This window comes from Suttonella sp. R2A3, assembly GCF_021513215.1.
Taxonomy (GTDB): domain Bacteria; phylum Pseudomonadota; class Gammaproteobacteria; order Cardiobacteriales; family Cardiobacteriaceae; genus JAHUUI01.
The window spans coordinates 232,138-289,808 of sequence record NZ_CP090975.1 but is presented as its reverse complement, the minus strand read 5'-3'; the positions used below and the strand labels follow the sequence as shown (position 1 = coordinate 289,808).

Here is a 57,671-nt window from a genome sequence, read left to right as displayed (position 1 = left end):
GTTCAATATCATGATCTGGGCAATGCGGGGTTCCGACGCGGGCAAAGAGCAAGCGTAGATAGTCATGGATTTCGGTAATTGTGCCGACAGTCGAACGCGGGTTATGGCTGGTCGATTTTTGTTCGATCGAAATCGCCGGTGATAGGCCTTCGATATGATCAACATCCGGCTTATCCATCATCGACAAGAACTGCCGTGCATACGCCGACAACGACTCAACATAGCGACGCTGACCTTCAGCATAAATCGTATCAAAGGCTAATGAGGATTTACCTGAACCCGATAGGCCGGTCACTACAATGAGCTTATCGCGTGGCAAATCTAAATCGATATTTTTTAAATTGTGCGTACGTGCACCGCGAATGGCGATTGTATCCATAACACCCTAAAGAAGAAGAGAAACACGCTATTTTAACGCATCACAGTTATTAATGTGTGACACATCACAGATTGGCGTCGTTAAGACAGTTTTATGCATGAATAAGGTCTATATCAAAGCTGATCATTTCGCCCATTTTTTCATTTTGTAGTCAAACGGAACAAAACGAATGAATGAATTTTCACCTGATGTAAAATCAATATTAATACAAATAACAACTGGCGTTTTATATTAAATTAACTTTTTAAATCAGTAGCTTAATATTTGATATCCAGTGCAGATTCACCAAACCAACTGTTGAGTTGGCGGAGATCATTAGTCGATAAATGATAAGTCCCAGGAATACGGATAATCCCAGAAGCTTTAGCATCTTCAGCGCTAAAAAAGAGGCTGATTCCGGGGCCGTTCGATGCTTCTTGATTACGCCGCTCTAAGAGAAACTGGGTAAAAGCCCCCACGCGCCAAACTCTTCATCGCAATCAATACGAATATGACGGATCAGCGCAATTTTAGCGTCTTCTATACGCCAGATTTTTTGTGCAGCAATTCGCCATTCATCACGATAAGAGACAAATTCTGCCTTAGCGTCGATAATCAAAATTTCATCGTCACTTAACTGATCTTTATGCTGGCTAAGAACATCGCCAAACACACCCACTTCACGGCGACCAGAGCGGTCATCTAGAGTGATAAAGGCCATCGGATGCCCTTTCTTGCTCACGAGATGGCGTGCTTCACAAACCAACCCGCCAATACGAATTGGAATGCCTTCATCACGACGTGTTGGTTTAATCCAATTTTCCATCGCTTCATCAAGCTCGGCGAGGTTATGACTGCATAGCTTTTGTAAGGTATCACGTTCGCTATTGACCGGATGATCGCTGAGAAACAAGCCGAGGGTCTGTTTTTCATATTCAAGTTGCTCGCGTGGTTCCCAGGCATCCTCAATTCGAATCGATAAGGTATCCTGAGAATTTGTAGCACCCGGAGCAGCGAATAATCCAAACATATCATTTTGCTGGTGTTTTTGATCGCGATGGTGTTGTTCGGCGAGTCGTATAGCCTGTGGCAAAGCGGCTAATAACCCCCCTCGATTAGGCTCAATAAAGTCAAACGCACCCGCACAAATCAGCGTTTCCAGCGTACGTTTATTGAGTTTCTTTAAATCGAGCCGGCGACATAAATCCAGTAAAGAGCTAAATGGGCCATTTTTTTGACGCTCATTAATGAGTAAATTGATCGCCCCTTCACCAACGCCTTTAACCGCGCCCAAACCATAGATCACCGCATCGTCTTCGCTAACGGTAAACGCGTAGCTAGAGCGGTTAATACACGGTGGTAAAACTCGCAAGCCCATCGCCTGACACTCATCGATCATCTGCACGATTTTATCGGTGTGATCAATATCAGAGGTCAGCACGGCGGCCATGAATTGTGCAGGGTAATGTGCTTTCAGCCAGCCAGTATGGTACGACAATAAGGCATAAGCAGCCGAATGCGACTTGTTAAAGCCATATTCAGCAAATTTGGCCATCATGTCAAAGATGTTGGTCGCGGTGAGCTCTTCAACGCCGCTTTCAACCGCGCGGGAAACGAAAATCTCCCGCTGCTCGGCCATAACCTCAGCTTTCTTTTTACCCATCGCGCGGCGCAGAATATCGGCTTCACCTAAACTATAGTTCGCGAGCGTTTGCGCCACCTGCATGACTTGTTCTTGATAGACCATTACTCCATAGGTCGTATCCAAAATAGGCTCGAGTGCAGGATGCGGATAATCCACTTCAGCCAGCCCGTGCTTACGGTTAACAAAATCATCGACCATGCCGGATTTCAAAGGTCCTGGTCGATAGAGCGCCACCAGAGCGATAATTTCTTCAAAATTATCAGGTCTAAGCTTGCCAATCAGATCTTTCATCCCGCGCGATTCGAGCTGGAAAACAGCTGTCGTGCGACAGGTATTGAGTAAACGATAAGTCTCTGGGTCATCAAGCGGCAGGTTATTCATCACTAACGGCTGTTCACCAAGCTGCTCGCGCTTCTTATTAACAAACGCCACCGCCCAATCGATAACCGTGAGTGTGCGTAGGCCTAAAAAGTCAAACTTCACCAACCCAGCGGCTTCAATATCGTCTTTATCGAATTGTGAGGAAATATTACCGCCAGCTTGTTCAGCGTACAGCGCGGAAAAATCGGTAATTTTGGTTGGTGCAATAACCACTCCACCGGCATGCTTACCGACATTTCGCGCAATCCCTTCGAGCTGCAACGCCATCGTGAGTAAGGTATCGGTATCTTCGTTTTGCGCGCGCTGCTCAATAAGATCAGGAGAAAGCATTTTCAACCGTTTTTCTTTACTTTCTGCATCTTCGTTGGGATTGATCGGTTTCAAACCCAACACATCGGGTAAGGTAATCCCTAACACATTAGGAATGAGCTTAGAGATATTATCAACAAAAGGATACGGCAGACCCAGCACGCGCCCAACATCACGTACCACAGCTTTAGCCGCCATTGTCCCGTGAGTCGCGATTTGGGAGACTTTTTCACGCCCGTATTTCTCAGCCACATAGTCAATCACCGCATCGCGCTTGTCCATGCAAAAATCGACGTCAAAATCGGGCATCGATACCCGTTCTGGATTTAAAAATCGCTCAAACAGTAAATCATAAGCCAGCGGATCAAGATCGGTAATACTTAAAGCATAAGCCACTAACGAACCGGCACCAGAACCTCGTCCTGGGCCCACCGGAATATCATGGTCTTTTGCCCATTGGATAAAATCAGCAACGATTAGAAAGTAGCCAGGAAAGCCCATCGAGCACACGACATCAAGCTCAGTATCAAGTCGTGCTTTATATTGCGCTGTAGCGGCTTGTCGCTCACTCTCTTCAGGAAACAGCTGGACCAAGCGATTATCCAAACCAAGATGTGATTGTTCGCGTAAATACGTGTCGATTTCCTGCCCATCGGGGAGTGGAAAATCGGGTAACACATTTTTACCGAGATCCAATTCTAAGTTACAACGCTGAGCAACACTATTTGCGTTTGTCAGCAACTCAGGCGCATCAGCGAATGCTCCGTGCATCGTCTGGGTACTTTTGAAATAATGTTGGTCGGTAAAGAAGCGCTCACGACGCGGATCATCCATTAACCGACCCGTACTGATACACACCCGAGCCTCGTGGACTTCATATTCTTCTGGTTTGCTGAAGCACGCTAAGTTACTCGCTACAGCAGCAACACCTAACTCAGTACCCAGAGCACGACAAGCCTGCTCATAACGCGCTTCACTGTCTTTACCATGACGGGCAATTTGTAAATAAAAGCGATCAGCAAAAATGCGTTGCCAATGGACACAACGCGCTCTAGCAGCCGGCAAATCACCGCGTTCAATCGCTGCGGCAATATCACCTTGCACACCGCCACTTAAGGCGATTAGATCACTGCATTGGGCGAGTGTTAGACGCGCTTCATCCACCGCGACAATACCTTGTGCTTGGTCATGCTGGTAAGCGAAGCTGATTAACTCACACAGTTGCACAAAGCCTTGGCGATTTTGTGCAAGCAACACCAGTTGATGAACCGCACCACTGTCATCACGCACCGATAAATCGCAACCAATAATCGGTTTAATCCCAGCCGCTCGTGCTTTGGTATAAAACTTGATCGCCGCATAAAGGTTGTTACGATCGGTAAGCGCGACAGAGTTCATCCCTTGTTTGCTGGCTAAAGAGACAATCTGCCCGATACGTAACATACTGTCGTTTAAGGAATATTCGCTATGAACGTGCAGATGAGAAAAATCAGGCATAATTATTGAGGCTGCGTTGAACGGGCCCATAGCTTAACCGATGCAGCGCGCAAATACCATGTTCGCACAAGGCGGTGATATGGGTTTTTGTCGGGTAGGCTTTATGGCCAGCAAAGCCGTATTGTGGATAGAGCGAATCGAGCAAAATCAGCTGCCGATCACGAATGACTTTGGCGATAATCGATGCTGCAGCGATTGCTGGTTCGCTGGCATCGCCGCCAACGATTGCTCGCGTTGGATAAGCGCATTGCGGGGCAAATTTACCATCGATGCGTACTTCATCCACCGCTGGTAATCCACCAATCGCGCGTTGCATCGCTAATAAACTCGCATGATGGATATTGAGCCGATCGATTTCGACCGGAGAGGCTTGCGCCCAACGCACGCTGACTGCTTGTGCAATAATCGCGTCAAACAATCGTGCGCGTTGCTTAGCGCTTAATTTTTTGCTGTCGGTTAATTGGGGTAAATCATAAGTATTTGGCAAAATAACAGCCGCAGCCACCACATTGCCAGCCAGCGCCCCACGTCCAGCTTCGTCAACTCCGGCTATCATTGCGGCCATAAATGGGTTGCAATCGCTTGTGCCGCATGTTGCGACACATTGCGTGGTAAAGCTTCGCTAATAGCCTTAAAGCCTGAAAGTTGCGCATCGCGTGCCGCATCATCGGTCAACAAAGGCGATAAGGCTTGTGCGAGCATTGGTGCACGACAGTCATGCTGAATACATTCGGGCACTAAATCGTGCTGACTAAGCAGATTAGGTAGTGAAAAACGCTCAATCTTGAGCAAGCGTTTCGCGATCATCGCGGTTAGCGCATTAACCCGATAAGCCACTACCATTGGTCGTGCCAGTAATGCCGCTTCAAGGGTAATCGTGCCGCTAGTCAACAACAAAACATCACACGCCGACATCAGATCATCACTAGCTGCTTCAGAAATACTGATGCGTGGATACTCGGCAATGATTGCTTCGATCATTCCTCGATGTTGCGCGTTGTGACACGATACCACCGCCTGCCAGTCGGGATATTGCGTGGCTAACAATCCCCAAGTACGCGCATAAATCGGCATTAATCGCTCAATCTCGCCCTGTCTTGAGCCGGGAAAAATGCCTAGTCTAGTTGCCTCGGAAAGCCCTAAGCGTTGTTCTACATCAGCTTTATCTTTCGGTTGCAAGCGATCACGCAGCGGATGACCAACACAAGCTGCTTGCACCCCGTGCTCTTCATAAATAGCGGTTTCAAAAGGAAAGAGACACAGCATCAAGTCGATTGTTCCTTTAATCTTCTCGATTCGTTTCGCTTTCCACGCCCACAGCGATGGACTAACGTAATGTACGGTTTTTACCCCTTGTTGATGAAGTTCTCTAGCAATACGCAAATTAAAATCCGGCGCATCGACGCCAATAAAAATATCCGGTGGATCCGCGCGCCAATGCGACAATAAATCGCGTTTTAAGCGCATAAGATCAGGTAAATGGCGCAATACTTCAAAAAGTCCCATCACTGATAGGCGCGACATATCGGCTAGCGAAGTAAATCCTTCACGCTGCATCGCAGCGCCTCCAATCCCACTAAAACGCGCATTAGGAAAACGCCGACGTAGTGCAGAAATGAGCGGAGCAGCAAGCAAATCGCCGGAGGCTTCCCCGGCGATAATGGCGATATGTGGCGCGTTATCCATTAGCGAATTAGGCCACGTTTACCCGTCTCGGCTAAAAACGCAGCGATGGGTTGAACCACCGCTTCTTCTTCAGCCAGCGCTTGAATGCGCGTACGCGCTTCGCTGAGCAATAATCCTTCACGGTATAAAAGCTTATGCGCCTGTTTGATCGCTGACACTTCGTGAGCGCTAAAGCCATGGCGTCGCAGTCCTTCAAGATTGAGTCCAGCGGCTTTAGCCGGCATACCAGCAACCATCGCATACGGTGGCACATTTTGCTTCACACCAGCAGAAAATGCACAAATCGCGTGTCGGCCAATATGGGTAAATTGGTACACCAAGGCGAATCCGCCAAGCATCACGTAGTCATCGATATGCACATGACCGGCAAGTGAGGCATTGTTAGCAAAAATGGTATGGTTTCCGATCACACAATCATGGGCGATATGCACATACGCCATAATCCAATTGTGCGAACCCAACACCGTTTGCCCATTGTCTTGGACTGTACCGCGGTTAAAGGTACAAAATTCACGAATCGTATTGTGATCGCCGATAATCAGCTCAGTTGGTTCGCCACCATATTTTTTATCCTGTGGCGCCGCACCCAATGAAGCATATTGGTAAATAGTGTTGTGTTTGCCAATCCGTGTTGGCCCTTCGATCACCACATGCGGCCCAACGCTAGTTCCCTCATCGATACTGACATCAGCACCGATGACGCTATAAGCACCGATAGAAACAGAGTCTGCGATCTCGGCTTTAGGATCGATAATCGCCGTGGGATGAATCATTACGCATCCCCTTTACCAGCGGACGTACACATGATTTCTGCATTACACACCACTTTATCGTCAACTGAGGCAGTAGCAGAAAACGTCCAAATCCCACGACGTGATTTAATTAGCGACACATCGAAAATTAATTGATCACCTGGGCAGACGGTTTTACGAAAGCGCGCTTTATCAATCCCGACAAAAAAGTAAATACCATCGGCTTCTGGTTCATCCGGTAAGCCCATTTCTTTTTTGGCTGATTTTACGCCCAAGATCCCAGCAGCCTGTGCCATTGCTTCAATGACTAAAACGCCTGGCATGACTGGTTTGCGAGGAAAATGTCCTTGGAAAAAAGGTTCGTTCATTGTGACATTTTTCAGCGCTTTAATGTGGCTGCCCGCTTCTGCCTCCAGCACACGATCGATTAATAAAAATGGATAACGATGCGGCAAATAGCGCATGATATCTTCTATATCCATAGTGGTTATTGTGTTATCAGTCATTTTTCTTTTCCAAAAATTTTTAATTTTGCGACAAAACGTTTCCATTGGCGAATTGGCATTACCGTCAGCGCTGAGCAATAAACCCCAGACTTGGTGATCGATTTGCTTACCGATGAATGACCGGTAAACTGGCAACCATCAGCAATTTGGATATGGCCAGCAAACACACTTGCGCCACCGACCACACAATGCGTACCAAACCGTACCGAACCGGCAATCACACACGCACCAGCAATAATGGTATGCGCGCCAATATGCACATTATGACCAATTTGAATCAGGTTATCGAGTTTGACGCCATCCTCAAGCACCGTATCTTCAATCGCCCCACGGTCGATCGTGGTATTCGCGCCAATATCAACATCATCGCCAATACGCACCCCTCCGAGTTGGGCAATAGCGTGCCAATGGCCGTTTTCTAGCGCATAGCCAAAGCCGCGTGAACCAATCACTGCGCCGCTATCGATAAAAACACGGGCGCCAATCTGTGTGCCAGCTAAAATGCGTGCTCCGGCTATAATCGTTCCATCTCGGCCAATGCTTACCCCAGGTTCGATCACTACACCAGAGCCAATCACACAACTTGCGCCTATTTTTGCTCCTGAACCGATGACCGCACCAGCAGCAATACTCACGTTTTCAGCAACCTCAGCGTCCTCAGCAATCACCGCTCTCGCATCGATGCCGCTAGCTACAGGAGCTGTACTAAATAAATCAGCAACCGTCCGCCAAGCCGCTTTGACATCGTCAACCACGATCTGTGCGGGTACGATATCATCAAAAGGCGCTTGTACTAACACAGCGCCAAGCTGGCAGTCGTCAATATAGCGCTGGTATTGTCTTTCGGCCAAAAAGCCAACCTGTTGTTGCTGGCCATGTTCTAACGTACCGGCACCAGTAATTTGGCGTTTTTCGTCGCCTATAACGTGTGCGCCAAGGGCCTGTGCAATGTCATGCACAGATAATAATTTTTTTTGACTCATTGTGTATCGGCTATTTTTTGTAAACGACTAATCACTTTATCTGTTAAATCAACCTCATTACTGGCAAATATCACACTATTCTCATTGAGAATAAATTGATAAGAGTCATCTTTGGCGAGTTCCACGATTTGATCAACGACAAGTTGTTGTAATTTCGCTAATTCTTCATTGCGTCGCACGCTGTAGGCATCGCGAAATGACGCTTCAGCACGAGAAAAATCACGTCGCAGGGCAATAATTTGCTCTTCCAGGGCAGAGTATTCCTCACCCCGTGGCAGACCGGAAAGCCGTTTTTCCATCTCTGCCAAATCATTACTTTGGGTTTGTAATGCTTCTTGCTGAGCAGCAAATTCACCATCTAGGCGTGAACGGATACTCATCAGCTGAGGGGCAGAACCCATAACGCGGCGCAGATTAACAAACCCTAAATGCTGAGAATCAGGTAATGGACCATTACTTGGCACGCTTAGGACTTCTGGTGATGATGTGGGCTTTGGACTGACAACGGACTCTGCAACCGGATTATTCTCAGCTTGCACCAATTCACGCCCATCTTCTGCCCACAAAGCACCATCATCGAGCATCGCAGATTCCTCAACTGCGCCACTTTGTGCAAAGCTAAGCTGTGATGCTAATACCAAACCGATTATCGCAACATTGAATACTCTCATTCATTAGAACCCTCTACCAAGCGTGAACTGGAAGGATTCAGTTTTATCACCATCCTTCTTATTAAGCGGTCTTGCCCAGCTTAAATTCAGCGGACCAACCGGTGACATCCATTGTAGGAATACCCCAGCTGAGTAGCGTAGGTCATCAGCATCAAAATCACTGACGCTAGAATACGCGCTACCGGCATCAACGAACAGGCCCATACGATAGGCACTATTAGGATCACCGAATCCACGCGGGAAGATCAAATCAGCACCGCCATTGATCCGGAAGTCGCCACCAGCATTATCGCCATTGCTATAACGTGGACCAATAGTGCCATATTTATAACCTCGAACGGTCGATATCCCACCGGCGTAGTAATGGCGGAAAAATGGCAGGTCGCTGCTATCGCCATAACCGTCACCATAGGCTACGTTGCCACGTAAGCCGAGTACCATCGAATCTTCACCAAAACTAAAGTAAGAATTGTTGCGGTAGTTCAAACGATAATAGGTTTCTGAGCTGCCAGGAATGGTTACTTCACCCCCTAAGCTGTTATAGGTTCCTTTTGTAGGCATAAATGGATCATCCAAGGTATCACGCGTCCAAGAAAGCGTCGCCACCCCTTCGTGGAAGCTATCACCGCGATCATCGATAAAGCGCTTAATCTCTGGCGCGACGTTATAGCCCAAATTAATATCCAAACCGCGATAGCCACCACCAAAATATACGGTTTGGTATTCGCTTAATGGGTAACCAAAAGTCACCAATGCCTGGCGCTCATCTGCAGCCCAGTTGGATAGATCTTCTTCCTCAAAATCATATTTAGCGTACAGTAGGCTATAGTTGGCTGAAATACCATCTGCTGTGAAATACGGATCGGTAAAGTCAAAGGTGTATTTTTCGGTTGATTTACTCTTACCAAAGCCAATGTTTAAGCGGTTGCCTGTGCCGAAAAAGTTGTTATCCCCATACTCAACATTAAACAGCGCACCACTGCCTTCACCATAGCCAACACCCCCTGGATGTAGCTGGTGCTTTGTTCGGTTAATTCGTATTCAATATCAACCAAATCGGTTTGTCCCGGGACAGGCACGATATTTTGTTTAATCGTTGCCACCTGTGGCAGACGACGTAAGCGCTCTTGCGAACGGTCTAAATCTGATTGCGAATACACAGCCGCTTCTTGTTGGCGTAATTCACGACGAAGAACGCGATCGTAGGTTTTATCGTTACCGGTAAAACCAATTTCACGAATATAGGTCACAGGACCGGGTACAACCATAAAATTCAAGCTGACTTCTTGAGTTAGGGGGTCAACATCTCTCACCGGTTCAATTTGTACCTGGGCATGACCCTCATCAGCGATGCGTTTACGCAATTCGTCTAACGTTTTTTGCACCTTACTATGGTCGTACACCGATGGCACTTCAAAGGCAACCAATTGATCAAGTTCTTCTGGCGAGAGCACTGTATCGCCAGTGATTTGGTAATCGGTGATGGTATAAGACTGACCTTCATCGATATTGATCGTCCAGTACAGCGTCTTACGGTCTGGTGATAGCGCAATATCTGAGCTGTTAATACGGAAGTTCAAAAAGCCCCGATTGAGGTAGAAATCTTCTAACGCCCTTAAATCTTTTTGAATTTTTTCTTCATTATATTGGTCCGAAGCGGTGATGAAAGAGTTCCACTTACCCGTATTGGTGTTGAACAAATCCACCAATAAATCATCATCATAAACCTTATTGCCGACGATTTCGATGTCGCGAATTCGCGCTGAGCGCCCTTCAGAAATAGCCAAATCAATCGCCACACGGTTACGTGGTAACTGACGCACATTGGGCGTGATATCCACGGAATATTTACTGCGCTGTTGATATTGATTGGCCAACTCGTTAACCAATTGATTGATTACTGCCGGATTAAAACTCTGCCCCTCGCTAAAGCCAATTTCTGCAAACGCACTGCGCACATCAGTAGTTTTAATCGCTTTATTGCCTTCAATATTAATCTGCGCAATGGTTGGAAACTCTTCTACCTGAACCACTAAAGTCTGTCCGTCACGCGCTAAGCGAACATCGGAAAAGAGATTAGACGCATAAAGTGCACGAATCGCATCATCGCTATTATTAACGTCAAAGCTGTCACCGCTTTGCACCGGCAAATAAGAAAAAACGGTGCCCGCAGAAATACGCTGCAAGCCTTCAACGCGAATGTCATCAACGCGAAAAGCCTCCGCAAAAGCGGATGTACTCACCGCGAGACTGATTGCGCTAACCAACGCGGTTTTTCGAAGCGAAGTAAACATAGTTTTTTCCGGCAAAAATAAAGTTCGATATTAGCAAAAAAACGGCATTTCGCCAATGGCGACTAACACTTTCTTAGTTTTATTTGCAGGCAACTATCGAGTACCATAACGCGATATTTTTAGCCATTTACTACATGAAATATCTCTGGTTCATTGCGGGTGTGATCGCGTTTATCCTTGGGCTTGTCGGGGTATTTTTACCCGTTTTCCCGACCGTTCCGTTTATTATTGCTGCGGCATTTTGTTTTGCCCGCAGCTCGCCGCGATTCCATCAGTATTTACTCACCCACCCAGTTTTTGGTCCATCTATCGTTGCCTGGGAAGAACGCCGCGCCATCCCACGTACCGGAAAATGGGCGGCAACAATCATGTTAAGTATTTCATTGCCGATTTCTTCTTGGCTGCTCGGTGCACAGCTCTGGTGGGCTAGCGCCTTGGTCATTGTGGTCTGCATCTTAGTCATGTGGTGGATTTGGCTGCGACCCGATTCTTGAGCCCTGACTTATTCCTGCAACATTCCCTCCATACACTCAAAACCCAACCTGATTAAGGAGTGTATGCGATGCGAATTAGTTTCTACGGCTGTGGTTATGTTGGCTTGGTCAGCGCCGCTTTGCTCGCTGATAGTGGCAATAATGTCTTGGCGATGGATATTGATGCGAACCGCGTCGCACAGCTGAGTAATGGCCAAATCCCAATTTATGAGCCAGGACTTGAAGCGATTGTGCAGCGCAATATCGAGCAAGGTCGGCTATGGTTCACCACTGACGTACAAGAGACCGTTCGTTTTGGCGAAATTCAGTTTATTGCCGTTGGCACGCCGAATGATGCCGATGGCAATACAGATTTAAGCGCCTTACTTTCTGTCGCGGAATCGATTGGTCGCTTTTTAGAACATGAGGCAATCATCGTCAATAAATCCACCGCACCCATTGGTACAGCGCATCGTGTTAAAGCACTGATCAGCGAAGCGATTACTAAGCGCAACAGTAAGATAGAATTTGATATGGTTGTTAATCCGGAATTTCTGAAAGAAGGTGCTGCGGTTGCTGATTTTATGCGCCCTGATCGCATTATTATTGGTGCTGATAATGACAGACCACTGGCAAAAATGCGAGCGCTCTACAGCCCATTTAACCGCAATCATAATCGAATTATGACGATGGATATTCATTCAGCAGAGCTGACTAAGTATGCTGCTAACGCCATGCTTGCCACACGCATCAGCTTTATCAATGAAATGGCGGCGATTGCTGAACAAACCGGTGCTGATATCGACCAAGTACGCTTGGGTATTGGTGCTGACCCTCGAATTGGTTACGATTTTCTCTACGCCGGCTGTGGTTTTGGTGGTTCGTGTTTTCCTAAAGACTTACGGGCGCTCAATGCTACGGCACGTGCGCAAGCGATTGACGCGCCGATGCTTGAGGCAACCATGCGCATCAATGAGCAGCAAAAATTGCGCCTGTTTAGAATGGTTGAGCATTGCTATCCTGAACTAGGAGATAAGCAAACGTTTGCCATTTGGGGCGGTGCATTTAAGGCCAATACCGACGACATTCGTGAAACCCCTGCCATTCCCCTAATCAAAAGTTTATTGGCTAAAGGCTGTCACATCCGCTTACACGACCCGCAAGCGATGAAGGCTTTAGCAGCGGTATTTACGAGTGCTGAGAACCTGACATTTCACGACACCCCGATGCAGGCCATCAGCGACGCTGATGCGCTAATTATCGTCACCGATTGGCGCGCTTTCCAAAGCCCAGACTTTATAGCGTTAAAAGAAACGTTGAGAGACCGGTTGATCATTGATGGTCGGAATTTATACGATCCAGCCTTGGTCGCAAGTTATGGACTGCGTTATTATGGCATCGGTCGAGGTTTACCTACGCTCAATCATGCCACCAAAGCCAAGCCATCTTTATGAGTTTCCTGATCCACGCGCCGCGAATGAAGATGGATTACTCGCCATCGGTGGCGATTTAGAACCCGCACGTGTGTTTAGCGCGCATTGTCAGGGGATTTTTCCTTGGTTTAGTGATGCACAACCCATTTTATGGTGGTCGCCACCGGTGCGTGCGGTGATTCCTTGTCACAACGTTCACATCAGTCGCAGTTTAAAGCGTTTTGTGCGCCAGAATGATGTTCGCCTCAGCTTTGATCAAGCATTTGCCCGTGTGATGGGTTACTGCCGCGAGGTGCATGGCGAAAGCTGGATTGATGAGAAGATGGTCTTTAGCTATAGCGAGTTACATCGACAAGGTCGCGCGCACAGTATTGAAGTTTGGCAAGATGACACCCTGATTGGTGGGCTTTATGGCGTAGCGCTCAATCGCATTTTTTGCGGCGAATCGATGTTTAGTTTGCATCAAAATGCGTCAAAAATCGCTTTGGTTTCCCTATGTTTGACCCTAAGTCAAAACCATATTGACTATCTTGACTGTCAATTTCTTACCGAACACTTAGCGAGCATGGGGGCGATCAATATTTCTCGCGAAGATTACCTTTCTTTACTCACTGGCGACCCGGATCGTTTGCGCGGTTCTTGGCAGGATAAAACCATCATACCAATCTAGTGTCAATCGTTACGCTTAGCCTGCGCGTCTAGTTGACGTAATTGTGCCAACTTATCGGCGAGTTTAATTTCAAAGCCACGACGATTCGGTTCATAAAACGTCATTTCTGCCAATTCAGGCGGTAAGTACACTTGCCCAGCCGCATAAGCCTGCGGTTCATCATGCGCGTAACGATAATGTTTACCGTAGCCTTCGCTTTTGTGTAACTTGGTGGGCGCATTACGTAGATGATTGGGCACATCGTAGGCCGGATGGTCTTTGACAATCGCAAAGGCGCGGTTCATCGCCGCGTAACTGGCGTTACTTTTTGGCGCCATCGCTAAATAAGTCACCGCTTGGGCTAAAGCGAGATGTCCTTCCGGACTGCCCAAGCGCTCATAGGTCATATACGCATTGAGCGCAACGTTTAACGCCTGCGGATCGGCATTACCGATATCTTCACTGGCCACACACAGCATTCGCCGTGCAATAGTCAGCGGATCCGCACCCCCATCAACCATCCGCGCGAACCAATACATCGCTCCATCAGCGCTTGATCCACGCAGTGATTTATGAAAAGCCGATAGCAGTTCGTAAAACCAATCGCCTTGTTTATCAAACGCCTTTGGTTGATCCGCAAGCACTTGATTAAGCGTTTGTTCAGCCTCTCCTCCTTGGGTGAGTAAAAAAGCCCAGGCTTCCAGCCAGTTAATCGCTTTACGTGCATCACCGTCGGCATGATAGGCAATCTGGGTTAAAAAGTGATCGTCAATATCTTTGAGCGCTAATGCCTCAAGGCCTTGACGCAAGGTTTGCACCAACTCTTCTTCACTTAAGCGCGATAGATGAAACACGCGCAGTCTTGAGAGCAGCGCATTATTAAGGTGAAACGATGGATTTTCAGTGGTTGCGCCAATCAGGGTGAGCGTGCCATCTTCGACATAGGGTAAAAATGCATCTTGCTGTGCTTTATTAAAACGGTGTATTTCATCGATAAAGAGCACAGTGCGTTGCCCGAGAGAAGCATGTTGCTGGGCTTTGGTAACCGCTTCACGCACATCTTTAACCCCTGAAAATACGGCAGATAAGCGAATAAACTGGGCGTGCATATAATCAGCGCACAACAACGCCAAAGTAGTTTTACCACAGCCGGGCGGCCCCCAGAGCAGCATCGAAACGGGTTCGCCTTTAGCCAGGGCAACTGCTAGCGGCCGCCCTTCATCTAAAATATGGCGTTGGCCAATATACGCTTCGAGTGTTTTCGGGCGTAAGCGTTCAGCGAGCGGCTTATACGCACCAGATTGATCGAACAACCCTTGCTGCGAAGCCATGTTAGCCGCCTATCACATCAACCCCTTCGGGCGCCTTAAAGCGAAATTGACTATCAGCAATCGCAGCGTTGCGCGTGACATTTTGCAAAGAAATCAGGCTTTGTTGTCCGACGCCGGTATCAATATAAATCACCGATAACGCGCCATTTTGCATCACCACCCAGACTTGATCGATATCTTCATTACTGTTTAATGGCTCAAGTTTGAAGTATTGCAATCCTTGATCATTAAATTGTATGAGCACAGGTGCATTGTTTGGCGTTTGCTGCTTAACATGGAATGACTCAGAGAGCTTCTTATCGCCAACCAATAAATTCATCGCCACATCACCACTTAATTCTTCACGGTTGGTGATGCTCACTTGCGCTAAATCAATATCATAATGAGTAACTTTTTGCCCATCGCTAATGATTTTCTGTGCGTATGGGGTTTGATAATCCCAGAAAAATTTTCCCGGACGTTTGAGCCAGAATTGGCCTCCTGAGCGTTCTTCGCCACGATCGCTATAAACCACTTGCACAAAATTGCCAGTGAGCGTGTTGGTTTGATCGATATAGTTCGCTAGAGAACTGACTGCTTGATCCGTTTGTTCGCTGGCAGTGACTGCCTGCTCTTCACTTGGTGCAACTTGGACTGCTTCTTGTTCAACCGTTTTATCAAAGAGTTGCGCGCTAGCGAGTAGCGGCAGGCCCAGGAATACACCAATAAAGGGACGCAAAATTGCTTTCATGTGTCAGTCCTTATAAAAGTTCAAAAATCTAGCCTAACGCATTGAGCGGCAATCGATATGACAATGTCCTCATCAAAAATCATCTTTAGGCTTACTGATTAACACTTTACGCGTTCCATTACCGCCTGGTGCTGAAACAACCCCAGCGCGTTCCATCGCCTCAACAATCCGAGCAGATCGGTTATAACCAATACCCAGACGTCGTTGCAACCATGAGATGGACACTGTGCCATGCTCAGCAGCGAGTGCTACCGCTTCGTCATAATTCGGATCTTGTTCAGGGTCATTGCTTTTTTCGCTCGCGCCAAAAGCACCAAGATCTTCAGCCGCCACTGGACTGACAATCGCTTCCTCATAATCAGGTGTGCCTTGTGATTTAATAAAGGTTGTTAATTCATCAACTTCATGGTCATTGATAAACGCACCATGCACACGCTGTGGTGCCGCGCTACCCGGCGGCACAAAGAGCATATCGCCATTACCGAGCAGGCTTTCAGCGCCCTGTTGGTCGATAATCGTTCGTGAATCAATTTTCGACGATACCTGGAATGAAATACGTGTCGGTACATTGGCCTTAATCAAACCGGTAATCACATCCACTGACGGACGCTGGGTGGCTAAAATGAGATGAATTCCAGCCGCACGTGCTTTTTGTGCAATCCGCGCAATCAGTTCTTCCACTTTTTTACCGACCGCCATCATCATATCGGCCAACTCATCAATCACAATGACGATAAACGGGAGTTTTTCCAGCTTCGGTGGACGATGGGCAATGCCTAAATAGTCTTCAGCACGCCACAATGGATCATCAAGGCGTTCACCTTGGGCTTCTTTTTCAGCGATCAGTTCATTGAACCCGGCAATGCTACGCACTTTCATCGCTGCCATCAGTTGATAGCGGCGTTCCATTTCGGCAACCGCCCAACGCAATGCATTTTCTGCGTCGTTCATGTCAGTCACCACTGGCGTGAGCAGATGTGGAATGTCTTCATACATCGACATTTCAAGCATCTTTGGATCAACCAAAATCAACTTCAATTCATCCGGTTTTGCTTTATACAGCATACTGGCGAGCATGACATTAATCGCCACTGACTTACCCGAACCGGTCGTACCAGCGACCAGTAAATGCGGCATTTTGCCTAAATTTGCCACCACTGGCTGCCCGGCAATATCACCACCAAGCACCAAGGTTAATGGTGAGTTTTGCGCGCGATACGCGCTAGACTCTAATACGCTGCGCAAATGCACGGTTTCCCGTTTGCGGTTCGGGATTTCTAAACCAATATACGGTTTACCGGGAATCACATCCACAACCCGTACGCTAGGTACTGATAACGATCGCGCCAAATCTTTATCTAAATTAGATACCTGGTTGACTTTGATGCCTGGAGCGAGGTCGAGTTCTAGGCGTGTGACCACTGGGCCAACCGCAACATTAGCCACCTGAACATCTAAGCGATAATTACGCAATGCTTCTTCAACCTGCGTTTTCATCGCTTCAATTTCATCGCCGCTATAGAGGTTCTCTCTAGGTGGCGGCGTGGATAAAAGCGATAATGGCGGGAGTTGATAAACGCCCTCTTGCTGTTGGCCGGTCGTTTTGGGCATCGGCGATTGGCTGCCCTGTGGCATACGCACTCGCATTTGTCCTGAAGTCACACTTGCCGCTGGGCGTTCTTCAACCTCATCAACTAAATTATCAAAGCCATCATCAATAGGAGCTGGCGGTTCTTGTGCTGTTACTTCTGGCCAAACGGGCTCTGCTTCAGCACTGTCAGATTCCTCTATAACAAGCTCACCATCATCGCCCCATAAAGATGGTTCCATCGGCGCGTCTTCAACCTCTGGCTGAGTACCAAAGCTTGATAATCGTGGTTCTTGATCTTGAGGTTCTGTACTTAAATATTCACCGAACTCTTCAGATTGATAATCCTGCCAACTTAATGCCGCATCATCCTCGTCTTCAAGGGAAAGCAAGGGCTCTAAACGTTGCTTAATATCCAAGCGGCGTTGGTCAGCTTCAGCTTGGCTGCTTGGTGGTTCTGAGGCATCAACGCCACGTTTTTTACCCATTAAGCCAAACCAGGCAATAATCGCAGCGCCTGCCAAAAACACCATTGAACCAATTTTTTCTAACACCGTACCCCAACGAATGCTGAGTAAGATGGTTAAACCAAAAAGGACAATCACACTATAGATTGCCATCACGAGCGGTAATTGCAGACGACTTAAGAGTTCAATATTAAGTATCTGCCCTAAAAATCCTCCGCCAGTCACCGCGATGCTGTTTATTGGCTTGTCCCAGTGCAAGGTTAAAATCCCACATAGCGCAATGGTGACCGCGACAAAGCTGAGCACGCTAAACCCTAAGCGCTCCATACTGAGTTGTGCCGTTTTAGCACTCTGCCAGCCGACTAATATCAGACCGATCGGGATAAAATAAGCGCCATAACCCAATAGAGATAGCAGCGCATCAGCAAGATAAGCGCCTATTGCACCAAACCAGTGCTGCGCTTCACCGCCACCAGACGTACTCCAGCCGGGGTCGCCTGCGTGATAACCGAGCAAAACCAATAATAAACCGATCCCGAGCGTGATCGAGAGCAAAAACCATAAATCGGTGAACCCGCGGCGCAATTGCACCAACCAGTTGTCATGAGAATGGGATGAGGTCATTGAGAAACTCAAAAATCAAAACAATCATTGTAAGAAAAAACCGCCACTATTGCACCTCTCTCATAGAAATCACTTTAGAATAAGAATATTGTGCAACATAAACTTCTCCCTATTGATCAAACTAATGCCTAATAAACGCCTGCAATGGGCTTGATCAACGAGCATAGAAAAAGATACGTCCTCGCTATAATCAGAGATTTACCACATCGCAACACAATATGCTGCAGTAAAGGTCGGATTTGTCTATACTATGCGCCTTTTACCGATAACCGCTTTATAACGCTTTATTATGCAGAATATTCGTAACTTCTCCATCATTGCCCACATCGATCACGGCAAATCAACGCTCTCTGACCGCTTTATCCAGGTTTGTGGTGGCCTGACCGAGCGCGAAATGGCGGCCCAAGTCTTAGATTCGATGGACTTGGAACGTGAGCGTGGGATTACCATCAAAGCGCAAAGTGTCTCATTAAATTATCAGGCCAAAAATGGACAAACCTATCAGCTGAATTTTATCGACACCCCAGGACACGTTGACTTCTCTTACGAAGTCTCGCGTTCTCTTTATGCGTGTGAAGGGGCTTTGTTAGTCGTTGACGCAGCGCAAGGCGTTGAAGCGCAAAGTGTCGCAAATTGCTACACCGCGATTGAGCAAGACTTAGAGGTCTTACCAGTGCTCAACAAAATCGACCTCCCTTCTGCCGAGCCTATTCGTGTGATGGAGGAAATTGAAGATATTATCGGCCTAGATACTGAAGACACCTTACAAGTCAGTGCGAAAACCGGTATTGGTATTGAAGAACTGCTTGAGCAATTGATTGAGAAAATCCCGCCACCGAAAGGTGAACCCGAAGCGCCAGCGAAGGCGCTAATTATTGATTCATGGTTTGATCCGTATGTTGGGGTTGTGTCTCTAGTGCGTGTTTTTGACGGTGCGTTAAAGGTCAAACAAAAAATGCGTGTGATGAGCACAGGCGATGAGTTTTTAATTACTAAACTCGGGATTTTTACCCCAAAACCCCTTGAACGCGATGCGCTTAAGGCGGGGGAAGTTGGGTTTGTGATTGCTGGGATTAAAGATATTAACGGCGCGCCGGTTGGCGATACATTAACGGACGCCGCCAACCCGACCGAAAAACGCTTACCCGGTTTTCGTCAGGTGCAACCACGGGTTTTTGCCGGTTTATTCCCGGTTGAGTCAGATGACTACGAGGATTTACGCGAAGCCTTATCTAAATTATGCCTCAATGATGCGTCGTTGTTTTACGAGCCAGAGACCTCTCAAGCGCTTGGCTTTGGCTTCCGCTGTGGTTTTCTTGGTATGTTACATATGGAAATCATCCAAGAACGGCTGGAACGTGAATATGATCTCGATTTGATCACCACCGCACCAACAGTGGTCTATGAAGTTCAAACCACCGATGGTGAGATCCTGCCGATCGATAACCCAAGCAAACTTCCACCACCCAATGAAATCGCTGAAATTCGCGAACCAATCATTGCCGCCAATATTCTCGTCCCGCAAGACTATTTAGGTGCTGTGATAGGCTTGTGTATTGAAAAACGCGGCGTGCAAAAAGACATGCAATACGCTGGTGGGCAGGTGCAGCTCAAGTTTGAGATGCCGATGAGTGAAGTGGTCTTGGACTTCTTTGACCGTTTAAAATCAGTCAGTCGTGGTTTTGCTTCATTTGACTATGAATTTCTCCGCTTTGAGCCGGCAAAACTGGTCTGCTTGGATGTCCTCATTAATGGCGATAAAGTCGACTCCTTGTCGGTGATTGTCCATAAGGAGCAGGCACAGCCTCGCGGCCGTGAATTGGTTGAACGGATGAAAGAGCTCATTCCTCGGCAAATGTTTGAAGTTGCTATTCAGGCTGCTATTGGCACACATATCATTGCGCGCTCTACGGTTAAAGCGATGCGTAAAAACGTATTGGCGAAATGCTACGGTGGTGATGTGTCGCGTAAACGTAAATTATTAGAAAAGCAGAAAGCGGGTAAAAAACGCATGAAGCAAGTCGGCAGCGTAGAAATTCCGCAGGAAGCGTTTCTTGCCGTACTTAAAGTCGATAACAACAGTAATTAGGAGCCACAATGCAAGCCTTTATGGAGCATTTTGAACTCATACTCACCCTCGCTGTGGTGGTGTGTTTTATCTTTTATATCATTGATGGCATGAGCTATCGCAAAGAGCGTAAACGCTTGCAGCGCGTGTTTAAAAATCGTGCTGAAGATGCAACCGATCGCCACGATTATAGCGAACGCTTAAATGCGCTCAATTTTTCTCGACTGAAGAAAAAGCACAAAGCACTTTATGAACATATTGCGCATAAATTAGAACAAAAACAACCGCTAGCAGGAAATGAACTACTTTGGCTCAAACGCCCTTGCTACCCGCAGGAAAAGTTTATTGAGTTTTTTAGTGGGCTATTCTGGATTTTATTCATCGTCTGGTTTGTGCGCTCATTTTTATACGAACCCTTCCAGATCCCTTCAGCATCGATGGAACCGAACTTACAAGCCGGCGATTTTATCCTCACCAGCAAATTTGCCTATGGTGTACGCCTGCCGGTCATCCATACCAAAATCATCGAAGTTGGCAATGTCGAACGTGGTGATGTGATGGTCTTTCGCTATCCCAATGATCCTGCGGTCAATTATATCAAGCGCGTGATCGGCTTGCCTGGCGATAAAATTCGCTTTGCTGATGGTATTGTTAGCATTAATGATGAGAAACAAACCTTAACCTTAGTGGAAGAGCAAGGATTGTTTGATTGGTATCGCGAAGAATTAGATGGTCGTCCACACATCATGCAACTCGCGCACGATGAGCGTGCGCGTAACCGCTCTCAAGGAGAATTTGTCGTTCCAGAAGGACAGTTTTTTGTGATGGGCGATAATCGCGATAACTCGCGTGATGGGCGGATGTGGAATAATAATAATCCGCTGTCAAAAACCCCATGGGGCTTTGTCCCGGAAGACAATATTGTCGGTAAAGCGTTGTTTATCTGGATGAATAGCGACTGCGTGTTGGGTGAAGGTGAATGTGGTCGTATCGGGAATTCCATTGAATAAAGCGAGCGACTGGCAGCGCCTCGAATCGCAGCTACCACACACCTTCGAAAACGCTGCGCTCCTCAAACAGGCGCTCACCCATCGTAGTCACAGCGCTGAGCATAATGAGCGCTTTGAATTCCTTGGTGATGCCCTGTTAGAAACCATCATCAGCGCCGAATTATTTGTTCGCCTGCCGTATGAGCCTGAGGGTAATCTGACTCGGGTGCGCGCAAGCATTGTTAACCGCAACCAACTGGCCAAACTCGCTAAATCGCTCAATATTGGCGCTTATTTATTACTGGGTTCTGGGGAAATGAAAAGCGGCGGCGCACGTCGTGAATCAACTTTGGCGGATGCCATCGAAGCGATTATAGCCGCGGTTTATCTTGATAGCGATTTTGCCACCTGTCGTGGATTTACCTTAGCGCTATTTGCCGAAGTGCTTGAACATTTACCATCCGCAGAAAGCTTAAAAGACGCCAAAACGCGTTTGCAGGAATATTTACAAGGTCGTGGGCTGCCACTACCAAGCTACGAAGTCACCGACGAGCGAGGGCCTGAACACGCGCGCGAATTTGAAGTGTCGGTGAGCAGCGAACAGTTCACTCTGTCTGCACGCGGCAGCAGCCGCAAAAAAGCGGAACAGCAAGCCGCTGAAAACCTACTCAACCATTACCTAAACCGCTCATGAATACTCCTTTAACCCGTGCTGGCTATATCGCCGTTGTTGGTCGCCCAAATGTGGGCAAATCAACCCTGATCAATCATTTAATCGGCCAGAAAATCGCCATCACCTCGAATAAGCCGCAAACCACACGCCACGCCCTGCTCGGCATCTATACACGCGGTGAGACGCAAATTGTTTTTGTCGATACCCCCGGGATTCACGACGAACGCAAAAAAGCAATCAATCGCCAGATGAACCGTGCGGCCTGGCAATCGATGGAATACGTTGATGCGATTATTCATGTTAGCGAATTTGCGCGTTGGACGGCAGAAGATACGCATATCGCTGAAAGCATCAACGCGCTCAAGCTACCAAAAATCCATGTACTGAATAAAATTGACCGTTGTAAAGATAAAAGCACCCTCTTTAGCGCGTTAAGTGAGATCCAAGAACGCGCTGATTGGCAAGAAATCGTGCCTGTGTCAGCACAGCACGAGCATAATCTTGACGCGCTTGAAAACAGTTTAGCGCAGTATATGCCTGAGCAGCCGTGGTTGTTCCCAGAAGAGCAAATCACCACCGCCGGCATGCGCTTTATGGCTGCAGAAATCATTCGTGAAAAACTCTTTCGCTACCTTCACCAGGAATTGCCCTATGAGTTAGGCGTCATTATTGAGCGCTACAGCGAAGAAGATTCGATGATTCAGATCGATGCGACGATTTTGGTTGAGCGCGCCAGTCAAAAAGGGATGGTGATTGGTAAAGGTGGTAAAACGCTTAAACTTGTTGGACAGCGTGCACGTGGCGATCTGGAAACTTTAGTGGATAAAAAAGTCATGTTGCGCACCTGGGTTAAAGTGCGTGAGAATTGGCGCGACGATGATCAAATCATCCAAAGCATGGGGTATGGCAGCGGCGAATAACCTGTGGTGCAATTTATTTGCCTGTCCCGTACTTATCGTTATAATGAATTTTTCATCGTTAACACTTAAGCGTAGGCAATATTCATGACTCGACAAGCCAGTATTTCTCGCCAAACCAACGAAACCCAAATCGACGTATCACTACAGCTTGATGGTACAGGTAACGCCGATTTAAACACCGGCATCGGCTTTTTTGATCATATGCTCGAGCAGATTGCTCGTCATGGCTTGTTTGATCTTAATATTCAATGCCGCGGCGATTTACATGTCGACTGTCATCACAGCGTTGAAGATTGCGGTATTGCCCTTGGTCAAGCAATGGCTCAAGCCTTAGGTGATAAACGTGGGATCAGCCGCTATGGACACAGCTATGTCCCGCTCGATGAGGCGCTCTCAAGAGTGGTCATTGATTTTTCTGGCCGCCCAGGACTGCATTTCCACGCCCATTTTAGTCGCGATAAGATCGGCGATGTCGATAGTGAAACCTTTTTTGAATTTTTCCAAGGATTTGCCAATCACGCCGGTGCAACCATCCATATCGATAACCTGCGCGGCATCAATAATCACCATATCATCGAAACGATTTTTAAAGCGTTTGGACGTGCCCTACGCATGGCATGTAGCCTGGATGAGCGCGCCAGTGGGCAAATGCCTTCGACTAAAGGCTGTCTATGACGCGCATTGCGGTAATTGATTATGGTATGGGGAATTTACACAGCGTCTGTAAAGCATTGGCGCATGTCGCCCCTCAGGCTGATATATTCTTAACCACTGAGGCTAGTGGCATCAGCAAGGCTGATCGTATTTTACTGCCTGGACAAGGCGCGATTGCCGCGTGTATGGCACAGTTACAAACACTCGATTTGATTGATCCACTGCTGCTTGCGGCACAAGAAAAACCGTTTTTAGGCATTTGTATTGGTCCGCAGCTAATGATGCAACATAGTGAGGAAAATGGTGGCGTTGACGGCTTAGGCTTATTTGACGGTCAAGTGGTGCGCTTTGACACCGAACTCACAGACCAACAGCAGCCGATTAAAATCCCGCATATGGGCTGGAACACGATTAGTCAAACCGCTAAGCACCCGCTTTGGTCAGGGATTGCCGATCACAGCCACTTTTACTATGTGCACAGCTACCATCTGCATGACAGCGAACACACCATTGGCGAAACCACTTACGGCTGCACGTTTCCAGCGGCCATCGCCCGCGATAATATTGCCGGCTTACAAGCGCATCCGGAAAAATCCAGCGACGCTGGATTACGCTTTCTCGCCAATTTCGTTGATTGGCAGCCTTGACGCGTTTTTTTACCCTAACGATTTAATTTAGAAAACTTCCGGGCTGTGCTTAACACAAGGACGCGCGCAAAATATTAGCGGATTTTCCTATATTCCGGGAAGACAAGCAGTGCATTGCCATATTCGTCTGCTCAGCGCTTGCATAAAAACGCACATCCTATCGCATGAGTGCAGCATCATCATCTGCTTATCGCAACTTTTTGTCCATCTGAATAGAATCATCTAAAAACAACCATACCGCCCGATCTTTTTAACCGGGCGATATATTGTCAGCTTGATGGCCCTAAAAATGTATTTTTACCCCTGTGCTAAGCGAACGTCCCGGCAATGGTGATAGATATTTGAGTGGTGAATTGTACGCACGAGCACTAGCGTTAGTGAGATTACGTCCGTCCAGATACCATTCCCATTTTATGTCATTTTTGTCAAGACTGTAGCTCACATAAGCATCTAATGTATTGTAGGAACCCAGTGGCGTTTCGGTATTTAAGATTTTACCCAAATGCTTGGCCTCGGTGAATCGGGTCAGACTGGTAGATACGCGCCAGCCATCTTTTTGCCAATTTAACCCTACTCCATAGCGGTTAGTCGGTAATCCAGGCATGTAATCACCTTCATTACGCACGCGGTAGCCATTGTCGTCGTTACGTATGGGCATATTCTTGACCCAATCAGCAAATAATCGTCCTTGCCACTGTCCCCATTGTTCGCTGTCAAAACTGTAGTTCAGCTCGGTTTCAAACCCACGGATGGCAGTATCTCCCTGACGCCATTCTTTATAAGGCATGTTATAGCGTTCCGTACCCGTCGCCGCCAGGTAGAGGTAATCCCGAAAATCGGTACGATAATGGGTTATAGTCAGCCCTAAATCATGCCATTTTAGCCCACTGGAAAACTCCCAATTATTCATACGTTCTTTGTTGAGTGTGCTATTGCCGTGTTCATTGGTGAAGATGGCGAAATGACGATTGTTGCTGAATAATTCGTTGATATCAGGTGCGCGCTCACCATAATTATACTGCACCTGTGCAAACCAGATATCGCTAGGCTGCCATTTAAAGCTAAGCTGGTAGTCGTGCAAAGTGAATTCACGCTGTGGTTTTTCGATAACCATGTTACGGCCACGGCTGGGCTTATAACCTTCAGTAGCATGTAAATTTCGCTGCGCTTTGCCAACACGGTAACCAAAACCGGCAGTTAAACCACGCCACTGTGCTTTTTCGGCAATGAAAAATGCATAATCGCGACTACTGGTATCGCCAATATAGCGGTCAGCACCGCCACCATCTGTGCGACGGTAACGCCAATCGGCGCCGACAACGCCGTCAATGTATACTGCGGCTGGTATATTGTGGTAAAACTCAGTGCGTGCCTGTTGCGTGCGCGCATTAAGGCTACCGGCAAACACATCACCCAAATATTCTTGATTATCGGCACGGGTATCGGCCAGGCGCAGGCGTATGCTGTCAGCCCACACCACCTGCGGACGGTATTCGCCTTGAATTTCCCAGCGTGTCTGCTCAGCACGCACGTTGGCTGGCAACAGACCATCAGCAGAGTTCCCCGTCCATGTGTCGCGTGAAGCAAACCCGGGAACCCCGTAGCCAGTTAGATAACGACTGACACCAATGCCTACAGAAGCATGTTCACCGACATAACTGATACCGGCTGAAGCGTTTTTGCTTTCAAAATGGCTGTTGGGGATTTCACCCACCTTCTGCGGCACTACGTCGACGATGATAGCTTTATCAATATTCGGTAAATAAGGAAGTTGGGTACCAGGAACATAATCCTTATTCGGAACAAAGCCACGACCGCGTCTTTTACTGTATATGCTCTCACCGTTCGGAAGATGATTCACATAAGCAAAATAGGCCTTATTAACAATCCAATCATGGAAATCTCTTTGCGTCTGACACAACCAAGTCAGCTCGTAGCGCAAACCGACAGAAAATTTATCGTAACAAATATCCGCTTTAGCATTACCTGGAATACGATAGCGTGAGATTTTGCGTATACCGCCATCAACATGCCAGGCCACACGCTCGTTAATTTTACCGTCAAGTGAAAATTGACCGCTATTGGGCGCATTAAACCCTTTGCTAATATCTACTGTGCCACCGATGGCTTTATCAGGCAGCTGAGAGGGGATAAAACGCGTGCGTACATCCACCGCACCACCCACCGCATTACCCCCATACAGCACCGAGGCAGACGATTTATACACATCAATCTCTTCAGCTAGCGAAACATCCAAAGGCACCGCCAGATTGCCACTAATAGCAGACATATCGGAAACATCCAGACCGTTTTGCAGCAGGCGCACACGATTACCACTAAGGCTACGGATTTGTGGCAAACCGTTATTTGGTCCCATATTCTGGTTGTGCACGCCACTTTGTTTTTCCAGCGTCTGCCCAAGAGATACTGCACGCACTGCACGCAAAGTGCTGGCGTCCACTTTATCAACATTACCCGTCCATATTTGCGAGGCCTCGATTATTGGCTTATCGCCAACAATCTCGATATCTGTTAGTTGTGCAGAATTTTCCGCCTGGGCAAACATAGGCAGTAACAATGCAAACGGGAGTAACGAGGTGACTCTATAGTTCAAATAACAACTTGATGTCATTGTGATCCTTTTTTTAGTTTAAAGTTAAGATTAGCCACCAACAACCAAACGCATCATCTCACCTGTGAGATAAGCACCAATAGTACCCACGGCGTAGCCTAAAATCGCGAGTAATACACCAACTGGCGCTAGTGATGGATGGAACGCAGCAGCCACAACTGGCGCTGAGGCTGCCCCACCGATGTTCGCTTTCGAGCCAACCGCTAAGAAAAACAGCGGTGCACGAATCAGTTTAGCGACGATAAACAGCAACGTAATGTGGAACAGAATCCACACAAACCCAACCAACACCAACTGCCAGTGGGTTAAGATTTTTGTCAAATCCATGTGCATACCAATAGCCGCCACAAGGATATAGATAAACGCTGAACCGATTTTCGAAGCGCCGGCGTGTTCGTAATCACGAAGCCGGGTAAACGACAAGCCAATCCCGCCAATAGTCGCGGTTAAAACCAACCATAGGAACGCACTTGATAGGCTATATTCTTTCGCCCAAGAGAACTGCGCAAAATACCCACCGATCACATCACCAGCAAGGTGACCCAGCCCGACAATAAAAAACGCGATCCCTAAAATTATCATCACGTCATTCAAACTTGGCAGGCGCGCATTTTCTGTCTGATATTTTTCTACGGTGTATTTTAAGTCATCAATGCTTGTGGTATCAGCATTTAACCAGCGATCAATGCCTTCTGATTTCTTCGCCATGAACAGTAAAGCAATCAGCCAAAATTCAGCAACGATTACATCAACCACCGCCATGGTGCCGAATAAGGTATCGTTGACTTGGTGCAGTTCTTTCATCGAGGCCATATTCGCACCACCACCGATCCAGCTACCGGCAAGGGTTGATAACCCTTTCCAAAGATCACCAGCCACCCAATCAGGGGCGATGGTGTGGAATAGCCACACCGCAAAAGGACCACCGAGCATAATCCCGATCGTCGCGGTAAAAAACATCGCGATCGCTTTCCAGCCTAAGCCAATGATTTTATTCAAATCAACACTTAAAGTGAGCAAAACCAAACTTGCTGGCAGTAAGAAGCGTGAAGCGATGTAATAAATCTTATCGCCGCTGTCATGACTTAAAATGCCGGTAGTGGTTAATAAGCCAGGCAAGAAATAACACAGTAATAAGGCCGGAATATGATGATAAAACTTTGCCCAAAAGCCGGAGGTTTTTGCTGAAGTGTAAAAAATCAAACCCAAAACGGCCATAATGACGCCAAAGCTGAGTCCGGGATTGGTGATAAGTGCTTGATCTACGTTCATAAAGTTTCCCCTAAAATATCGCGAATAATAGATTTGCGAAAGATTGTGTGTCATTAGAATAATCATTTATCACCATGATTAATCCTGATGGGCGCGCAGTATAGTGCATTGCTTGCATCGTGTAAAAAATTCGGCATAATAATTTGCTTATTCAGCCTAAGGACTCTTCATGCTCCCTATTCCAGCAATTGATTTAAAGGATGGTCAGTGTGTGCGCTTAAAACAAGGACGCATGCAAGATGCCACCGTATTCTCAGATGACCCTGTTGAGATGGCAGCACATTGGGTAGCACAAGGCGCAACCCGTCTTCATCTCGTCGATCTGAATGGTGCCTTTGCTGGTAGTCCACGAAATGCTGATGTGGTTCGCGCGATTGCAGCACGCTTTCCTGACTTACCTTTGCAAATTGGTGGTGGAATTCGTGATGAAGAAACCGCGAAACACTACTGGGATTTAGGTGTGCGCTATTGCATCATTGGCTCAAAAGCCGCATCCGATCCTCAAGCAGTCGCTGATTTAGCTGATCGTTATCCGGGAAAAATCATTTTAGGGCTCGATGCCAAAGATGGCTTTGTCGCAACCGACGGCTGGGCAAGCGTTTCTAGCCTAAAAGCCACCGATTTAGCGCAGCAGTTTAGCCGGGAAACGATTGCCGCCATTATTTATACCGATATTGCCAAAGATGGCATGATGGGCGGGGTTAATCTAGAGCAAACGACCCATTTAGCCAGTACAACCGATATTCCAGTGATTGCCTCCGGAGGCGTTTCATCTCTATCCGATATCGCCGCATTACGTGATGCAGAGCCAGCGGTTGCCGGGGTTATCGTTGGTCGTGCTATTTATGATGGCGCATTCACTCTTGCCCAAGCGTATGAAACAGCCGGAATTAACGCTTGATCAGCGCCGCGAGTAGCGGATTCTTCCTAGGACTTTCGCTGATTTTTGCGATAGGTGCGCAAAATGTGATGGTGCTTCGCCAAGGCCTATTACACCAACACGTATTTCTGGTGTGTCTGATTTGCGCAATCTCTGACGCCTTACTCATCCATGTTGGGGTTTTTGGGATGAGTGCGATTGCCGAGTTTGCCCCGTCACTGGCCACTCTAATGCGCTATTTTGGTGCGATTTTTTTATTGCTTTATGCACTGTTACGATTTCGCGCTGCCTGGCTCGGTGGAGAAGCTTTGCTGGTTAGTGGTAAAACCTCCTCAAAAAAACGAATAATACTTATCGCACTGGCGCTAACTTGGCTTAATCCGCATGTGTATTTAGACACCGTGTTATTGCTTGGCAGCGTGGCTAATCAATTCAGTGATCAGCGCATGGCGTTTGCCTTAGGTGCAACACTCGCTTCTTTTGTCTTTTTCTTTTCATTAGGCTATGGTGCACGCCTGTTACGCCCTCTGCTTGCACAACCACGGACTTGGCGTATAATTGAAGTGATTATCGGCTTGTTTATGTTATATATTGCGTTCTCTTTATTAGTCAATAATTTTTAGCATAGAAGGCGATGTGTCTGTGATTACGCGGACTATCATGAATGTTTGGGTTTATGTAGAGCCCAGATTTGTGCACTAACCCATCATCAGAACCTAATTATCCTTAAAACAATGGAAGTGGACGGATTTTATGCGTAAAGGTACGATTTCTCATTGGAATGATCCTAAAGGATATGGCTTTATTCATCCTGCTGATGGCGGTCAAGACGTCTTTTTCCATATCAGCAAATGGGATTTGCCGAGTCGGCCACGCGAAGGCATGATGGTCTCTTTTGACACCCAAATCGAAGGCAATTACAAAATTACTGCCACTTGGGTGGGACGTAAAGATGATGTCCGTTCACGCCATACATCCCATAGTCCTATGACCATGAATACAGGCACAGGCTGGCTGAGCAAACTGTTTAAGCTACTGATTGTTCTTGCACTTGCCGCGGTTCTTTACAGTTTCTGGCCACAGATTGAACAACAATTCGATCGTTTGCTGGGTAATGAGGTTACCAGCGAGACAGCGCTTGAAAACAGTGGCATCATCACCCATGATGCTGAGATCAACCTCACCGTGGCAAAGATCAAACAAGGCGGGCCATTTCCTTATCCCGGTCGTGATGGCAGCACCTTCCAAAACCGTGAAGGCTTACTGCCAGAAAAGCCTAATGGCTATTATCGAGAATATACCGTACCAACCCCTGGCGCTTCTGATCGTGGTGCACGGCGCATTGTGACCGGTGGCAACCCACCTGAAATTTTCTATTATACGGCCGATCATTACCGCAGTTTCCAACGAATAGAGGTCGATTAATCATGGCTGTTGTTCACTATATTAGTTCGGATGAACAAGCTCCAGCACAGGCCAAAAAGCTTGCTATTAACACTGAAGTAACTAAATATGGCTTACTCAAAGCATTAGCAGAGTCTTGCCAATTTCCTGGTTATTTTGGTCACAACTGGGACGCAGCGTGGGATATGCTTAGCGATTACGCCTGCGACGATCTATTATTAGATTTACGCCCTGCTTCTGAGATCAATGAGACCGAACTTTATGCGTTTATTGATCTGATCGCAGATGCATGTGAGCTCAACGGCAAACCGCAGCTCTGGATCATCAAGCGTGATCAAATCAGCTAATTAAAAAAGCGGCTCGTCAAAATTAAAGGTGAAATCTTCAATCGGGCCAACCATACCATCGCCCTGCAGGTACTGTAAATCATACGGCCAGACATGCGACAGCTGCGCAGGTGATTCCATATGATCAACGATGATCATCGCCCCGGCTTTTTCTGCCCAGGTTTTAACCGCCTGCATAAAGCGCTCTTCTTCTTCGTCTTCAAAGGTATCTATCTCGCGCATATCAAGCTTAATCACTTGCGGTTTAACATGCTGGAGCAACTCCAACACCTCATCATCGAGTCGCGCAATATTACTCAGCGCAATACGTGCACCCGCTTTAACCATCTTCTTAGTAAAGATTAAAGAGCCGCTGAACGCATTAACGGCAGCATCTAAACTGATTTCAAAAACCATCTGTTCTGGACTAATGCCGGTTTGCTTAAGCTGACTTAATATCCAGCTAGCAAACTCAGTATCCGCTAAAGACGCTGCGCTCAACCCGATAAACGCATTAACCGCTTTTTGATCACCTTCATAGGACAGCAAGTCTTGCAAGAACGTATTGATTTTCATGCGATCAATTTGATCACTCAAGCTATAGCGCTCTGCAATACTTAATACACTTTCTATCTCAGTTTCTTCATCATCCTCAGCGCTGTACGCTAAGGCGAGCCGATCAGCAAAACGTATTACCCCATCCGGCTCCAGTGCGGTAATTGGTTGATAATGCAGCAAAATACGTTGATCATCGATGATTTTTTGCACCATAGCCACCCGACGCTCATCTTTACGTGTACGTTCTCCCGTGCTGCCTTCAGCAATCTTAGTCGTACTTTGGGTCATCGATAATGAGCGCGCACCGCGAAAAGCACGAGTCAGCAAGGTTTGATAAGCGGTATCGCTGTAAATGGTTTCTAAACCCGCATAGAGCACAGGGTGAACCAAGCGACCGATACCTTCTGGGACAATCTTAGAAAGCTCTTGGATTAACATTTCTAGGCGTGGAAGCGTTTCATGACTATCATTGCGTGCCCACATAATCAGCGCGTCATCACCATGGCGAATCGTCATCGTATTGGCGGGTAAAAATCGGTTGATGCCTTCAACCACCGAACTCAAAAGGATTTCAGCCGCTTCAAAGCCATCTTTTTGCCAGACTTCACGATAATTATCGACGAGTAAATGAATCCAACAGCCTAATTCTGAGCGACCACCCTGTTTTTGTTCATTACGCAACACTTGTACGAGGGCCGATAAACCGAGCAGGTTGGTGGTCGGATCGGTCGCTGACCCACCACCGCTTGCATCCATAGCGCGAAAATGAAGTTGCACAGTCGGCTGATCGAAATAATCCACTTTTAACGTTCGACAGCGTAATTCAAAATTTGTCCCTTCACGATCAGTCATTAACAGCGTTTCTACGGGAACATGATTTTTTTCATGCGCTTGTTTAAGCAATTCACGAACTTTACCTTCAGACTTTGGCGCAACCAAGTTGAGCAAGGTCAGCGCTTCAAGCTCGGAAAAATCGCGGTATTTAAAGGTATTAAGGAAAGATGTATTAGCATCAATGAACAAACCATCTTGTACATAACAAATGGGATCTGGGGAGTGCGAATAGATATTCTTATACAGCTTTTCAACCGCTAGACATTTGCTATCTGTTTCGAGATATTGTGATTGCTGTGTGTTATAACGCATCAGCGTTTGCGTATAGCGTACTGCGGTGAGTAGATCCTGATGACCGATCGCAAAGTTAACCCCACTTTGCATTATCACATCTAAATGCTCATCCTCGCCCACCACGCCAATGACGGGAATACTGGGTTTATAAGATTTCAATATTGGGCGCAGCGCATCCATTTTAGGTAGCTCCGCTCCTTGCAGCAAAAGAATCACATCCGGCTTTTGCTCTTTGAGCATCGCTTCAATGGGCCACAGCCGATGCGTATGGCGTTCTTCAACAATATAGTAGCGCTGTAGCGCTTTGGTATAGGCGTGCATCCATTCCATGTCCGAACCAATCATCAGCACATGACACGTTTGATCTTGTGGTTGCTCACTCACAGCCTAATCTCCTTAACTTAAGAATCACCAGGGCGCTCAATCGAGACGACCCGATCACGCATAAAATACAATAATACCAGAGATGGGATGACCATCAGCGCGGTGATGATAAAAAATAACACCCAGCTATCATTCAGCCAGTGTTCCTTAACATAGCCACTCGATGAGGCCAGTAGCATGCGCGAAAAACTCGCTAACGAGGCGAGTAACGCGTATTGTGTGCCGGTAAAACGCCGATCCGTGCACAACGTTGAGATAAACACCACAAAAGCAACGGTGGCAAATGCGGTGGTGATTTGATCAGCAACCACACTAAAAGCTAAAAACCACGTTTTGGGCCCTATCCAAGCAAGCACAGCAAACAACACATTCGTTGCCGCCATAGCGATCCCGCCAAACATTAATGCCTTCCAGCTCCCCATCCGAGCAGCAATCACCCCGCTAAACATCGACAGCACCATCATCACCACCCAGCCGATGATCTTGCCATAGCGGCTAATTTCGCTGTCGCTAAAGCCAATATCTTTATAAAATACAATCGCTGTGCGCCCTAAAAATGCTTCGCCTAATTTGAATAAAAATACAAACAGCAGCAACATCAAGGCAAATTGAACCCCATGACTGGAAAATAGCGCTTTAAATGGGCGAAGGAAGACCGACTGGAACCACTGTTTTATATCGGCAAATTGCTCGGTTTGCGGATCAACACCAAACTCATCTGATGCCTGTTTTGATGGGCGATAAAGCCGCCAAGATAGGATCATCGCTAAAACAAAAAAGCCGCTCATATATAGATAGACTTGACGCCAAGCAAGCTCAACCGGCACCGCTTGTTGCTTTAACGCATCGACAATCTCAAGACCTAATGCACCGCCAAGACTAAAACCGGTATACCAGCCAGCGGTTGCAAACCCCGCCCCCATGGACAGTAAATCGTTACGGTCTTTCGGAGTGAGCTCGATTCGCAGCGCATCAATAGCGACATCTTGCAGCGCCGAACAAAAGGTCAATATCAGGGTTGCGACAACCAAGGCCCACAATGCCGCTTGTGCATTAACCATCGCTGCCACCAAACACGCAAGCAACATGATCGCTTGCATACTGATCAACCAAAAACGTCTACGGTCTAACCCTAGCGCACGATAGCGATCAAGTAGTGGCGCAAGCGTCCAGTTAAAAGCATAAAATAAGCTGATTGCGCCAAATGCTGTGATGGCGCTCAATGAATACCCAGCGTCTTTAAGCCAGACAGCAACTAAAGAAAAAACAAAAATTTGCGGATAGCCACTCATCATTCCGAGCAAAAAAATCCGCCCCATTAACGGCCACTGTGTGCGAAACAGCGCTACAGAACTTTGCTGCATTCGCGCTCCCATTCGATTGATCAAAAACTCTATTATCGTTGTTCAACACGCTAATGCCAAGTAGCAATTCAATATCTAAGCAGATCCATCTTTTATCCTCTTGTTACGCGTTCATGGCTAGCCGCATTGCCCATCAATCGTTATAATGCATTGTATATATGAGTAGGATAGTGTGATCAGGACTATGAATAACCCTTTAATGGAACAACTCGCGCTTAAAAGCCCATTATGGCAAGCGCCGCTACCGTTTGATTTAATTAATGCCCATGCTGCTGGTCACATTAGCGCAGCAGGTGCGCTAGGTATGATCCCGCTAGGCCCACAGAGCACATTCGATAGCCTCGATGCAGCACTTGATGCGTACCAGGAAAACCATCAGGCACCAGCTTTTTGCTTTACCCATGCGCTTCCTGAAACCACCTCTGTAGAGATCAACGAAGACGCTGCACGACACATTTATGACCAGCTTGGTGTGTCTTATTCTCCAATTCCTGAAGGTGCGGCATTTCAGGATTTGCTTGAATTAGCCATCGATTATAAGCCACGTGCGATTGGTTTCGCTCGCGGGGTTCCTGAACGCGAAACCCTGCAAACGATTCATCAAGCAGGCATTAACACCTTTGCGATCTGCCACAGCGTCAGTGAAGCGATTGTCGCGCAAGATTTTGGCATTCATACCATTGTCCTACAAGGCACCGAAGCCGGTGGCATCCATTACCGCTTTAACAACGCATTATCAGAACCAGCACAACCTGCGCTCACCTTACTTAGTCAGGTGCGTCAGTATATCCATCGACCAATCGTCGTTTGGGGCGATTTTCCGCAAGCGCAAGATGTGGTTGCGGCGCTCATTGCGGGCGCACAAGGGGTAATGATCGATCGACCCTGGCTCGCTTGCACTGATGCTGGGCTATCGGATGAGCAACGTGCACACATTATTCGCACCCCTGAAACAAACTCACAGCGCAGTAATCATTTTTCGGCTTTACCCATGCGCCATCTACCGACACCACTTTATCACAACCTGCGTAGCGACTATCGTGAACGCGATGTGGTATTACATCATCTGTTTGAAAGGCATCCTGATTGGCGGGTATTGAGTGTGTCTGCCAGCACAGTCAATGAACAAGCCAGTATCGCTGATCTAGTACAGGCCTACGCAGAAAGTATTCAAGATTATATAGCCTGATGGCGCTGTTAGAGTACGCCAACATTCATTGGCGCAATGGGTCTCCTTATAGTGAGAGATTCGACGATATTTTTTATCAGCCAGATGACGGATGGGCAGAAAGCACCCATACCTTTATTCACGCAAATAATCTGTGCGAACGCTTTGCCGCTTGGCAGAAGCAAAACCCTTTTGTGATTGGCGAAATTGGTTTTGGCAGTGGTCTCAACCTCTTTAACACTGCTGCGCATTTTTTGTCTCATGCGCCTACCTCAGCACGCTTGCATTATGTCAGCTTTGAAAAGCATCCTTGGTGTTTAGAAGACCTTAAAGCCGTACAGCAGGAATGGGATTTAGCCGAGTGCCGTGCCGCTTTATACGCACAATACCCACACAATCATCCGGGCTGGCATCAAATCCGCCTGCACCCACGCATCACCCTCACCTTAATCCTCGGCGATGTAAAAGAAACGTTACCGGAACTGCACGCACAAATTGATGCGTGGTTTTTAGATGGTTTTGCCCCCAGTCGTAACCCTGACTGCTGGTCGCAAAACTTATGTAACGAACTTTCTCGCTGTAGCCATACACAAACCACCTTTGCAACCTTTAGTGCGGCAAGAGTGGTACGTGAGGCTTTACAAGCCGCAGGGTTTACGATCGAAAAAGCCCGTGGATTTGCCCGTAAGCGCGATATGTTGCGTGGCTCATGTAATGCACCAAAGTGCGCACCGCCGCACTGGACAGATATGCCTGCAGATTATGCAGATAAACAGGTCGCTGTTATTGGCGCTGGGATTGCAGGCGCGACCACCGCCCAAGCGCTCGCTCGAGCAGGTATTCCCGTAACCGTATTTGCTGATAACACACTGCACCCGTCTGCCAGTGATGTACCACTTGCGGTACCCTACCTGCAACCAGGACGTGAAGACACCCCACAACGCCGCTACCAACTCACTGCCTGGCATACGGCGATGCGCTATTATCAGCAATTTGCGCATCAGGATAAATCTGTTTATCAACCGCTACCCATCGTGCGTACGGCCACCAACGACCACGAACGGCGCAAACATCAAAACTTAATCGCCCAGCAATTATTAAATAGGGACGAATGGCATAGCGATGCGTGTGATAACCTCGTGTTTTCACGCGGCGGCACCATTGATCTACCACAGCTGTGTGAAGCGTTACTCGACCACCCTTTGATTACCCAAAAAAATCACGCAGTGAACGCGTTAAACCGCGATGTTGATGCTTGGGTCATCGATAATATGCGCTTCACGCACGTGGTTTTATGCACCGGCTGGCAGAAAACACTCTTTCCTGAGCCAGCAGTTGCTGAGGGCATCAGAGCGATTCGTGGTCAAGGGACACTTTATCAGAGTGCTAACAGCCCATCGTTTATTCATTGCAGTCATAAAACGATTATTCCTGATGCGAAAAACGGGCGCGTGTATTGTGGGGCGAGCTTTGGCGTGTATGACATTGATCATCAGCCTCGCGATGCGGATGATGCGGCCAATCGTGCGTTTTTAGAAAGCACATGGTCTGATGTTGCGAGCGAGCAAATCGGCAATTTTGTTGGTGTACGTGGCGGAACACGTGATTATCTCCCACTGGTTGGGCCAATCGCAACCAGCGCTAGCGCGGAATATCATTATGACGGCTGGCGTTGGGATGCTGGAAAAAAGATTGAGCGCTCATTAACCTACCACCCTAATCTATTGATTCATGCCGGGCTTGGGTCTAAGGGATGCACCTACGCATTTCTTAATGCCGAACTGATCAGCGCCCTACTGACCAACGCCCCATTGCCTGTGCCACGATCGCTGCTTGCCTACCTGTTCCCCAGCCGGTTTATCCTACGCGCCATCATCCGCAACCAAGAGCATTAACAGCACAACTCAGTGTAACGCGCTTTAATGCTCTATTGAATTGAATTACTCGCTAAATCAATATGCAGGCGTACGAAGGCGGCCTCTGGGGTTAAATAATCCCCACTTTCAACACCCAATGAAGCAGCGCCGGCTGCATAAGTATCCTGTTCAACGCGACCACCCAGGCATTGGGTGACGTTGATAATACGCACGCCGCGCGCTACGGCATTGCTTAACGCTTGCTGAAGGTCTGTACGTTCAGGAACGTTACCGCTACCAAAGCTCACCAAAACCAGCGCCTTTATCGTAGGGTCGGTCAAAACCGGCATAAACACCGATTGTGGCATATCTGGAGTAATCCAGAGCATCGCTACCGATTGAGACTGAAAGCCTTGCCAATGCCTTTGCAGGTACGCACTCATTGATCGTGCTCCACCTAGGTTCTCCAACCAGTGTAATTGCCCATCGCACCAATGCGCCCAATCTTCGCTATTGACACTACAAAAAGCCTGCGGCGATTGCGCATGAACTTTGCGCACACTTTTTCCGTCCATCAGTCGATCATAGAAAAACACCCCTACCGTTGAGCGAGAATCCTGCGCCGCAGCTAGCGCGCCACGCATATTATTCAGCGCATCACTCTCTGGTGTACCCAAAGGATATTGACTGCCAGTGAGCACCACGGGTTTGCCAAATCCTTCAAGCATGTTTGCCATTGCGGCAGCAGAATAAGCAAGCGTATCGGTACCATGGATAATCACAAAACCATCATACGCCGCTTGATGTTCGCACACCGTATCGGCTAATTGCTGCCATTGCTCAGGGGTTGCTGAAGCGCTATCAATCAATGGTGATAGGGAAATCACCGCTAGTTCAGGGGCAGATAAAGCGGCGCGTAGCCGATCGGGAAACCCCGCATCAGGTTGTAATCCTTGTGCAGAAGGCAACATACCCATCGTACCCCCGCTATAAATACAGGCAATTTTTTTGCTCATTGTCGAACCATCATCTGAGTTTTTGTTATCATAGGCCAATCATAGTACCGTAAGGAAACTTATCATGCTCAATACTCTGCTCAACTGGATTCGCCCACACCCTAAAGCAGTGATTGAACGTGTCCCGATTGCCGGGTTGCAATACTACCGCGCACACGATATTGCGCAATTTATGGAGCGTGGTGATGCGCTGGATTTAGTGGTTGAGCCCAACAACGCTCATGATCCTCGAGCGATTATGGTGTATTGGCAAAATAATAAAATTGGCTACATTCCCAGCGAAGACGCCAACGCCGTACATACGCTATTCAAGCGCCACAAAAAACTCAGTGCCAAAATCACCGAAATTGACCCAAAATCAGGGGAACATCGTTGGGTAAAACTCAATATTTATCCGTGTTCTGCGGCACATTGCCCATAAACCCATAGAATTTTGTGCGTTTTTAGGTGGTTAGTAAAGTCATTATTCTTGACACAAAACGGACACATTTTCTCCCTACACTTATCTCCGAGCTTTAATTCACTCATAACACTTGGAGCATATGATGAAAAAAATCGTTCTCTCTAGCGCTGTTTTAGCACTCGCTGTGTCAACTGGCGCTCAGGCACAATCAAGCCGTGATTACATCAGCATTGTGGGTTCTTCAACCGTTTACCCATTTGCCTCGTTGGTCGCTGAACATTTTGGTAAAACCAGCGATTTTAAGGCCCCTAAAATTGAATCTACTGGTTCAGGTGGTGGCTTGAAATTATTCTGTGCGGGTCTTGGCCCAAGCCATCCGGATATCACCAACGCGTCACGCGCTATCAAACAAAGCGAAATTGACACGTGTGCAGCAAATGGCATCGAGAGCATCACCGAAGTTAAAGTCGGTTATGATGGGATTGTGATTGCTAACAGCAAAGATGCTGAGCAATACAACCTCAACGAACAGCAACTCTACCTTGCTTTAGGTAAAAAAGTCCCTAACCCTGATGGTAGCGATAGCCTGGTTGATAACCCATATCAAAAATGGTCAGACATCGATGAGAGCTTACCAAACCAGAATATTGAAGTTCTTGGTCCACCACCAAGCTCTGGTACCCGTGATGCCTTTGCTGAGTTAGCACTTGAAGGCGGTTGTGATACGTTTGAGTTCATCAAAGCGATGGAAAAAGACGATCATAAAGCGGTTTGTCATGGCATTCGTGAAGATGGTGCCTATATCGAAGCTGGTGAAAACGACAATTTGATCGTTAACAAACTGGTCGCTAACCCTGCTGCCTTAGGTATTTTCGGCTATAGCTTCTTAGAAGAAAATACCGACAAAGTGCAAGGCAGTAGCATTGATGGCGTAGCGCCAACGTTTGATGCGATTGCTAGCGGTGAATACCCGTTATCACGCCCATTATTCTTCTACATCAAGAATGATCACGTTGGGGTTATTCCTGGGGTTAAAGAATATGCTGAAGCCTTCCTCACTGAAGATGCCAGCGGCAGCAATGGCTATCTCAAACAAGCGGGCTTAGTACCACTGTCTGGTGATGAATTGGCAGAAATTCGCGCTAAAGTAGAAGCGTTATAATTCTGACCATCATAGGATCATTAAGGCGCTGCACACTGTGGCGCCTTAATGCGTCAAACCGAATGATCTTAAATCGGGGAAACGATGAATTTATCTAACCTTCAACTGTTGGGTTTAGCCTTTATAGTGGGTTTGTTGATGTATTGGGTTGCTCGCACTCGTGCAATCGCCTTGCGCAACACACAAACCCTACATTCAATGCCACAATACCATGGTAGCTATGCCTTCCTATGGATTTTCCTACCTGTTTTGCTGTTTATTTTTGCCTACTTGCCGTTCATGAACGTCACCTTAAAAAACGCCATGAATGGGTTAATGCTTGATGCAGGAATAAATAACGAAGGCATGCAAGCGCTAGCGGCTAATGCGGTTGGCAATTATCTGTCCGGTGCAACCAACAGCATTGCTGACAAATTCAAACCCATTGCTGAGCAATATGAAGCGGTTAAATCGAATCTAAGTACTTATCGCACGGTTATCGCCGTCATTATTATGATTCTTGGTGCGCTTTGGGCATTAACCCGCTTAAAAGCCGATTATCGTGCACGCAACCAAGTTGAAAAATATGTTCGCTGGGTAATGATTGCTTGCGCTGGTTTGGCGATACTTACCACATTTGGCATCATTTTGTCGGTGCTGTTTGAATCGGTACGCTTCTTCGGCAAAGTCTCGCCGATGGATTTCTTCTTCAACACCCATTGGAGCCCTCAAACAGCCATGCGTGAAGGACAAGTTGGTGGTTCTGGCTCGTTTGGTGTCATTCCCCTGCTCGTCGGCACATTATTGATTTCGGTTATTGCGCTGATTGTTGCTGTCCCTATTGGCTTACTCTCAGCGGTGTATTTATCTGAGTATGCCTCTAATACGGTACGCGCTTGGGCAAAACCGATGCTGGAAATTCTTGCTGGTATTCCAACCGTGGTGTACGGCTTCTTCGCAGCATTGACTGTTGCGCCGCTCATCCGCTCCCTCGGTGAAACGATTGGCTTGGGTGTGGCTTCAGAAAGCGCGTTAGCAGCAGGGCTGGTGATGGGCATTATGATTATTCCGTTTATTTCCTCGCTCTCAGATGATGTGATTAATGCCGTACCGCAGAGTCTGCGTGAAGGCTCTTACGGACTGGGCGCGACACGTTCTGAAACGATTAAAAAAGTCTTACTGCCTGCTGCCCTTCCCGGAATTGTTAGTGCGGTGATTCTCGCAGCCTCACGCGCGATTGGCGAAACGATGATTGTGGTTATGGCTGCTGGTCTGTCAGCAAACTTAACGATTAATCCGTTTGAAGCCGTGACCACCGTAACCGTACAAATCGTCACCCTGCTTACCGGCGACCAGGAATTTGATTCGGCGAAAACGCTATCGGCGTTCGCACTTGGCTTAACCCTGTTTATCATCACATTCTTGCTCAATATTTATGCTTTGCACATTGTGAAGAAATATCGCGAGCAATACGACTAAAGGTAACCCATGTCTGATTCTACACTACTTAAAAAACGCCACTCAGCGGAAAATCGGTTTAAGATTTACGGGATTGCCTCATTGCTTATCGCGCTGTTTTTCTTAGTCAGCTTTGTCTATTCGATTGTCAGAGACGCGATTCCGGCATTCACACAAACCGAAATCCAGCTTGAGGTCAACTTTGATCCGTCTGTCATTGATCTCAGCGCAGCCAGTAATGATGAAGGCCGCCTGCGCGCTATTCGTGGCGCCAACTACAATATGATCATTGGTGAGGCGTTAAAAAACGCCTTACCTGATAGCGAAGAAGATGGCTATCAACTCACTAATTCACTGGTCAGTAGTTCTGCGCAATACCGTTTAATGGCTCAGGTTGAACAAGATCCAGGTATTGTTGGCAGCACACAAAACGTCTGGTTACCATCTAGTGGCGCGGTCGATAGCGCATTTAAAGGCTATGTTGATCAAAACAAAGCCGAGGGCGATCGTGAGGTCAAAGATGCTGAGATTGCCTTTGTTAACACCCTCGATCAGCAAGGCCGGCTACGCTCAAGTTTCAATGAAACGATGTTTAGCAATGGTGATTCACGCAGTCCACAAGACGCGGGGATTAAAGGCGCTTTAATTGGTTCATTTTATACCCTGCTGGTGACTTTATTGCTCTCTTTCCCGATTGCGGTACTTGCCGCGGTGTATTTAGAGGAATTCGCCAGTAAGAATAAATTTACCGAGTTCTTGGAAGCAAATATCAATAACCTCGCGGCTGTGCCTTCGATTGTCTTTGGCTTGCTTGGTTTGGCGGTATTTATCAGCTTTTTCGGTATTCCGCGCTCCACACCTTTAGTCGGCGGCTTGGTCTTAACCTTAATGACCTTGCCAACGATCATTATCTCCTCTCGTGCGGCGTTAAAATCGGTACCTCCTTCGATTCGTGATGCTGCCCTTGGCTTGGGCGCGTCAAAGATGCAAGTGGTCTTTCACCATGTCTTACCATTAGCCCTTCCAGGGATGCTTACTGGTACGATTATCGGTATGGCACAAGCACTTGGTGAAACCGCACCACTACTGATGATTGGTATGGTCGCCTTTATCGTTGACCCCGCAAACGGTATTCTCGATCCGTCAACCGTTATGCCGGTACAGATTTATATCTGGTCCGATCTACCCGATCGTGCCTTTGTTGCACGCACCTCATTTGCCATCATCATTCTTCTTTGCTTTTTGATTGTGATGAATGCCCTTGCTGTGCTGCTGCGCAAAAAATTCGAACGAAAATGGTGATTTATGCTCGTAAATAGCGATAATAACTTTAGTGAACAGGAACTCAATATGACCGACAACGCCCCACAGAATATTGACCTTGATAGTATCGAAACCATCGGTACCCCATTTGTGGATAACCCAAAAATCACCACCCGTGGCGTGGATGTCTTCTACGGCGATAAACAAGCCATTCATGATGTGCATTTAGATGTGGGCAATAATGAAGTACTGGCGATGATCGGCCCTTCAGGATGTGGTAAATCAACCTTTTTACGCGCATTAAACCGCATGAACGATACCATTGATATTTGTCGCGTGACTGGCGAGATTTGCATTGATGATCAAAATATTTACGATCGCAAACTCGATGTGGTGAACCTGCGTCGTAATGTGGGTATGGTATTTCAAAAACCCAACCCATTCCCAAAATCGATTTTTGAAAATATTGCTTATGGGCCACGCATCCATGGTTTGGCGCGTGCAAAAGCTGATATGGATGAAATTGTTGAAACCTCTTTGCGTAAAGCCGGCATTTGGGAAGAAGTTAAAGACCGATTAGATAAACCAGGGACTGGACTCTCTGGAGGTCAGCAGCAACGTTTGTGTATTGCACGCGCGATTGCGGTGAAGCCTTCAGTGATACTCATGGATGAGCCTTGTTCTGCGCTTGACCCGATTGCCACCGGTAAAATCGAGGAGTTGATTGATGAATTACGCGAGAATTATTGCATTGCAATTGTGACACACTCGATGCAGCAAGCGGCGCGCGTGTCACAGCGCACTGCATACTTCCACCTCGGTAAATTAGTCGAGATTGGCAAAACCGATCAGATTTTCACCAATCCACAGCATAAACTGACCGAAGATTACATCACTGGTCGATTCGGTTAAGGAGCATAATATGGACAGACATTTAAGTAAACGCTTTGATGAAGATCTCTTAAACCTGCAAAATATGATTGCAGAAATGGGCAAACTCACCGAACGTCAATTTACCCTGGTGCACGATTTTCTACGCGGCAAAACATCGATAGAAACCTTGGAATCTATTGATGAGATTGATATCAAGGTGAATCAATTCCACAAGGATATCAATAAAGAGTGTGTCCGTCTGACGGCAACTCGCGCGCCGGTTGCTAATGACCTGCGTTTTTTAAGCGCCACAGACCGTATTGCGACCGACTTCGAGCGCATTGGTGATGAAGTGGTTAAAATTGGCCGTTTTTTACGCGAAGACGGAATCGATACGCACAGCAAGCTGTGGCAAGAAATCTTATCCACCGCGCGCTTTGCCCACAGCATTCTAAGCCGTACCATCAATATCATCGCACGCATCGACATCAACGAAGCCATTAAGTTGCTTGCCGATGATCGTGAATTAGATGCCAATTACGCCAGCGTTACCCGCCAATTGATCACCTATATGATGGAAGATCCGCGCTACATCAGCCAGGCGGTGAATGTGCTCTTTGCCGCCAAAGCGTTGGAACGTGTTGGTGATCACAGCATCAATATTGCTGAGGCGATTATTTTCTATGATAAAGGCCATGATGTGCGCCATAAATCACCAGAAGAGATCGCCGCACTATTTAGCTAATTACGCATAGCCCATTAACCTCGCAGAATATTTCCTTTAAACTTAGGCGATGATTTTGCGAGGTTTTCTTGGTATTTACGCACTTTTCAGTTACACTGTTCGCCATTATCACCTTGTAAGTCATAGTTTTAATGAATAAAGTGCTTGGTTTATGCGTGCTCACCTGCATGATTAGCGCGGCTTATGCTGATAGCGTGAGTAGTTTGCGCTATAGCAAAATCAACGAAGCCATCAGCTTTGACAGCTTAATCAAAGACCCGACAGAAAACCGACAGCAGAGCATACGTGAAGACCTCGTCACAGAGGCGCGTAAGTTGATAGGTGTTCCTTATCTCTATGGAGGTACAACCCGCAAAGGTTTTGACTGTAGTGGTCTGGTGCAGTTTGTCTTTAAAGGCCAAGGCCTTGATCTACCAAGAATCAGCGCCGATCAATTCCGCGCTTTTGATCCTGTTGCCGAACCCAAACTGGGCGATTTATTGTTTTTCGGACGCCCCGGTCGCGTGCAACACGTCGGGATTTTTGTCGGCGAGGGCAAAATGCTCCACGCCCCTTCTTCTGGTAAACATGTCACCATCGATACCTACACTGATGGTTACTGGGGCAATCGCTATCTCGGCGCAAGCAGCCCTATTGAGGCTAATGTTCGTGATCCACGTCAGTTAGCACAAATTGTGCAAATTGAAGCGTCTGCGGACACCATTCAGAAATAAACAGTACGCTTAGCGCTGCAAACTAACACCTAAATGTTCAATGACATCGCTGGCTAACAGCGATTGTGGGTGCATGGTTTTTATCGCTCGATCAGCAGCCTTACCATGCCAATACACACCGACCGCTGCTGCTTGTTCTGCGCTTAATCCCTGGGCTAATAACGCGGCTATAATGCCGGTTAACACATCCCCACTACCGCCTTTGGCCAGTCCACTATTACCACTACTATTAACCCACACCCGCCCGTCAGCGGCTGCAATCACGCTATAACGCCCTTTAAGTACAACCGTGCATCGCCAACGTTTGGCATAAGCACTGGCTTGTGCGATACGATCATCATCTTGTGGGATCCCTTCTCCCGTCAATCGGGCGAATTCACCCGGATGCGGGGTTAGAACCGTTTGTGGTGGCAGTGCTTCTAACCAGCCAGGATGGTGGGCTAAAATATTGAGTGCATCCGCGTCAATGACCCTTGCACGCGCAGGTAGCACCAATAACTGTGCCAATTGTTGATCGCGCCCTTTTGTTTTTCCCCAGCCAGGACCAATTGCCAGGATATCCGCCTCTTTAGGCAGCTCAGCCTCGTACATCGCTTCAGGAATGGCTGTGTGTAACGCTTGTGCCGCAAGCGGCATGTCACAATGTACGCGCAATAAACCAACCCCTGCACGCAAACCAGCTTTAGCGCTTAACACCGCTGCACCAATCATCCCTCCACTGCCAGCACATAACGAAACACGTCCGTGTGTGCCTTTGTGGGCAAAATGGTTACGGCGCACTCGCGCACGCTGAAACCACGACTCAGTCAGCCATTGTGGCTGATCAATATAAGTGCTTAACGTGTCACGCGCGCTGGGTAGTGGGATAAGATGGAGATTACCCACTGCGCGATCATGGTATGAAAACAGTTGGCTATGCTTAATCGTGCATAAACTCAGCGTATGGGTTGCTTGTACGACGCCACTGCTCTCTTCAAGTAGCGTATCACCTAAGCCTGAAGGCGTATCAATCGCTATCACGTCATTGGGTACTGCATTAATCTTCTCAACGTAGGTTTTATAGGACGAACGTAGCGCACCACGGATACCAACGCCAAATAAGGCATCAATCACCACAGCATCGTGTTCTATCGAGAGTTCGGCCAGTGGCTTGATTGGGAGTAACGCCTGAGTGCGTACGAACTGCTGGTGTTGCAAGGTTCCTTTATCAGCTTGATCGGCATAAACATTGACATTAAAACCAGCCATCATCAATCGTCTTGCGATCGCAAGACCATCACCACCATTATTACCTGGCCCACAGCAGACAACGATTGGCTGGTATTTAGACACGTTTTCATCAATCCAAACACTGCACGCCCTTGCTGCTTCTTCCATCAGTGCTTGATGGCTCATCGATTGATCGCGAAGAATGGCTTGATCGATCGAAGCAATCATCTTACCTTCAACAATAGGAAAAGTCAGCATGCTCACCACAAACCCCCTTCAGGGATTGCTGTTGTCGGTAGCACAAAGTGCTGATCATAGTGCGCTTTAACAAAATAAAGCCCCGCAGCGGGCGCGGTAATCCCTGCTTGCTTGCGATCGCGGCTTTCCAGTACTTCTTTGACCCATTCACAAGGTTGTCGGCCGTCGCCAACGGCTAATAGTGTACCGACGATATTGCGTACCATATGGTGTAAAAAAGCATTTCCACACACATCGACCCATAGCCAATCGTCATCACCACCTACCGTGATCGACTCGATAAAGCGCATTGGCGTTTTTGCCTGGCATTCAGCAGCGCGAAAAGCACTAAAATCGTGCTCACCAATTAACGCTTGTGCCGCAGCGTGCATATCCTCAGGTGCTAAAGGATAACGATGCCAGTGACAGCGGGCTCGCCATAAAGCTGAGGGTTGAGACCGTCGACAAATAAGGTAGCGATAATAACGCTTTATGGCGCTATAACGCGCATGGAAGGACTCATCGACCGGGATTAACCAACGCAGGCGTATATCATCAGGTAAATAACGATTGGTGCCCGCCAACCATGAAAAATCACTACGCGCAGCATCTGTGTCGAAATGAATCACTTGCGCTAAAGCATGCACCCCGGCATCAGTGCGGCCACTACAGGTCGTGATAATCGCTTGATTAGCAACCTGACTTAAAGCATGCTCAATATGCTCTTGAATGGTGTGCGCAAACGAAGGCTGACGTTGCCAGCCTGAATAGCGTGTCCCATCGTATTCAACCGCTGCAGCGTAACGCATCAACCTGATTTGATTTCGTTCAATAATTCATGCGCACGTGATTTTTGCTCTTCTGTGCCATAAATCAATACATCATCCAACCATTTTTTCGCTTTTTCGGCGTTACCGGTAATGATAAACGAGCTGGCGAGATCAAGGTTGATTTCCATTTCCTCGATAATATGATCAGCCACCAGTTCAGGTGCGGTTGATTTGGCTTGCTCAGGCTCAGGCTTAAGCTCAGCTTCCTCAGATGGCGTTTTCTGGGGCTCATCAAATTCCATGAACCAATTATCTTCTCCCTCTTCAGCAGGCTTGTCCGTCGCTTGCTCTGGTTCAGAGGTCGCAGAATCTACAGGTTCTTCAGTCGTTGACCAACCCATTAAGAAGTCATCAACATCTTCAGGTTTCGAGGACGTTGAAGGCGCATCTTCAAAAGGTTGTGGTCCAGACGGTTTTTCCTCATTGAAACCATCTAACCAACCCTTATCACTAAATTCCTTAAGCAAGGGTTTAGTTTCTTGCGGTTCAGATTCAAGTTCTGGCGCTGGGTCTGCTAAATCTTCAGCGTGATGATCGTCATCTTTATTCGCTAATTTCGGTTTGGTGTCCTCGATATGGTCAATGTCTTCTTCATATTGTTGATCGAGCGCTGCGAGTTCAGCATCGGAAATACCAAAGGAACCATCAAATTCATCAGGATAATCATTTGAATTATCAGGGTATTGTGATGAATTATCCGCCACAACTATTGAGTCATCACCTTCCTCAAAACTTTTGATTTGCGCAATGAGCGCTTTCATTTCATCAGATTCCAGATCAAAGGTTTCTTCATCACCAGCTTGTTGCTTATTCATTCGTCCTTTAAATAACCAGGCAATCAACCCTAATAATAAGGCGCCGAGAATCGCTAACCACTGCCAGTTCGGTAATAAAACAAACACCTGGTTCAAGAATGATGGCTCATTTGTCTCTGTGGTTGGCCTCGGTTGCTCATTAGTAACCGCCGCTGGCTCTTGTGGTGCAACAGCAGTGGCAACCTCAGCAGAGGCTTTATCATCAGGCTCGGACGTAGTTTCACCAACTTGAGATTCTTGACTTTGTAAATCATCGTTAGTGCTGTTACTTTCCTCAGAACTCTCAAGCGGCGGTGTCTCAACTGCTTCATCACCCATTTCTTGCTCATCAGCATGTGGGGATTGTTCAGCCTCAATCTGTTCTGAGATTTCCTCTGTCACTTCTGGTGATTCATCCACCGATTCAGTGACTTCTTCGCTTTCGCTGTCCGATGGTAACGGCTCAGATTCCACTGGTGGTTCACTCGATTCAGCCTCGCCGACACCTTCTTCAACAACCTGAGTTTCTGGTGTATCTACCGCTTCTTGATTATTTTCGATCGCCTCAGCAACTGAAGCAACCATCGCTTCTGCTTTATCGGCTAATTCTGGATTCTGCGCAGCACCTGACTTGACAACTGCCTTCGCTTCTTCAGCATCCACTTTAGCGGAAGTATCTGCCGGGTTAGCAGATTGATCATTTTGTTGGCTATCAGCTGCGCGCTCAGCAAACTGTGGTGGTTGTTTAGCAGTTGGCTGTGGTGCAGCAGGATTTGCTGGTTCAGGTGTGACAGTTACCGTTGAAGCGCCAGTAAAATTCGGAATATTGAGCACATAACCCGACATCAAGCTGCTTAACGAATTGGATGAAAATGCCGATTTATTAGCGTTATAGATTTGTCGCATCGCAGAATTATTGCTATAACCGGCAGGCATGACCGTATTAGCAATCGAATACAACGTTTCACCTGGTTTAACCGGTCCATAAGTATTCCCGGTATAGGCAGGTTTAGCAGGTTCAGGTTGTGGTGCTTCATTGCCCTGCCAACCAATAATCTGCGCATCCGCTGAAGTACTCACCCATAAACGATGTTTTTCCTTCGGTTTTTCCGCAGGTGGCGCTGGTTCTGCTTTTTTTGCAACCACAGGGGCTGGTTTTTCTGGCTCAGCTGGTGGTACCTTTTTAACCGGCGCTTCGGCAGGTTTGTTCTCGCTTGGCTTGCTCGTATCCACGCTGGCTTGAGGCTCCTTGACAGGTGCAGGTGCAACCGTTGGAGCTGATTTAGGGCCAAGTCCTGCTGCGGCGCCCAAATCTGGGTTTAAAAACACCGCGTATTCACGCGTCACGCTGTCACCCTGGCTATCAACAGTCAGTAAAAAGTTAATAAAGGGTTCGCGCACATTGCTGGTTGTAGTGACACGTATCGCATAAGCCGATCCCTGTGGCACCAAGGAGAATGCCATCTGCTCATGACCGGGTAATTTCTTCATCCCTCGCGATTGATAAGCGGAAGCATCAGCTAATGCAATACTGATTTGCTTAGCTTGGGCCTTATCCAGACCGGAAATCGTGATTTGGGCATTTAAAGGCTGCCCAATACTCGAATGGACTTCAATCGGGCCTAAGCTAAATGCGCTAGCCAATTGACTTAGACTCATCCCTGATGCTAGCAAGATCGCTGCACGCATTTTATGAATTAATCTCATTCTTATTCCTTGTCCTGATGCCTAACCTTACAATCCTTCCATTATAACAGCGCAATAATCTGCTTAAAGTAAAATTTAACGTTAATATCGAAACCTTATTAAGCCAACAAACCAACGATGGCGTCACCAATCTCATTAGTGGTTTTAAAAGGCTCATCTTTGCCGGATAAATCCGCACTACGCCAACCCTCACTTAATAGCTGTGCCACCGCCTGTTCAACTTTTTTAGCATACGCTTCTTCGCCTAGTGAATGACGCAGTAATAAGGCAAGCGATAGGATCATCGCAATCGGGTTAGCGCGATCAAGACCCGCAATATCTGGTGCCGAACCATGAATCGGTTCATACAGTCCCACACCATCGGCACGGATTGATGCCGAAGGAAGTAAACCAATAGAGCCAGTGAGCATAGAGGCTTGATCAGAGAGAATATCACCAAACAAGTTACTGGTCAGGATCACATCAAATTGCTTTGGCTCACGCACCAGCTGCATCGCTGCATTATCGACCAACATATGCGACACACTCACCTCAGGATACTCAGCTGCGACTTCTTCAACCACATCACGCCATAATTGCGAGGCTTCAAGCACATTCATTTTATCCACCGAACAGACGCGTTTGTCACGCCCTTGGGCTGCGCGAAAAGCAACATGTGCAATTCGGCGTACTTCTTCCTCGTTATAATGCAGGGTATTAAAACCTTCGCGCAGACCATCAACCTCACGAAGTCCGCGTGGTTGACCAAAATAAATCCCGCCAGTGAGTTCACGAACAATCAGTAAGTCCAAGTCTTCAACAATCGATTGTTTCAAACTCGAGCGATCAGCGAGCTCGGGAAAGACCCGCACCGGGCGCAAATTAGCATACAGCCCTAGATCTTTTCGAATTGCCAGTAAACCACTTTCCGGGCGCAAGTGTCGTGGCAACGTATCCCATTTTGGACCACCCACTGAACCTAACAACACAGCATCAGCATTTTGTACCGCCTGCTGGGTTGATTCAGGATAAGGCGCCCCTTCGGCGTCTACCGCACATCCGCCGAGGTTGGCCTGTTGTGTTGTCACCGCTAACCCATCCGCTTGCAGCTGACTTAACACCTTTTCTGCTTGCGCCATAATTTCTGGGCCAATACCATCACCGGCCAACAACACAAGTTTTTTCATAACGATCCTCTTTCATCAAAAATCCATGGGAAGGCCTGGCGATGACGCGTTTCAAATGCCGCAATCTCATCAGCATGAGTCAACGTTTGTCCAATCTCATCAAGGCCTTGCAGCAGCGCCTGTCGGCGAAATTCATCGAGTTCAAACGGCCAAACCGCATCGCCCACGCGGACTGCTTTCACCTCTAAATCCACCTCGATAGATAGCGTGTCGTTTTCTGCGCACAGTTGCGCCAAACGTGCAATAGCCTCTTTAGACAAACTAACCGGTAACACGCCGTTTTTAAAGCAATTATTATAAAAGATATCGGCAAAAGAAGGCGCAATCACCGCACGAAAACCATAATCAGCCAGTGCCCACACGGCGTGTTCACGTGATGAACCGCAGCCAAAATTTGCCCCGCTGAGTAAAAAACTTGCGTTAGCAAAGCGCGGTTCATTCAGCACAAAATCGGGATTAGGTTCACGGTTAGATAAATAACGCCAATCATCGAATAAATACACCCCAAAACCCGTACGGCTAATGAGCTTCAAATATTGCTTGGGTAAAATGGCATCAGTGTCGATGTTATCGCGCATCAAAGGCATTAATACGCCGGTTTCTTTGACAAAAGGGTTCATGAAAGCACCTCACGCACATCGACAAAATGCCCGGCAACAGCCGCCGCCGCGGCCATCGCTGGGCTGACTAAATGTGTTCGTCCACCTTGTCCCTGTCGTCCTTCAAAATTACGGTTTGACGTTGAAGCGCAGCGCATGCCAGGCGATAATTTATCGGCATTCATCGCAAGACACATCGAGCATCCTGGCGAGCGCCATTCAAAACCCGCATCGATAAATATCTGATCTAGCCCCTCTTCCTCTGCCTGCCGTTTGACTAATCCTGAACCCGGTACCACAATCGCTAATTCAAGCGCTGGATCAATCTTTTTGCCGTTTAAAATATTGGCTGCCACACGCAGATCTTCAATCCGCGCATTGGTGCACGAGCCAATAAAAATCGCATCGAGGCTAATCTCAGTAACCGCTGTTCCTGCCTCTAGCGCCATATAGTCCAGCGCCCGCTTGTGATTCGTATCTTGAGCCGCATCTTGAGGGATAGAATCGGTTACCGCACACACCATTTCCGGCGACGTACCCCAGCTAACTTGCGGCGCGATAGCTCCCGCATCCAGCCACACTTCAGCATCGAAAACCGCATCTTCATCGCTGACCAAGCTGCGCCAATACGTCTCGGCTTGATCCCATAGGTCCCCTTGCGCAACATTCGGGCGACCGCGCAAATACGCAATCGTTTTCTCATCAACAGCAATCAATCCCGCGCGTGCACCTGCTTCAATCGCCATATTACACATCGTCATGCGGCCTTCCATCGACAACGCTCGGATCGCTTCGCCGGCAAATTCCAAGGTATAACCCGTACCACCTGCTGTGCCAATATGACCAATCACCGCCAGCATCATATCCTTGGCATAAACCCCTTTATCAAGTTGCCCATCGATCGTGATACGCATCGCTTTGGTTTTTTTCTGTGGCAAGGTTTGTGTCGCCATCACGTGTTCCACTTCCGATGTCCCAATGCCAAAAGCGAGCGCTGCAAACGCACCATGGGTTGCGGTATGAGAATCACCACAGACTAAAGTCATCCCCGGTAAGGTTAAGCCTTGTTCGGGCCCAATCACATGGACAATCCCTTGTCTAGGGTCACCTAAATCAAACAAACGCACACCAAAATCACGACAATTCTGTTGCAAGGTTTCAACTTGTAGCCGTGAAACTGGATCGCTAATGCCTTGTTCAGGATGTAACGTCGGCACATTATGATCAGGCACCGCCTGCATCGATTGGGTTCGCCAAGGCTTACGGCCGGCTAAGCTCAAGCCGGCAAAAGCTTGTGCGGAAGTTACTTCATGTACTAGATGCCGATCGATATAAAGCAAGGTTTGCCCGGCGTCTTCGCGGACGCTATGGGCAGCCCATATTTTGTCGTACAGCGTTTGTCCACTCATGATAAATAATCAATCTCTTGTGCCCACAATTCAGCCACATCCTGGCGGCGACGAATCAGCCGTGCCGCACCATCTTCAATCAGTACTTCCGCAGCCTTAGGGCGTGAATTATAATCACCACTCATCGCCATACCATACGCGCCAACGCCAGCCATAGCCAGCACATCGCCGGCTTGCGCACTCATCGGATAGGCTCGGGCAAAAGTATCGCCAGTCTCACACACTGGCCCTACCATCTCGCTGCGTCTTTCCACCCCTTGGTTGTGGCTGAGATTACGAAACGCCGGACGCACCTGATAGAGCGCAGGACGGATATAATCGTTCATCCCAGCATCGAGCATAATAAAATGGTGCCCCGATTGATCTTTAACGCCGACCACACTGCTTAATAAATACCCAGCATTACCGACTAAAGAACGGCCTGGTTCAAGATGCAGCGCATAAGGGGTTGCCGATAGGCGATCGAGTAACGCTGCACTCAAATCGCTGGGCTGCGGGATTTGTGTTTGCTCAGGCGTGACAATACCCAGTCCACCACCCATATCGATATGGGTCAGCGTAATACCAGCTTCTTCTAAAGTTGCTGCTAAATCGAGCATATTATCGAGCGCATCAAGAAACGGTTGTAAGGTCGTGATTTGTGAGCCAATATGCCCACTCATCCCCAACACACGCAGCGCCGGATGGCCTGCCGCATATTGATAGAGCGCTAAGGCATCATCCATTGACACGCCGAATTTATTTTCTTTTAAGCCAGTAGAGATATAGGGATGGGTTTGCGGATCGACATCAGGATTCACCCGAATGGCAATTGGCGCAACAACCCCTTCTTCTTCACTAATCGCTGCAATCCGCTCTAGTTCAAAACGTGATTCAGCATTAAAGCAGCCAATCCCTGCTCGCAACGCTGCACGCAATTCCGCATCGCTTTTCGCCACCCCTGAAAACACAATCTGTTTAGGATCGCCACCGGCTTCTAAAACACGCGCCAACTCACCACCAGAGACAATATCAAACCCGGCCCCAGCACGCGCTAAAAGTTGTAAAATCGATAAGTTACTGTTGGCTTTAACCGCATAATGTAGCGCAACCGAGGCCTCACGACCGTGCTCATGATAGGCGTGATATTGCGCTAAAATATGCGCGGCACTATAGACATAAAGCGGCGTTCCATAGCGCTCAGCTAAAGGTAAAAGCGCGACACCATCAAAATAGCTGGTCTCTTCTTGTTGCGAAAACTGCGCCCAAACACCGGCGTTATCCATGATCAGCTGACTCCTGCGGCGCATCTTTTGGTAGATACAGCGGACCTTTTTGCCCACAGCCCCACAGGATAAACACACTACACGCCACTATGATTAATCTTTTTTTCATTTACACTATTCTTCATTGATGCCACAGAGTAAGGAAGAAATTATGACACAGCTTGAACAAATCATCCATCCAGCAAAAGAGCCTGCAACACAAACCATCATCTGGTTACACGGTTTGGGCGCTGATGGAAATGATTTTCTCCCGATTGCCCCGTTGCTTAATTTACGCGCCAACACACAAATCATTTTCCCTCACGCACCAGTGCGACCGATTACGATTAACGGCGGTATGGCGATGCGTGGCTGGTATGACATCAGCGATGTGTCGCTTCGTGGTCACGACACTCAGGGTATAGCAGGTAGTCGCGCAGCAATCACAGCTATTTATGACGCTGAAATCGCGCGAGGGGTTCTTGCCGAACGCATCCTTTTTGCTGGATTTTCACAAGGTGGCGCGATGGCACTGCATTGTGGTTTAGAACTACCATGCGCTGGCATACTCGCCATGTCGTGTTATTTGCTCAACCCCGAACACGCCCCTGTTGCAGAACAACCGGCCCGACCGATTGCGTTGATGCATGGTACAAATGATCCGATTGTCCCCTACGGTTTAGGGGAAGCAGCTTATCAGCGTCTTTCTCAACTGGGTTATACACCACGCTGGTATGACTACCCAATGGGTCATGAAGTCTGTATGCCGCAAATCCAAGATATCGCCAGCTGGTTAAACGCCCAAGAATTTTAAGCATAAAAAACCCGATCATTGGATCGGGTTGTTGGTTACGCTCAAACGATTAATAGAGCGTATTCATTTGACTACCAATCAGGCCACCAATGGCTGCACCGGTCACCGTCCCTTCAGTATCTTGGCCCCAAGCCTGGCCAATGGCTGCACCAAAAGCTGCACCGACCGCAGCGTTACGTAATTGATGGGGTTTACCATAAACCTGACCTACCCCATTACTAGGCGCAGTCATTGACGCTTGCTGGTAACTTTGGTAGTTTTGCTGACTATTAAGCCCTTGTTGCGCCTGTAACGGTGTATTGGTTTGTGGTGGTTGTGTGGCACAGGCACCGAGTAACGCAGCACAAGGCAGTATCCATAATTTATTCATTGTTCACCTCTTTTTCAGGAACCAATCTCTATTCTAGCGGTTCTGTTGCCAACAACGATGTCACTTTAGCAAGGTTTACAATCGTTTTATGCCCCTAAAGAGCGGATACCAATCGCTTCACGCACCGCTGCAATACGCCCGCGCGCTTCATCACGGGCTTTCTCCGCACCGCGCTGCAAAATCATCTCCACTTCCTGAGGGTTACTCATCAACGCTTCGTAGCGCTCACGAAATGGGCCAATTTCAGCATTAATCAATTCAAACAACGCTTGTTTTGCCTCACCCCAGGCTATGCCATCAGCGTAACGCTGGCGCATTTCGTTGCTTTGTTCTTTACTGGCAAACGCGCGATAAATATCAAACACCGTTGAATCATCAGGATCTTTCGGCTCACCCGGCTGCTGCGAATTAGTGACGATTTTCATAATCGCTTTGCGTAATTTTTTCTCACTATCAAACAAAGGAATCGTATTACCGTAGCTTTTACTCATCTTACGACCATCAAGCCCGGTGAGTAAGGCGGTTTGTTCATCAACCACCGCTTCAGGGAATACAAAAATATCACGATAGCGATGATTAAAACGCCCTGCGATATCACGCGCCATCTCGACATGTTGAATCTGGTCGCGGCCAACCGGTATATGGGTGGCGTTAAACAGCAAAATATCAGCGGCCATCAATATTGGATAGCTGAATAGGCCCATGGAAACCCCATGGTCAGGATCTGTATTACCCTCAGCGTTATTCGCGTCCACCGCAGCCTTATACGCGTGTGCGCGATTCATCAAGCCCTTAGCACAAGCGCAATGAAAAACCCAAGTCAGCTCAGGAATTTCAGGAATATCCGACTGCCGATAAAACGTGACCCGTTCTGGGTCCAAGCCACACGCCAGCCAGGTTGCTGCAATTGCCAACGTAGATTCATGAATTTGCTCAGGATCATGACATTTAATAATCCCATGGTAATCGGCCAAAAAGAAATAGGCATCGTCGCTATTACCTTCGGTTGATTGCACAGCCGGGCGAATCGCACCCACGTAATTACCTAAATGGGGAATGCCGGTGGTCGTAATGCCGGTGAGTACCCGCTTATTCATAATTCTATCCTTTACTTGATAAGTGCCGACGCATCGCCCGCACCTTGGCGTATGATTTGCGGCGGCATTTCAGTTAAATCTAACACGGTCGATGGATGGTTGGCCAACTCTCCGACATCAATAATAATATCAACCTGGTTGACGATGTTATCAGGCAGATCATACACACTCACGCGTGGGTGATCCTCATCAAACAACGATACCGACATCAACGCTTCATCACCTGCGTTAATCACCGCCAAAATCACTGCATAATCAGGCACACGCAAACCAATGGTTTTGCGTTTATCATTTTGTACCCGACGTGGTACTTCTCGACTCGCCGGTAACACACAGGTAAATGCACCCGGAAACAGCGTTTTCAACAAACGAAATTGGACATTATCGACTTTGGCATAATGCGCTAGATGTGACAAGTCGCTACACAACAACGTAAACGGGTGTTCGTGCGATAAATCACGTGCCAGGCGAATACGTTCAGCCGCTTTCTTCTCATCCAAACCACAAATCAACGAATAACCGCTGTCTGTCGGCAATATTGCCACCCCACCTTCACGAATCACATCAGCGACTTGGCTAATATGGCGTGGATTTATCCGCTCGGGGTGCATATCAATCCATTGAGTCATAATCATCCATCCATTGTTGTAGTAGCGCCTGATCAATCACTTGCACACCAAGTTTTTGCGCTTTGGTTAGTTTGCTGCCCGCAGCATCTCCTGCCAAAAGATAATCCGTTTTTCCCGAGACACTGCCGCTGACTTTTGCTCCTAAGCGTTCGAGCATGGCTTTAGCTTCATCTCTGGTCAAGCTGGGCAGCGTTCCGGTGAGCACCACAGTTTTCCCTGCTAATGGTAAGGGTTGATTATCATTGACTTCAGGCATGGCTGGCCAGTGAATACCCGCATCGAGTAACGCGTTAATCACCGTAATATTTTCCTGATCGGTGAAGAAATGGGCAATATAACTCGCCATGACCGGCCCAATGCCGTCAACATTTTGCAGTATCGTCTCATCAGCTGCAAGTAATGCATCAAGGCTGTGGAAATGATTGGCGAGCAATTTAGCACTGACAATCCCAACCTCTCGAATACCTAAGGCATATATAAAACGCGGTAACGTCGTCTGCTTGGCCTCAGATAAGGCATCGATGACATTTTGCGCAGATTTTTCAGCCATTCGAGGCAATGACGCCCAATCATCAACGCTCAAAGTAAATAAATCGGCTGGACTATGAACCCAATCTCGCGACACTACCGCTTCAATGAGTTTATCGCCCAAAC

The 57,671-nt window shown here is 47.6% G+C and carries 54 protein-coding genes and 1 pseudogene (2 of these 55 only partly in view); 24 read left to right on the top strand and 31 right to left on the bottom strand.

Features of this window, described 5'->3' with window-relative positions:
• The 11 genes from uvrA to bamA form a co-directional block, all read right to left on the bottom strand.
• Nucleotides 1–379, bottom strand: the 5' end (the start) of a protein-coding gene (uvrA, locus tag L0B52_RS01450) for an excinuclease ABC subunit UvrA (RefSeq protein ID WP_235064763.1). The gene continues 2,438 nt to the left of window position 1, outside the view; 379 of the gene's 2,817 nt are visible here — the first part of the coding sequence; the start codon lies at nt 377–379; the stop codon falls past the left edge of the window.
• Nucleotides 380–636: 257 nt separating this feature from the next.
• Nucleotides 637–837 carry a hypothetical protein gene (locus L0B52_RS01445; RefSeq protein WP_235064762.1) on the bottom strand — a complete coding sequence of 67 codons (201 nt, stop codon included), beginning with the start codon at nt 835–837 and terminating at the stop codon, nt 637–639.
• Nucleotides 810–4,190: a DNA polymerase III subunit alpha gene (dnaE, locus tag L0B52_RS01440; RefSeq protein WP_235064761.1), complete on the bottom strand. Its 3,381-nt coding sequence runs from the start codon at nt 4,188–4,190 to the stop codon at nt 810–812. Before dnaE ends, L0B52_RS01445 begins: the two co-directional genes overlap by 28 nt.
• Entirely contained in the window at nt 4,183–4,746 is a 564-nt protein-coding gene (locus L0B52_RS01435) for a ribonuclease HII (RefSeq protein ID WP_235065419.1), read from the bottom strand. The genes dnaE and L0B52_RS01435 overlap by 8 nt, the downstream gene beginning before the upstream one ends.
• Nucleotides 4,743–5,876: a lipid-A-disaccharide synthase gene (gene lpxB / locus L0B52_RS01430; protein ID WP_235064760.1), complete on the bottom strand. Its 1,134-nt coding sequence runs from the start codon at nt 5,874–5,876 to the stop codon at nt 4,743–4,745. Before lpxB ends, L0B52_RS01435 begins: the two co-directional genes overlap by 4 nt.
• Nucleotides 5,876–6,649, bottom strand: a complete 774-nt coding sequence (gene lpxA, locus L0B52_RS01425; RefSeq protein ID WP_235064759.1) for an acyl-ACP--UDP-N-acetylglucosamine O-acyltransferase — start codon at nt 6,647–6,649, stop codon at nt 5,876–5,878. Before lpxA ends, lpxB begins: the two co-directional genes overlap by 1 nt.
• Nucleotides 6,649–7,134, bottom strand: a complete 486-nt coding sequence (fabZ, locus tag L0B52_RS01420; protein ID WP_235064758.1) for a 3-hydroxyacyl-ACP dehydratase FabZ — start codon at nt 7,132–7,134, stop codon at nt 6,649–6,651. Before fabZ ends, lpxA begins: the two co-directional genes overlap by 1 nt.
• The gene (lpxD, locus tag L0B52_RS01415) at nt 7,131–8,117 is read right to left on the bottom strand and encodes a UDP-3-O-(3-hydroxymyristoyl)glucosamine N-acyltransferase (protein WP_235064757.1); all 987 of its coding nucleotides are present in this window, start codon (nt 8,115–8,117) and stop codon (nt 7,131–7,133) included. Before lpxD ends, fabZ begins: the two co-directional genes overlap by 4 nt.
• Nucleotides 8,114–8,788, bottom strand: a complete 675-nt coding sequence (locus L0B52_RS01410; protein ID WP_235064756.1) for an OmpH family outer membrane protein — start codon at nt 8,786–8,788, stop codon at nt 8,114–8,116. The genes lpxD and L0B52_RS01410 overlap by 4 nt, the downstream gene beginning before the upstream one ends.
• Nucleotides 8,789–8,791: 3 nt before the next feature.
• A complete protein-coding gene (locus L0B52_RS01405; protein ID WP_235065417.1) occupies nt 8,792–9,703 on the bottom strand; it encodes a BamA/TamA family outer membrane protein in 912 nt (303 codons plus the stop codon).
• A 2-nt stretch (nt 9,704–9,705) separates the two neighbouring features.
• Nucleotides 9,706–11,082 carry an outer membrane protein assembly factor BamA gene (gene bamA / locus L0B52_RS01400; RefSeq protein WP_235064755.1) on the bottom strand — a complete coding sequence of 459 codons (1,377 nt, stop codon included), beginning with the start codon at nt 11,080–11,082 and terminating at the stop codon, nt 9,706–9,708.
• A gap of 134 nt (nt 11,083–11,216) precedes the next feature.
• On the opposite strand from bamA, the gene L0B52_RS01395 reads away from it, so the two are divergent.
• The 3 genes from L0B52_RS01395 to aat all read left to right on the top strand — a co-directional run bounded on the left by L0B52_RS01395 (nt 11,217) and on the right by aat (nt 13,658).
• Nucleotides 11,217–11,576, top strand: a complete 360-nt coding sequence (locus tag L0B52_RS01395; RefSeq protein WP_235064754.1) for a YbaN family protein — start codon at nt 11,217–11,219, stop codon at nt 11,574–11,576.
• A 68-nt stretch (nt 11,577–11,644) separates the two neighbouring features.
• A complete protein-coding gene (locus L0B52_RS01390) occupies nt 11,645–13,009 on the top strand; it encodes a UDP-glucose/GDP-mannose dehydrogenase family protein (protein WP_235064753.1) in 1,365 nt (454 codons plus the stop codon).
• On the top strand, nt 12,981–13,658 hold the full coding sequence (gene aat / locus L0B52_RS01385) for a leucyl/phenylalanyl-tRNA--protein transferase (RefSeq protein WP_235064752.1): 678 nt from the start codon (nt 12,981–12,983) through the stop codon (nt 13,656–13,658). The genes L0B52_RS01390 and aat overlap by 29 nt, the downstream gene beginning before the upstream one ends.
• 2 nt (nt 13,659–13,660) lie before the next feature.
• On the opposite strand, the gene L0B52_RS01380 is transcribed toward aat, so the two are convergent.
• The 3 genes from L0B52_RS01380 to L0B52_RS01370 all read right to left on the bottom strand — a co-directional run bounded on the left by L0B52_RS01380 (nt 13,661) and on the right by L0B52_RS01370 (nt 18,377).
• The gene (locus L0B52_RS01380; protein ID WP_235064751.1) at nt 13,661–14,968 is read right to left on the bottom strand and encodes a replication-associated recombination protein A; all 1,308 of its coding nucleotides are present in this window, start codon (nt 14,966–14,968) and stop codon (nt 13,661–13,663) included.
• A gap of 1 nt (nt 14,969) precedes the next feature.
• Nucleotides 14,970–15,698 carry an outer membrane lipoprotein chaperone LolA gene (lolA, locus tag L0B52_RS01375; protein ID WP_235064750.1) on the bottom strand — a complete coding sequence of 243 codons (729 nt, stop codon included), beginning with the start codon at nt 15,696–15,698 and terminating at the stop codon, nt 14,970–14,972.
• 72 nt (nt 15,699–15,770) lie between these two features.
• Complete coding sequence (locus L0B52_RS01370; RefSeq protein ID WP_235064749.1) at nt 15,771–18,377, bottom strand: DNA translocase FtsK; 2,607 nt, start codon at nt 18,375–18,377, stop codon at nt 15,771–15,773.
• Between the two features lie 289 nt (nt 18,378–18,666).
• Here L0B52_RS01370 and lepA point away from each other — a divergent pair, with 289 nt between their 5' ends.
• The 6 genes from lepA (at nt 18,667) to hisH (ending at nt 24,328) form a co-directional block, all read left to right on the top strand.
• The gene (lepA, locus tag L0B52_RS01365; protein WP_235064748.1) at nt 18,667–20,466 is read left to right on the top strand and encodes a translation elongation factor 4; all 1,800 of its coding nucleotides are present in this window, start codon (nt 18,667–18,669) and stop codon (nt 20,464–20,466) included.
• A gap of 8 nt (nt 20,467–20,474) precedes the next feature.
• Nucleotides 20,475–21,455, top strand: coding sequence for a signal peptidase I (gene lepB, locus L0B52_RS01360; RefSeq protein ID WP_311195341.1), 981 nt, complete (start codon nt 20,475–20,477; stop codon nt 21,453–21,455).
• Nucleotides 21,448–22,128 carry a ribonuclease III gene (rnc, locus tag L0B52_RS01355; protein ID WP_235064747.1) on the top strand — a complete coding sequence of 227 codons (681 nt, stop codon included), beginning with the start codon at nt 21,448–21,450 and terminating at the stop codon, nt 22,126–22,128. The genes lepB and rnc overlap by 8 nt, the downstream gene beginning before the upstream one ends.
• Nucleotides 22,125–23,027: a GTPase Era gene (era, locus tag L0B52_RS01350; RefSeq protein WP_235064746.1), complete on the top strand. Its 903-nt coding sequence runs from the start codon at nt 22,125–22,127 to the stop codon at nt 23,025–23,027. Before rnc ends, era begins: the two co-directional genes overlap by 4 nt.
• A gap of 84 nt (nt 23,028–23,111) precedes the next feature.
• Complete coding sequence (gene hisB / locus L0B52_RS01345; RefSeq protein ID WP_235064745.1) at nt 23,112–23,702, top strand: imidazoleglycerol-phosphate dehydratase HisB; 591 nt, start codon at nt 23,112–23,114, stop codon at nt 23,700–23,702.
• Nucleotides 23,699–24,328: an imidazole glycerol phosphate synthase subunit HisH gene (hisH, locus tag L0B52_RS01340; protein WP_235064744.1), complete on the top strand. Its 630-nt coding sequence runs from the start codon at nt 23,699–23,701 to the stop codon at nt 24,326–24,328. Before hisB ends, hisH begins: the two co-directional genes overlap by 4 nt.
• 283 nt (nt 24,329–24,611) lie before the next feature.
• Here the strand turns inward: hisH and L0B52_RS01335 are convergent, their stop codons facing one another.
• Complete coding sequence (locus L0B52_RS01335) at nt 24,612–26,942, bottom strand: TonB-dependent receptor (RefSeq protein ID WP_235064743.1); 2,331 nt, start codon at nt 26,940–26,942, stop codon at nt 24,612–24,614.
• 48 nt (nt 26,943–26,990) lie between these two features.
• Nucleotides 26,991–28,232 carry a DUF819 domain-containing protein gene (locus L0B52_RS01330; protein WP_235064742.1) on the bottom strand — a complete coding sequence of 414 codons (1,242 nt, stop codon included), beginning with the start codon at nt 28,230–28,232 and terminating at the stop codon, nt 26,991–26,993.
• Between the two features lie 169 nt (nt 28,233–28,401).
• Between L0B52_RS01330 and hisA the strand changes: the two genes are divergently transcribed.
• The 5 genes and pseudogenes from hisA (at nt 28,402) to L0B52_RS01310 (ending at nt 30,863) form a co-directional block, all read left to right on the top strand.
• Nucleotides 28,402–29,133 carry a 1-(5-phosphoribosyl)-5-[(5-phosphoribosylamino)methylideneamino]imidazole-4-carboxamide isomerase gene (gene hisA, locus L0B52_RS01325; protein WP_235064741.1) on the top strand — a complete coding sequence of 244 codons (732 nt, stop codon included), beginning with the start codon at nt 28,402–28,404 and terminating at the stop codon, nt 29,131–29,133.
• Nucleotides 29,133–29,735 carry a LysE/ArgO family amino acid transporter gene (locus tag L0B52_RS01320; protein ID WP_409202305.1) on the top strand — a complete coding sequence of 201 codons (603 nt, stop codon included), beginning with the start codon at nt 29,133–29,135 and terminating at the stop codon, nt 29,733–29,735. The genes hisA and L0B52_RS01320 overlap by 1 nt, the downstream gene beginning before the upstream one ends.
• A gap of 130 nt (nt 29,736–29,865) precedes the next feature.
• Nucleotides 29,866–29,994: pseudogene (locus tag L0B52_RS09680) on the top strand (cold-shock protein); the annotation flags it as partial.
• Nucleotides 29,995–30,195: 201 nt separating this feature from the next.
• Entirely contained in the window at nt 30,196–30,537 is a 342-nt protein-coding gene (locus L0B52_RS09675; protein ID WP_409202304.1) for a ribonuclease domain-containing protein, read from the top strand.
• Between the two features lie 2 nt (nt 30,538–30,539).
• On the top strand, nt 30,540–30,863 hold the full coding sequence (locus tag L0B52_RS01310) for a barstar family protein (protein ID WP_235064738.1): 324 nt from the start codon (nt 30,540–30,542) through the stop codon (nt 30,861–30,863).
• On the opposite strand, the gene L0B52_RS01305 is transcribed toward L0B52_RS01310, so the two are convergent.
• Nucleotides 30,864–32,912: an EAL domain-containing protein gene (locus L0B52_RS01305; RefSeq protein ID WP_235064737.1), complete on the bottom strand. Its 2,049-nt coding sequence runs from the start codon at nt 32,910–32,912 to the stop codon at nt 30,864–30,866.
• A 17-nt stretch (nt 32,913–32,929) separates the two neighbouring features.
• Entirely contained in the window at nt 32,930–34,276 is a 1,347-nt protein-coding gene (locus tag L0B52_RS01300) for an MFS transporter (RefSeq protein ID WP_235064736.1), read from the bottom strand.
• A 184-nt stretch (nt 34,277–34,460) separates the two neighbouring features.
• Between L0B52_RS01300 and L0B52_RS01295 the strand changes: the two genes are divergently transcribed.
• Complete coding sequence (locus L0B52_RS01295) at nt 34,461–35,465, top strand: nitronate monooxygenase (protein ID WP_235064735.1); 1,005 nt, start codon at nt 34,461–34,463, stop codon at nt 35,463–35,465.
• Nucleotides 35,465–37,339 carry a bifunctional tRNA (5-methylaminomethyl-2-thiouridine)(34)-methyltransferase MnmD/FAD-dependent 5-carboxymethylaminomethyl-2-thiouridine(34) oxidoreductase MnmC gene (gene mnmC / locus L0B52_RS01290; RefSeq protein WP_235064734.1) on the top strand — a complete coding sequence of 625 codons (1,875 nt, stop codon included), beginning with the start codon at nt 35,465–35,467 and terminating at the stop codon, nt 37,337–37,339. The genes L0B52_RS01295 and mnmC overlap by 1 nt, the downstream gene beginning before the upstream one ends.
• A 32-nt stretch (nt 37,340–37,371) precedes the next feature.
• Here mnmC and L0B52_RS01285 read toward each other — a convergent pair whose 3' ends face one another.
• Nucleotides 37,372–38,316, bottom strand: coding sequence for an asparaginase (locus L0B52_RS01285; protein WP_235064733.1), 945 nt, complete (start codon nt 38,314–38,316; stop codon nt 37,372–37,374).
• Between the two features lie 64 nt (nt 38,317–38,380).
• Here L0B52_RS01285 and L0B52_RS01280 point away from each other — a divergent pair, with 64 nt between their 5' ends.
• The 7 genes from L0B52_RS01280 to L0B52_RS01250 all read left to right on the top strand — a co-directional run bounded on the left by L0B52_RS01280 (nt 38,381) and on the right by L0B52_RS01250 (nt 44,912).
• Nucleotides 38,381–38,737 (top strand): HIRAN domain-containing protein, encoded by a 357-nt coding sequence (locus L0B52_RS01280; RefSeq protein ID WP_235064732.1) that lies wholly within the window; start codon nt 38,381–38,383, stop codon nt 38,735–38,737.
• Between the two features lie 124 nt (nt 38,738–38,861).
• A complete protein-coding gene (locus tag L0B52_RS01275; protein WP_409202303.1) occupies nt 38,862–39,881 on the top strand; it encodes a substrate-binding domain-containing protein in 1,020 nt (339 codons plus the stop codon).
• Between the two features lie 84 nt (nt 39,882–39,965).
• Entirely contained in the window at nt 39,966–41,339 is a 1,374-nt protein-coding gene (pstC, locus tag L0B52_RS01270; RefSeq protein WP_235064730.1) for a phosphate ABC transporter permease subunit PstC, read from the top strand.
• A gap of 9 nt (nt 41,340–41,348) precedes the next feature.
• Nucleotides 41,349–42,620, top strand: coding sequence for a phosphate ABC transporter permease PstA (gene pstA, locus L0B52_RS01265; RefSeq protein WP_235064729.1), 1,272 nt, complete (start codon nt 41,349–41,351; stop codon nt 42,618–42,620).
• Between the two features lie 48 nt (nt 42,621–42,668).
• A complete protein-coding gene (pstB, locus tag L0B52_RS01260) occupies nt 42,669–43,493 on the top strand; it encodes a phosphate ABC transporter ATP-binding protein PstB (protein ID WP_409202302.1) in 825 nt (274 codons plus the stop codon).
• 10 nt (nt 43,494–43,503) lie between these two features.
• A complete protein-coding gene (phoU, locus tag L0B52_RS01255) occupies nt 43,504–44,199 on the top strand; it encodes a phosphate signaling complex protein PhoU (RefSeq protein WP_235064727.1) in 696 nt (231 codons plus the stop codon).
• A gap of 131 nt (nt 44,200–44,330) precedes the next feature.
• Nucleotides 44,331–44,912, top strand: a complete 582-nt coding sequence (locus L0B52_RS01250) for a C40 family peptidase (protein ID WP_235064726.1) — start codon at nt 44,331–44,333, stop codon at nt 44,910–44,912.
• Between the two features lie 9 nt (nt 44,913–44,921).
• On the opposite strand, the gene L0B52_RS01245 is transcribed toward L0B52_RS01250, so the two are convergent.
• From L0B52_RS01245 to lptM, 8 genes are all read right to left on the bottom strand, one after another.
• Complete coding sequence (locus tag L0B52_RS01245) at nt 44,922–46,379, bottom strand: NAD(P)H-hydrate dehydratase (RefSeq protein WP_235064725.1); 1,458 nt, start codon at nt 46,377–46,379, stop codon at nt 44,922–44,924.
• Between the two features lie 2 nt (nt 46,380–46,381).
• Nucleotides 46,382–47,167: a tRNA pseudouridine(38-40) synthase TruA gene (gene truA, locus L0B52_RS01240; protein WP_235064724.1), complete on the bottom strand. Its 786-nt coding sequence runs from the start codon at nt 47,165–47,167 to the stop codon at nt 46,382–46,384.
• On the bottom strand, nt 47,167–49,689 hold the full coding sequence (locus L0B52_RS01235) for a FimV family protein (RefSeq protein ID WP_235064723.1): 2,523 nt from the start codon (nt 49,687–49,689) through the stop codon (nt 47,167–47,169). Before L0B52_RS01235 ends, truA begins: the two co-directional genes overlap by 1 nt.
• 98 nt (nt 49,690–49,787) lie before the next feature.
• On the bottom strand, nt 49,788–50,855 hold the full coding sequence (gene leuB, locus L0B52_RS01230; protein ID WP_235064722.1) for a 3-isopropylmalate dehydrogenase: 1,068 nt from the start codon (nt 50,853–50,855) through the stop codon (nt 49,788–49,790).
• Nucleotides 50,852–51,475 carry a 3-isopropylmalate dehydratase small subunit gene (leuD, locus tag L0B52_RS01225; protein ID WP_235064721.1) on the bottom strand — a complete coding sequence of 208 codons (624 nt, stop codon included), beginning with the start codon at nt 51,473–51,475 and terminating at the stop codon, nt 50,852–50,854. The genes leuB and leuD overlap by 4 nt, the downstream gene beginning before the upstream one ends.
• Nucleotides 51,472–52,863, bottom strand: coding sequence for a 3-isopropylmalate dehydratase large subunit (gene leuC, locus L0B52_RS01220; RefSeq protein WP_235064720.1), 1,392 nt, complete (start codon nt 52,861–52,863; stop codon nt 51,472–51,474). The genes leuD and leuC overlap by 4 nt, the downstream gene beginning before the upstream one ends.
• Nucleotides 52,860–54,128 carry a diaminopimelate decarboxylase gene (gene lysA, locus L0B52_RS01215; RefSeq protein ID WP_235064719.1) on the bottom strand — a complete coding sequence of 423 codons (1,269 nt, stop codon included), beginning with the start codon at nt 54,126–54,128 and terminating at the stop codon, nt 52,860–52,862. The genes leuC and lysA overlap by 4 nt, the downstream gene beginning before the upstream one ends.
• Complete coding sequence (lptM, locus tag L0B52_RS01210) at nt 54,121–54,237, bottom strand: LPS translocon maturation chaperone LptM (RefSeq protein ID WP_235064718.1); 117 nt, start codon at nt 54,235–54,237, stop codon at nt 54,121–54,123. Before lptM ends, lysA begins: the two co-directional genes overlap by 8 nt.
• 42 nt (nt 54,238–54,279) lie before the next feature.
• Between lptM and L0B52_RS01205 the strand changes: the two genes are divergently transcribed.
• On the top strand, nt 54,280–54,921 hold the full coding sequence (locus L0B52_RS01205) for an alpha/beta hydrolase (protein ID WP_235064717.1): 642 nt from the start codon (nt 54,280–54,282) through the stop codon (nt 54,919–54,921).
• Nucleotides 54,922–54,970: 49 nt separating this feature from the next.
• Here the strand turns inward: L0B52_RS01205 and L0B52_RS01200 are convergent, their stop codons facing one another.
• The 4 genes from L0B52_RS01200 to ligA form a co-directional block, all read right to left on the bottom strand.
• On the bottom strand, nt 54,971–55,291 hold the full coding sequence (locus L0B52_RS01200; RefSeq protein ID WP_235064716.1) for a glycine zipper 2TM domain-containing protein: 321 nt from the start codon (nt 55,289–55,291) through the stop codon (nt 54,971–54,973).
• 86 nt (nt 55,292–55,377) lie between these two features.
• Complete coding sequence (locus L0B52_RS01195; RefSeq protein ID WP_235064715.1) at nt 55,378–56,388, bottom strand: tryptophan--tRNA ligase; 1,011 nt, start codon at nt 56,386–56,388, stop codon at nt 55,378–55,380.
• An 11-nt stretch (nt 56,389–56,399) separates the two neighbouring features.
• Entirely contained in the window at nt 56,400–57,017 is a 618-nt protein-coding gene (locus tag L0B52_RS01190) for an L-threonylcarbamoyladenylate synthase (protein ID WP_235064714.1), read from the bottom strand.
• A protein-coding gene (gene ligA / locus L0B52_RS01185) for an NAD-dependent DNA ligase LigA (RefSeq protein ID WP_235064713.1) crosses the window boundary here: on the bottom strand, nt 57,001–57,671 show its 3' end. The gene runs 1,357 nt beyond the window's last position; only the last 671 of its 2,028 coding nucleotides appear in the window; its start codon lies beyond the right edge, outside the window; the stop codon is at nt 57,001–57,003. Before ligA ends, L0B52_RS01190 begins: the two co-directional genes overlap by 17 nt.

Bases quoted from the DNA above. Each gene is read 5' to 3' on its own strand.
- era (WP_235064746.1), top strand. From the start codon at position 22,125: ATGAATACTCCTTTAACCCGTGCTGGCTATATCGCCGTTGTTGGTCGC.
- L0B52_RS01295 (WP_235064735.1), top strand. From the start codon at position 34,461: ATGAATAACCCTTTAATGGAACAACTCGCGCTTAAAAGCCCATTATGG.
- L0B52_RS01435 (WP_235065419.1), bottom strand. From the start codon at position 4,746: ATGATAGCCGGAGTTGACGAAGCTGGACGTGGGGCGCTGGCTGGCAAT.
- truA (WP_235064724.1), bottom strand. From the start codon at position 47,167: ATGCGTTACGCTGCAGCGGTTGAATACGATGGGACACGCTATTCAGGC.
- L0B52_RS01200 (WP_235064716.1), bottom strand. From the start codon at position 55,291: ATGAATAAATTATGGATACTGCCTTGTGCTGCGTTACTCGGTGCCTGT.
- L0B52_RS01380 (WP_235064751.1), bottom strand. From the start codon at position 14,968: ATGGCTTCGCAGCAAGGGTTGTTCGATCAATCTGGTGCGTATAAGCCG.
- L0B52_RS01390 (WP_235064753.1), top strand. From the start codon at position 11,645: ATGCGAATTAGTTTCTACGGCTGTGGTTATGTTGGCTTGGTCAGCGCC.
- lpxD (WP_235064757.1), bottom strand. From the start codon at position 8,117: ATGAGTCAAAAAAAATTATTATCTGTGCATGACATTGCACAGGCCCTT.
- lpxB (WP_235064760.1), bottom strand. From the start codon at position 5,876: ATGGATAACGCGCCACATATCGCCATTATCGCCGGGGAAGCCTCCGGC.
- lepA (WP_235064748.1), top strand. From the start codon at position 18,667: ATGCAGAATATTCGTAACTTCTCCATCATTGCCCACATCGATCACGGC.
- mnmC (WP_235064734.1), top strand. From the start codon at position 35,465: ATGGCGCTGTTAGAGTACGCCAACATTCATTGGCGCAATGGGTCTCCT.
- dnaE (WP_235064761.1), bottom strand. From the start codon at position 4,190: ATGCCTGATTTTTCTCATCTGCACGTTCATAGCGAATATTCCTTAAAC.
- L0B52_RS01195 (WP_235064715.1), bottom strand. From the start codon at position 56,388: ATGAATAAGCGGGTACTCACCGGCATTACGACCACCGGCATTCCCCAT.
- L0B52_RS01300 (WP_235064736.1), bottom strand. From the start codon at position 34,276: ATGCAGCAAAGTTCTGTAGCGCTGTTTCGCACACAGTGGCCGTTAATG.
- L0B52_RS01310 (WP_235064738.1), top strand. From the start codon at position 30,540: ATGGCTGTTGTTCACTATATTAGTTCGGATGAACAAGCTCCAGCACAG.
- L0B52_RS01190 (WP_235064714.1), bottom strand. From the start codon at position 57,017: ATGACTCAATGGATTGATATGCACCCCGAGCGGATAAATCCACGCCAT.
- leuC (WP_235064720.1), bottom strand. From the start codon at position 52,863: ATGAGTGGACAAACGCTGTACGACAAAATATGGGCTGCCCATAGCGTC.
- L0B52_RS01330 (WP_235064742.1), bottom strand. From the start codon at position 28,232: ATGAACGTAGATCAAGCACTTATCACCAATCCCGGACTCAGCTTTGGC.
- lepB (WP_311195341.1), top strand. From the start codon at position 20,475: ATGCAAGCCTTTATGGAGCATTTTGAACTCATACTCACCCTCGCTGTG.
- L0B52_RS01205 (WP_235064717.1), top strand. From the start codon at position 54,280: ATGACACAGCTTGAACAAATCATCCATCCAGCAAAAGAGCCTGCAACA.
- pstA (WP_235064729.1), top strand. From the start codon at position 41,349: ATGTCTGATTCTACACTACTTAAAAAACGCCACTCAGCGGAAAATCGG.
- L0B52_RS01275 (WP_409202303.1), top strand. From the start codon at position 38,862: ATGAAAAAAATCGTTCTCTCTAGCGCTGTTTTAGCACTCGCTGTGTCA.
- L0B52_RS01235 (WP_235064723.1), bottom strand. From the start codon at position 49,689: ATGAGATTAATTCATAAAATGCGTGCAGCGATCTTGCTAGCATCAGGG.
- lpxA (WP_235064759.1), bottom strand. From the start codon at position 6,649: ATGATTCATCCCACGGCGATTATCGATCCTAAAGCCGAGATCGCAGAC.
- L0B52_RS01395 (WP_235064754.1), top strand. From the start codon at position 11,217: ATGAAATATCTCTGGTTCATTGCGGGTGTGATCGCGTTTATCCTTGGG.
- phoU (WP_235064727.1), top strand. From the start codon at position 43,504: ATGGACAGACATTTAAGTAAACGCTTTGATGAAGATCTCTTAAACCTG.
- lolA (WP_235064750.1), bottom strand. From the start codon at position 15,698: ATGAAAGCAATTTTGCGTCCCTTTATTGGTGTATTCCTGGGCCTGCCG.
- leuD (WP_235064721.1), bottom strand. From the start codon at position 51,475: ATGAACCCTTTTGTCAAAGAAACCGGCGTATTAATGCCTTTGATGCGC.
- pstC (WP_235064730.1), top strand. From the start codon at position 39,966: ATGAATTTATCTAACCTTCAACTGTTGGGTTTAGCCTTTATAGTGGGT.
- L0B52_RS01410 (WP_235064756.1), bottom strand. From the start codon at position 8,788: ATGAGAGTATTCAATGTTGCGATAATCGGTTTGGTATTAGCATCACAG.
- hisH (WP_235064744.1), top strand. From the start codon at position 23,699: ATGACGCGCATTGCGGTAATTGATTATGGTATGGGGAATTTACACAGC.
- L0B52_RS01245 (WP_235064725.1), bottom strand. From the start codon at position 46,379: ATGCTGACTTTTCCTATTGTTGAAGGTAAGATGATTGCTTCGATCGAT.
- L0B52_RS01280 (WP_235064732.1), top strand. From the start codon at position 38,381: ATGCTCAATACTCTGCTCAACTGGATTCGCCCACACCCTAAAGCAGTG.
- lptM (WP_235064718.1), bottom strand. From the start codon at position 54,237: ATGAAAAAAAGATTAATCATAGTGGCGTGTAGTGTGTTTATCCTGTGG.
- L0B52_RS01370 (WP_235064749.1), bottom strand. From the start codon at position 18,377: ATGACCTCATCCCATTCTCATGACAACTGGTTGGTGCAATTGCGCCGC.
- hisA (WP_235064741.1), top strand. From the start codon at position 28,402: ATGCTCCCTATTCCAGCAATTGATTTAAAGGATGGTCAGTGTGTGCGC.
- pstB (WP_409202302.1), top strand. From the start codon at position 42,669: ATGACCGACAACGCCCCACAGAATATTGACCTTGATAGTATCGAAACC.
- L0B52_RS01250 (WP_235064726.1), top strand. From the start codon at position 44,331: ATGAATAAAGTGCTTGGTTTATGCGTGCTCACCTGCATGATTAGCGCG.
- leuB (WP_235064722.1), bottom strand. From the start codon at position 50,855: ATGAAAAAACTTGTGTTGTTGGCCGGTGATGGTATTGGCCCAGAAATT.
- hisB (WP_235064745.1), top strand. From the start codon at position 23,112: ATGACTCGACAAGCCAGTATTTCTCGCCAAACCAACGAAACCCAAATC.
- aat (WP_235064752.1), top strand. From the start codon at position 12,981: ATGCCACCAAAGCCAAGCCATCTTTATGAGTTTCCTGATCCACGCGCC.
- fabZ (WP_235064758.1), bottom strand. From the start codon at position 7,134: ATGACTGATAACACAATAACCACTATGGATATAGAAGATATCATGCGC.
- L0B52_RS01285 (WP_235064733.1), bottom strand. From the start codon at position 38,316: ATGAGCAAAAAAATTGCCTGTATTTATAGCGGGGGTACGATGGGTATG.
- bamA (WP_235064755.1), bottom strand. From the start codon at position 11,082: ATGTTTACTTCGCTTCGAAAAACCGCGTTGGTTAGCGCAATCAGTCTC.
- lysA (WP_235064719.1), bottom strand. From the start codon at position 54,128: ATGGATAACGCCGGTGTTTGGGCGCAGTTTTCGCAACAAGAAGAGACC.